54 protein-coding genes and 1 pseudogene (1 of these 55 cut by a window edge) are annotated in these 55,771 nt (G+C 65.3%); 35 read left to right on the forward strand and 20 right to left on the reverse strand.

Annotation, left to right across the window (positions count from 1 at the left end; translation table 11 throughout):
* Positions 1-598 precede the first annotated feature (598 nt).
* The 5 genes from DFR29_RS26820 (at position 599) to DFR29_RS26840 (ending at position 6,141) form a co-directional block, all read left to right on the forward strand.
* Complete coding sequence (locus DFR29_RS26820; protein ID WP_166654374.1) at positions 599-3,334, forward strand: S8 family serine peptidase; 2,736 nt, start codon at positions 599-601, stop codon at positions 3,332-3,334.
* Positions 3,335-3,786: 452 nt separating this feature from the next.
* Positions 3,787-4,644, forward strand: a complete 858-nt coding sequence (locus DFR29_RS26825; protein WP_243746195.1) for a phage integrase N-terminal domain-containing protein — start codon at positions 3,787-3,789, stop codon at positions 4,642-4,644.
* Between the two features lie 218 nt (positions 4,645-4,862).
* Positions 4,863-5,132, forward strand: a complete 270-nt coding sequence (locus DFR29_RS26830) for a ribbon-helix-helix domain-containing protein (RefSeq protein ID WP_133821722.1) — start codon at positions 4,863-4,865, stop codon at positions 5,130-5,132.
* A gap of 5 nt (positions 5,133-5,137) precedes the next feature.
* Positions 5,138-5,431 carry a type II toxin-antitoxin system RelE/ParE family toxin gene (locus tag DFR29_RS26835; RefSeq protein ID WP_133821723.1) on the forward strand — a complete coding sequence of 98 codons (294 nt, stop codon included), beginning with the start codon at positions 5,138-5,140 and terminating at the stop codon, positions 5,429-5,431.
* Positions 5,432-5,961: 530 nt separating this feature from the next.
* Entirely contained in the window at positions 5,962-6,141 is a 180-nt protein-coding gene (locus DFR29_RS26840; RefSeq protein ID WP_133821724.1) for a hypothetical protein, read from the forward strand.
* Positions 6,142-6,562: 421 nt separating this feature from the next.
* Here the strand turns inward: DFR29_RS26840 and DFR29_RS26845 are convergent, their stop codons facing one another.
* The 5 genes from DFR29_RS26845 to DFR29_RS26865 all read right to left on the reverse strand — a co-directional run bounded on the left by DFR29_RS26845 (position 6,563) and on the right by DFR29_RS26865 (position 10,555).
* Entirely contained in the window at positions 6,563-6,820 is a 258-nt protein-coding gene (locus DFR29_RS26845; protein WP_133821725.1) for a hypothetical protein, read from the reverse strand.
* Positions 6,821-6,913: 93 nt separating this feature from the next.
* On the reverse strand, positions 6,914-8,203 hold the full coding sequence (locus DFR29_RS26850) for a tyrosine-type recombinase/integrase (protein ID WP_133821726.1): 1,290 nt from the start codon (positions 8,201-8,203) through the stop codon (positions 6,914-6,916).
* Positions 8,204-8,308: 105 nt separating this feature from the next.
* A complete protein-coding gene (locus tag DFR29_RS26855) occupies positions 8,309-8,551 on the reverse strand; it encodes a hypothetical protein (RefSeq protein WP_133821727.1) in 243 nt (80 codons plus the stop codon).
* Positions 8,551-9,921 carry a sensor histidine kinase gene (locus DFR29_RS26860; RefSeq protein WP_133821728.1) on the reverse strand — a complete coding sequence of 457 codons (1,371 nt, stop codon included), beginning with the start codon at positions 9,919-9,921 and terminating at the stop codon, positions 8,551-8,553. The genes DFR29_RS26855 and DFR29_RS26860 overlap by 1 nt, the downstream gene beginning before the upstream one ends.
* A gap of 244 nt (positions 9,922-10,165) precedes the next feature.
* Positions 10,166-10,555: a hypothetical protein gene (locus DFR29_RS26865; protein WP_133821729.1), complete on the reverse strand. Its 390-nt coding sequence runs from the start codon at positions 10,553-10,555 to the stop codon at positions 10,166-10,168.
* 82 nt (positions 10,556-10,637) lie between these two features.
* Between DFR29_RS26865 and tcdA the strand changes: the two genes are divergently transcribed.
* Together tcdA and DFR29_RS26875 are read left to right on the forward strand one after the other, a co-directional pair.
* A complete protein-coding gene (gene tcdA, locus DFR29_RS26870) occupies positions 10,638-11,444 on the forward strand; it encodes a tRNA cyclic N6-threonylcarbamoyladenosine(37) synthase TcdA (protein WP_133821730.1) in 807 nt (268 codons plus the stop codon).
* A 91-nt stretch (positions 11,445-11,535) separates the two neighbouring features.
* Positions 11,536-11,766, forward strand: a complete 231-nt coding sequence (locus tag DFR29_RS26875; protein ID WP_133821731.1) for a DUF6116 family protein — start codon at positions 11,536-11,538, stop codon at positions 11,764-11,766.
* Here DFR29_RS26875 and DFR29_RS26880 read toward each other — a convergent pair.
* Complete coding sequence (locus DFR29_RS26880) at positions 11,751-12,560, reverse strand: TatD family hydrolase (RefSeq protein WP_133821732.1); 810 nt, start codon at positions 12,558-12,560, stop codon at positions 11,751-11,753. The two genes, DFR29_RS26875 and DFR29_RS26880, sit on opposite strands and share 16 nt — an antisense overlap.
* 92 nt (positions 12,561-12,652) lie before the next feature.
* On the opposite strand from DFR29_RS26880, the gene DFR29_RS26885 reads away from it, so the two are divergent.
* Complete coding sequence (locus DFR29_RS26885; RefSeq protein ID WP_133821733.1) at positions 12,653-13,636, forward strand: glycosyltransferase family 2 protein; 984 nt, start codon at positions 12,653-12,655, stop codon at positions 13,634-13,636.
* A 45-nt stretch (positions 13,637-13,681) separates the two neighbouring features.
* Here DFR29_RS26885 and DFR29_RS26890 read toward each other — a convergent pair whose 3' ends face one another.
* From DFR29_RS26890 to ygfZ, 4 genes are all read right to left on the reverse strand, one after another.
* A complete protein-coding gene (locus DFR29_RS26890) occupies positions 13,682-14,866 on the reverse strand; it encodes a magnesium transporter (protein WP_133821734.1) in 1,185 nt (394 codons plus the stop codon).
* Between the two features lie 185 nt (positions 14,867-15,051).
* The gene (locus DFR29_RS26895) at positions 15,052-15,489 is read right to left on the reverse strand and encodes a cell wall hydrolase (RefSeq protein ID WP_133821735.1); all 438 of its coding nucleotides are present in this window, start codon (positions 15,487-15,489) and stop codon (positions 15,052-15,054) included.
* Between the two features lie 487 nt (positions 15,490-15,976).
* Positions 15,977-16,825: a phosphate/phosphite/phosphonate ABC transporter substrate-binding protein gene (locus DFR29_RS26900; protein ID WP_133821736.1), complete on the reverse strand. Its 849-nt coding sequence runs from the start codon at positions 16,823-16,825 to the stop codon at positions 15,977-15,979.
* Positions 16,826-16,900: 75 nt separating this feature from the next.
* A complete protein-coding gene (ygfZ, locus tag DFR29_RS26905) occupies positions 16,901-17,722 on the reverse strand; it encodes a CAF17-like 4Fe-4S cluster assembly/insertion protein YgfZ (protein ID WP_166654375.1) in 822 nt (273 codons plus the stop codon).
* A 186-nt stretch (positions 17,723-17,908) separates the two neighbouring features.
* Between ygfZ and DFR29_RS30240 the strand changes: the two genes are divergently transcribed.
* The 12 genes from DFR29_RS30240 to DFR29_RS26965 all read left to right on the forward strand — a co-directional run bounded on the left by DFR29_RS30240 (position 17,909) and on the right by DFR29_RS26965 (position 27,530).
* A complete protein-coding gene (locus DFR29_RS30240; protein WP_243746196.1) occupies positions 17,909-18,079 on the forward strand; it encodes a DUF1674 domain-containing protein in 171 nt (56 codons plus the stop codon).
* Positions 18,080-18,166: 87 nt separating this feature from the next.
* Entirely contained in the window at positions 18,167-18,562 is a 396-nt protein-coding gene (gene sdhC / locus DFR29_RS26915; RefSeq protein ID WP_133821738.1) for a succinate dehydrogenase, cytochrome b556 subunit, read from the forward strand.
* Positions 18,559-18,948: a succinate dehydrogenase, hydrophobic membrane anchor protein gene (gene sdhD / locus DFR29_RS26920; protein ID WP_133821739.1), complete on the forward strand. Its 390-nt coding sequence runs from the start codon at positions 18,559-18,561 to the stop codon at positions 18,946-18,948. The genes sdhC and sdhD overlap by 4 nt, the downstream gene beginning before the upstream one ends.
* Positions 18,949-18,952: 4 nt before the next feature.
* Positions 18,953-20,779 (forward strand): succinate dehydrogenase flavoprotein subunit, encoded by a 1,827-nt coding sequence (gene sdhA / locus DFR29_RS26925; RefSeq protein ID WP_133821740.1) that lies wholly within the window; start codon positions 18,953-18,955, stop codon positions 20,777-20,779.
* Positions 20,780-20,794: 15 nt separating this feature from the next.
* Positions 20,795-21,145, forward strand: a complete 351-nt coding sequence (locus DFR29_RS26930; protein ID WP_133821741.1) for an Mpo1-like protein — start codon at positions 20,795-20,797, stop codon at positions 21,143-21,145.
* Positions 21,138-21,542, forward strand: coding sequence for a RidA family protein (locus DFR29_RS26935; protein ID WP_133821742.1), 405 nt, complete (start codon positions 21,138-21,140; stop codon positions 21,540-21,542). Before DFR29_RS26930 ends, DFR29_RS26935 begins: the two co-directional genes overlap by 8 nt.
* Positions 21,535-22,323: a succinate dehydrogenase iron-sulfur subunit gene (locus DFR29_RS26940; protein ID WP_133821743.1), complete on the forward strand. Its 789-nt coding sequence runs from the start codon at positions 21,535-21,537 to the stop codon at positions 22,321-22,323. The genes DFR29_RS26935 and DFR29_RS26940 overlap by 8 nt, the downstream gene beginning before the upstream one ends.
* Before the next feature lie 14 nt (positions 22,324-22,337).
* The gene (locus DFR29_RS26945) at positions 22,338-22,586 is read left to right on the forward strand and encodes an FAD assembly factor SdhE (protein ID WP_133821744.1); all 249 of its coding nucleotides are present in this window, start codon (positions 22,338-22,340) and stop codon (positions 22,584-22,586) included.
* Entirely contained in the window at positions 22,558-23,004 is a 447-nt protein-coding gene (locus DFR29_RS26950; RefSeq protein ID WP_133821745.1) for a protein YgfX, read from the forward strand. Before DFR29_RS26945 ends, DFR29_RS26950 begins: the two co-directional genes overlap by 29 nt.
* 96 nt (positions 23,005-23,100) lie before the next feature.
* On the forward strand, positions 23,101-24,345 hold the full coding sequence (locus DFR29_RS26955) for a lipoprotein-releasing ABC transporter permease subunit (RefSeq protein ID WP_133821746.1): 1,245 nt from the start codon (positions 23,101-23,103) through the stop codon (positions 24,343-24,345).
* Entirely contained in the window at positions 24,338-25,060 is a 723-nt protein-coding gene (lolD, locus tag DFR29_RS26960) for a lipoprotein-releasing ABC transporter ATP-binding protein LolD (RefSeq protein ID WP_133821747.1), read from the forward strand. The genes DFR29_RS26955 and lolD overlap by 8 nt, the downstream gene beginning before the upstream one ends.
* Before the next feature lie 133 nt (positions 25,061-25,193).
* The gene (locus DFR29_RS26965; protein ID WP_133821748.1) at positions 25,194-27,530 is read left to right on the forward strand and encodes a DNA internalization-related competence protein ComEC/Rec2; all 2,337 of its coding nucleotides are present in this window, start codon (positions 25,194-25,196) and stop codon (positions 27,528-27,530) included.
* Between the two features lie 24 nt (positions 27,531-27,554).
* Here DFR29_RS26965 and DFR29_RS26970 read toward each other — a convergent pair whose 3' ends face one another.
* The 5 genes from DFR29_RS26970 to DFR29_RS26990 all read right to left on the reverse strand — a co-directional run bounded on the left by DFR29_RS26970 (position 27,555) and on the right by DFR29_RS26990 (position 33,974).
* Complete coding sequence (locus DFR29_RS26970; protein WP_133821749.1) at positions 27,555-30,248, reverse strand: DUF349 domain-containing protein; 2,694 nt, start codon at positions 30,246-30,248, stop codon at positions 27,555-27,557.
* A gap of 69 nt (positions 30,249-30,317) precedes the next feature.
* Positions 30,318-31,550, reverse strand: coding sequence for a TraB/GumN family protein (locus tag DFR29_RS26975; protein ID WP_133821750.1), 1,233 nt, complete (start codon positions 31,548-31,550; stop codon positions 30,318-30,320).
* 9 nt (positions 31,551-31,559) lie between these two features.
* The gene (locus DFR29_RS26980; protein ID WP_133821751.1) at positions 31,560-32,447 is read right to left on the reverse strand and encodes a carbon-nitrogen hydrolase; all 888 of its coding nucleotides are present in this window, start codon (positions 32,445-32,447) and stop codon (positions 31,560-31,562) included.
* Entirely contained in the window at positions 32,444-33,478 is a 1,035-nt protein-coding gene (locus DFR29_RS26985; protein ID WP_133821785.1) for an agmatine deiminase family protein, read from the reverse strand. The genes DFR29_RS26980 and DFR29_RS26985 overlap by 4 nt, the downstream gene beginning before the upstream one ends.
* A 160-nt stretch (positions 33,479-33,638) precedes the next feature.
* On the reverse strand, positions 33,639-33,974 hold the full coding sequence (locus DFR29_RS26990; protein ID WP_133821752.1) for a hypothetical protein: 336 nt from the start codon (positions 33,972-33,974) through the stop codon (positions 33,639-33,641).
* A gap of 291 nt (positions 33,975-34,265) precedes the next feature.
* Between DFR29_RS26990 and DFR29_RS26995 the strand changes: the two genes are divergently transcribed.
* Both DFR29_RS26995 and DFR29_RS27000 read left to right on the forward strand, forming a co-directional pair.
* Positions 34,266-35,750 (forward strand): DUF1800 domain-containing protein, encoded by a 1,485-nt coding sequence (locus DFR29_RS26995; protein WP_166654376.1) that lies wholly within the window; start codon positions 34,266-34,268, stop codon positions 35,748-35,750.
* 16 nt (positions 35,751-35,766) lie between these two features.
* The gene (locus DFR29_RS27000; protein WP_166654377.1) at positions 35,767-36,984 is read left to right on the forward strand and encodes a DUF1501 domain-containing protein; all 1,218 of its coding nucleotides are present in this window, start codon (positions 35,767-35,769) and stop codon (positions 36,982-36,984) included.
* Positions 36,985-37,177: 193 nt separating this feature from the next.
* On the opposite strand, the gene ykgO is transcribed toward DFR29_RS27000, so the two are convergent.
* On the reverse strand, positions 37,178-37,303 hold the full coding sequence (ykgO, locus tag DFR29_RS27005; RefSeq protein WP_133821755.1) for a type B 50S ribosomal protein L36: 126 nt from the start codon (positions 37,301-37,303) through the stop codon (positions 37,178-37,180).
* A 296-nt stretch (positions 37,304-37,599) separates the two neighbouring features.
* Here ykgO and DFR29_RS27010 point away from each other — a divergent pair, with 296 nt between their 5' ends.
* Positions 37,600-38,184, forward strand: a complete 585-nt coding sequence (locus DFR29_RS27010; RefSeq protein WP_133821756.1) for a DUF2239 family protein — start codon at positions 37,600-37,602, stop codon at positions 38,182-38,184.
* Positions 38,185-38,382: 198 nt separating this feature from the next.
* Here the strand turns inward: DFR29_RS27010 and DFR29_RS27015 are convergent, their stop codons facing one another.
* Positions 38,383-39,015 carry a TetR/AcrR family transcriptional regulator gene (locus DFR29_RS27015; RefSeq protein WP_133821757.1) on the reverse strand — a complete coding sequence of 211 codons (633 nt, stop codon included), beginning with the start codon at positions 39,013-39,015 and terminating at the stop codon, positions 38,383-38,385.
* Positions 39,016-39,046: 31 nt separating this feature from the next.
* Entirely contained in the window at positions 39,047-39,304 is a 258-nt protein-coding gene (locus DFR29_RS27020) for an acyl-CoA-binding protein (protein WP_133821758.1), read from the reverse strand.
* A gap of 214 nt (positions 39,305-39,518) precedes the next feature.
* Between DFR29_RS27020 and DFR29_RS27025 the strand changes: the two genes are divergently transcribed.
* The 5 genes and pseudogenes from DFR29_RS27025 to DFR29_RS27045 all read left to right on the forward strand — a co-directional run bounded on the left by DFR29_RS27025 (position 39,519) and on the right by DFR29_RS27045 (position 44,689).
* A complete protein-coding gene (locus DFR29_RS27025) occupies positions 39,519-41,507 on the forward strand; it encodes an SDR family oxidoreductase (protein WP_133821759.1) in 1,989 nt (662 codons plus the stop codon).
* A gap of 364 nt (positions 41,508-41,871) precedes the next feature.
* Positions 41,872-43,056, forward strand: coding sequence for an FAD-binding domain (locus tag DFR29_RS27030; RefSeq protein WP_133821760.1), 1,185 nt, complete (start codon positions 41,872-41,874; stop codon positions 43,054-43,056).
* Between the two features lie 297 nt (positions 43,057-43,353).
* A pseudogene (locus tag DFR29_RS27035) lies at positions 43,354-43,506 on the forward strand (IS5/IS1182 family transposase); the annotation flags it as partial.
* Between the two features lie 198 nt (positions 43,507-43,704).
* Positions 43,705-43,932, forward strand: a complete 228-nt coding sequence (locus tag DFR29_RS27040) for a hypothetical protein (RefSeq protein WP_133821761.1) — start codon at positions 43,705-43,707, stop codon at positions 43,930-43,932.
* A 55-nt stretch (positions 43,933-43,987) separates the two neighbouring features.
* A complete protein-coding gene (locus DFR29_RS27045) occupies positions 43,988-44,689 on the forward strand; it encodes a hypothetical protein (RefSeq protein WP_133821762.1) in 702 nt (233 codons plus the stop codon).
* A 294-nt stretch (positions 44,690-44,983) separates the two neighbouring features.
* Here DFR29_RS27045 and DFR29_RS27050 read toward each other — a convergent pair whose 3' ends face one another.
* Both DFR29_RS27050 and DFR29_RS27055 read right to left on the reverse strand, forming a co-directional pair.
* Positions 44,984-45,529 (reverse strand): hypothetical protein, encoded by a 546-nt coding sequence (locus tag DFR29_RS27050; protein WP_133821763.1) that lies wholly within the window; start codon positions 45,527-45,529, stop codon positions 44,984-44,986.
* Between the two features lie 996 nt (positions 45,530-46,525).
* On the reverse strand, positions 46,526-46,978 hold the full coding sequence (locus DFR29_RS27055) for a hypothetical protein (RefSeq protein WP_133821764.1): 453 nt from the start codon (positions 46,976-46,978) through the stop codon (positions 46,526-46,528).
* Between the two features lie 635 nt (positions 46,979-47,613).
* Here DFR29_RS27055 and DFR29_RS27060 point away from each other — a divergent pair.
* From DFR29_RS27060 to DFR29_RS27090, 7 genes are all read left to right on the forward strand, one after another.
* Complete coding sequence (locus tag DFR29_RS27060; RefSeq protein WP_133821765.1) at positions 47,614-47,892, forward strand: hypothetical protein; 279 nt, start codon at positions 47,614-47,616, stop codon at positions 47,890-47,892.
* A 710-nt stretch (positions 47,893-48,602) separates the two neighbouring features.
* On the forward strand, positions 48,603-49,424 hold the full coding sequence (gene dapB / locus DFR29_RS27065; RefSeq protein WP_133821766.1) for a 4-hydroxy-tetrahydrodipicolinate reductase: 822 nt from the start codon (positions 48,603-48,605) through the stop codon (positions 49,422-49,424).
* A 233-nt stretch (positions 49,425-49,657) separates the two neighbouring features.
* Positions 49,658-50,797, forward strand: a complete 1,140-nt coding sequence (carA, locus tag DFR29_RS27070; RefSeq protein WP_133821767.1) for a glutamine-hydrolyzing carbamoyl-phosphate synthase small subunit — start codon at positions 49,658-49,660, stop codon at positions 50,795-50,797.
* Between the two features lie 11 nt (positions 50,798-50,808).
* Complete coding sequence (locus DFR29_RS27075) at positions 50,809-51,153, forward strand: hypothetical protein (protein ID WP_133821768.1); 345 nt, start codon at positions 50,809-50,811, stop codon at positions 51,151-51,153.
* On the forward strand, positions 51,137-54,364 hold the full coding sequence (gene carB / locus DFR29_RS27080) for a carbamoyl-phosphate synthase large subunit (RefSeq protein WP_133821769.1): 3,228 nt from the start codon (positions 51,137-51,139) through the stop codon (positions 54,362-54,364). The genes DFR29_RS27075 and carB overlap by 17 nt, the downstream gene beginning before the upstream one ends.
* The gene (greA, locus tag DFR29_RS27085; RefSeq protein WP_133821770.1) at positions 54,361-54,837 is read left to right on the forward strand and encodes a transcription elongation factor GreA; all 477 of its coding nucleotides are present in this window, start codon (positions 54,361-54,363) and stop codon (positions 54,835-54,837) included. Before carB ends, greA begins: the two co-directional genes overlap by 4 nt.
* A 257-nt stretch (positions 54,838-55,094) precedes the next feature.
* On the forward strand, positions 55,095-55,771 hold the 5' portion of the coding sequence (locus DFR29_RS27090; RefSeq protein ID WP_133821771.1) for a phosphoglycerate mutase. It continues 268 nt past the right edge of the window; only the first 677 of its 945 coding nucleotides appear in the window; it begins with the start codon at positions 55,095-55,097; its stop codon lies off the right edge, out of view.

Raw genomic sequence — 55,771 nt, forward strand, 5'->3', positions numbered from 1 at the left:
CAGAAGCCGAGGCACGCTACTACGCAGCAATCCGCGAGTCCGCCATGACGGCGTGACTCACAATCCGGAGTCTCCGGGAATCTCGGGGCGGTTCAGTTGCTGGATCACTTCGTCATCGGTGGCGTGGACGTCATCAGCATGGCCGAGCGAGGGTTGATGTAGTGGTACAGCAGGGGGAAGCGAGCTTCCCCCTGCTTTGTATGTCAGGCTTTGCAGTGTCGTTCCAAACCATGACGGGCCTTCGAGCTGCTGCGCTCCATACTCGACAGGATGCACGGCAGATTGCCCCTTCGACTAAACTCCAAGCCGGCGTTAACAGTATTTTTACATCATAATTTTATGTTCCTGAACAATGCTGAGTGCGCCTCGGCGGGCGCCGACTGTCACCAGGGAGACATTCATGTTACCAAGCTGGATACGCACGGTTATCGTTCTCGTGCTGCTTGTCGTTGCATTCCCGAGCAGTGCATACGTACTACCCCCTACGCTCATCCCTCCAGCACCTCGCGCTGAGGACGTGGTTGGGTTTGAAATTCCGTATGGCGAATGCGACCTGTTCTACGGGTCTGAAACGCCGATACCTGTCACGCAGAGCGGCATGACCATCAAAGCCGTTGTGCCAAGCATCCACCAGACCAATATTGCGTTTTGCCTGTTTGGCAACGGTGTCGCGAGATATCAGACAAGAGCGTTCCCCCCAGGTGCTTACACGTTCCAGATTGACCGCACCTACACCGGGTTTCTGGGTAATCAAATCGTCGAAACGATTGCGGCGATCCCGTTTACGGTGACGGGTTCGCCACCGCAGGAAGTGCCTATCCCGGCGCTAGGCGCTCCTGCGCTTGCCCTGTTGACGCTCGGGCTGTTCCTCCTCTCGCGTAAGCGACTTGCACCTTTCCTGTGCTTGGCACTTTTGCTGACCGGACAGGACGCAAGCGCACAGACCTACGCGCCCAACGTCGTGCAGCTTCTGGTACGGGCCGATGTCGGCGATCCCAGTTCCGATGATGTGCTCAACTACCTCAACAGTAGCCCTAGGTCGCCCAAGCCGCCTATCGCGAATCTGGACGTGGGTAACCCCACGGGTGCGCGCTATCTTCTTCAACAGCGCGCCGAAGGTGATTTCCTCGATTACCTCAACGCCAATCCGCAGTCATCGCGTGCGAAGCTGGAGCGTTATCTCATCGTCGAGTATCCGACGGGAACGAATCTGACGACCGTTATTTCGACGCTCAGTGCTGAACCGCAAGTCCTCCACATTTCAAAGCCGCTGCCAATTCGATTCTCATCGGCGGTGCTCATTGGCTACGGTTTCGGTGGTGAACCGCCGCTCACGCTTGCGACGCCCGACCAATATGCGCGCGTGCAGCTCAACATTGATAGTGCGTGGGCGCGGGCGGGTGGATACGCGCTCGTCGGCCTTGCGGACAATGGTCTTGCGACGACTCACCCCTCGTTGCGCCAGTTTTCCGCGACCGGGCAGTACCTGGGCGGTAACTTCATTCCAGTGGCGTCCTATGACATCGGGAGTCGGCCTGTGGCAGATGACGCGAACGTTGATGAAGCTGAGCCTTCCGTTACCTTTGGCGGCAATGGCTGTCCCCATGACGGCAACGGCCATGCCGTCGCCTCTTACGCTGGGCATGGCACCCATGTCGCCGGCTTGGTTGCAGCGAACAGCGACGGGCAGATTAAGGGGACGTGCAAGAACTGCGGACTCGCGATGTTCCGAGTCTCACGATACGTTTGCGCGGCCCCGCCGGTCACCGATGTGTTTCCCGACGTCAACAGCGAGCAGATTCCTGCGGCACTTACGTATCTGACCGACCTAGGTGTGCAAGTGCTCAATCAAAGCTTCGGCTTCCAAGCCCCATACACTGATCTATGCTACTCCGCTCCTCAAGAAGCCTTTTGTGTTGCGCTTGCTCATGCCGCCTCGAAGCAGGTCATGATGGTGGCGGCATCGGGTAACTGGCGCCAAGAGATTGACTTCCCGGCCAGCGATTCCCGTGTGGTTGCCGCCGGAGGAATTCAGGAGAGCCACACGCTATGGGACGAGTCGCCAGGAACCCTGACGAATTGCCCACAGGTGGGGTCGAATTCGGAATGTGGGTCGAACTATGCCAAGGCGCCAGATCCATCGAACGAGCGTGCGGACCAAGAGCTCGTCGCGGGTTCGGCTCGCATCTGGTCGTTGACCTATCCGAACATGACGTGGAACCCGATCATCAAATGCGGCGATAACTACCCCGGCCCAGGCTACGCAGGCGGCCAGGGGCTCTGCACTGGCACATCTATGTCTTCGCCGGAGATCTCCGGTGTTTCGGGCATTCTGCGTTCAGTGAATCCGCTTGTTGCCCCGTCCACCCCCACGGTTGTTTCGGGACAGGGCGGTATCCGCACTGTGCTAGCACAGAACACCTACCAGGCACTGGCCGGCATTCCGAAGTCCAATCAACTCGGCTTTGGCTACCCGAATACCGAAGCGGCGGTAAAACGCATGCTTGGCAAAGTCGCCGGTGCGGCCATCAAGAACCGTGTCACGCCGCTTTTCCGGATGAAGAGCACGGGGGCGAGTGACTACGCGGATACGACGTCGCCGCAGTTTGCGCTTGCGCTTCGCTACGCTGTGGCTTCGTATACCTCGGACGGTCCGACAGTTCCCGGTTATTCGGCGTTCCCTTATGAGGCAGGCACTACACCGCCGCCCATACCTAAGGCCGCCGCCTATGTGCTGACGACTGAATACACGCCACGCGCGAGCTATCCGCCTCTCCGACCGCTTTACATGATGAGCAAAGGGCGTGTCTGGCCATCGGGCTGTAATCCAGACGTCCCGCCGTGCGTTGTAAATGCTGCCGACTACACGCTGATGGCCACGGTCTCGGACGTCGAGCAAGCCCATGCCGGCGGTTACGAGCTGCGCACGATTCAAGGCTACGTGTATTCGCCCTGTAGCCCGGAGCCGAGCTGCATCCCGCCGGGTGCTCAGAAGCTGTGGCGGGCTTGCAAGACCGCGGCCTCGGATTGCGCTGTGTTCTTGGAGAGCGAACGCTCTACGTTCGAAGCCAATGGATACACGAGTGCTTATCCGGCAGCCTCAAGCAAGCTGCTTGGTTACGCGTACGGCTCTACCGATAGCGACGGTGATGGATTGGTCGACGGGTTCGAACACGTCGTAGGGACCAACCCGCTGATGAGCGATTCGGATGGCATAGGATTTGGCGACGCGATGGCCTTCCCGATGGTCGGGCTTCAGGTATCTGACCCATGCTTAGGTGCAGGCTCGGTTAACTGTCCGGGCGAGAAGATTTTCGCGAACGGCTTCCAGTAACCACGACCGAGCGGAAAACACTCCCGGTCGGAACTGTCCGCCGGGAGTTTTCTTCTACAGACACGGACATGTCGCTCCAGGAAGGGCATTCACTATCGTTTCTCATGTCGCTTTGCTATCACTTTTGCTCAATTGTGCATTTTGCGATTAGTCGGTATTTCTTAGATACCTTATTTCCGTTTCACAACCCATCGGAGGTCTACTAAGACACGCTATCGGGCCGCTTCGCGGCAGGCGTGGTGCACCTGGACGCACTAATCAAGAGAACACAAAGCCGCGCAGCAGCGCGGCGCAGTGGTTCGTGCAGTGCCTACCGGCACGGCGACCACCGCCTCGTTTGAGGCACTAAGCAATTGCCCTTGCGCCCTATCCGGGCGGTGGGCGTGCCTACGGGCACGCTCCCGGCATCAACACTAAACAGAAGAGAAAGGGCCAAGCGATTGGCCGCGTGTTTGAAATTCGAACTGACGATGCTGTGCCGACGTAATCGGGACGGCAGCAAGGCAACGCAGGCGGGTCGCCTGCAGGTGCTACGCCAGGTCGCGGATGAATTGAAGGCTTTAGGGTTCGGGCGGATGGGCGCACGGTCGCTGAAGCCCAAGCACGTTGATGCGCTGGCGCAGCAGTGGCAGGGCGATGGCCTCGCCGCTGGCACGCGCAAGAACCGTATGGCTGCCCTGCGATGGTGGGCCGAAAAGGTGGACAAGTCCGCCGTCATCGCCCGCGACAATACCGTTTACGGTATCGAGGCCCGCGAGTTCGTCGCCAAGGGCTCAAAAGCCATCCAGGCCACCCAGGAAGCCCTTGCCCGCATCGAAGACCCCCATATTCGTTTCGCCCTACGCCTGCAGGCCGCTTTCGGCCTGCGCCGCGAGGAAGCGATCAAGTTCCGCGTTTCCTACGCCGACCAGGGCGACCATATCCGGCTGCGTGGAAGCTGGTGCAAGGGCGGTCGACCGCGCACTGTGCCAGTGTTTACACCCCGACAACGCGCCTTGCTTGTCGAGGTGCGCCGCCTTGCCGGCGATGGCTCGCTCATTTCTGGGCACCTGCGCTACGTCGATCAGCTCCAGCGTTTCAAGTTCGCCACCAGCAAGGCGGGGATTTCGAAGACCCACGGCCTGCGCCACCACTATGCGCAGTGGCGGTATCGCAACCTGGCAGGCTGGCCGGCACCGGCGGCCGGTGGGTCGGGCCTGCGGCAGCTCACGCCAGCGCAGCGGGTCATAGACCGGCGCGTCCGGCTGCAAATCTCGGCCGAGCTGGGCCACGGCCGCGAGGCCATCACAACCGTTTACCTGGGGCGGTAAGCGATGGCACGGAAGTCATACCGCAGCCATAGGCAGCTCGGCGAGGCCAGCCCCTTCGGGCCAGTAGCCGCAGCTCTCTGTATCGTCCTGGCACTTGTTGCGCCCTGGCTACTGTTAGCTATGGGTATCGCTAAGGCCTTGAAATGGCTCGTCGGCTGACCTTTTCCCTTGACTTAGGTAGTCATTTTTCCTACTTTTTGATATAGGAGGTAGGACGAATGGCCACCAAAATTCAGAAATTCTCTCTGGCGTTCACGCCGGAGCATGCAGCCGCGATGCGGGGTGCCGTAGAGGCTGGCGAGTACTCGACGCATAGCGAGGTTGTTCGCGACGCCATGCGCCTTTGGACGGAACGCCAAGCCCAGAAGCGGGCCGCGATCGAACGCATTGGCAAGCTGTGGGATGAGGGCGTTGCCAGCGGAAGCGCGGGCGTAATGGACATTGAGGCCGTCATCGGGCGCGCCAATACAAGGCAGAAGAAAGACTAGGCTGCATGGCGCAGGTGTTTTACACGGTACAGGCTGATGCTGACCTGCTCGACCTGTGGGAATACATCGCCCAGGACAATCCCGCTGCCGCAACCGCGCAGCTGCGTCAAATCGCGGCGAGCTGCCAGACGGTAGCCGACATGCCGGGTATCAGCCGGGCACGCCAAGAAATCCGCCGCGGCTTACGCACTTGGCCGATAGGCTCTTATCTCGTTCTTCACCGGGACGTTCCCGGCGGCATCGAGGTCGTACGTGTCATTCACGGCGCCCGCGATCTCGATGTATTGGATTTCGACTAGCCACACAAATCAAAATCAGCACTTGTAAATACACGCTGACAGGTGTCGGCGCAGCTGAAAATTCGGTCAGCAGAGCGACCGAAATTATCAACTAGCGAATATGCGAAAGGGATCACGCTGTTCGCGCTGTAGTCACGTCGAAAAATGTTGCTTTGCAGCAAAAATGCGAAGGAAGAAAACTGAAATATTTGCAACAATTTCAATCACTTGAACGCAAAAAAGGCCCGCTTTTCAGCGGGCCTTTTAAAGCTCGAAATGATAGCACTAGTTATGTTTAATTCTCAAAGCTTCCAAGATTCACTCCGCCCACAGATACTGCGCGAGCGTAGTCGATAGGGGTGGACAGCGTCCCCTCATTCTTCGCAGGAGCGAGGGACGCCGTCCTTTCGACGAGGCAGGCCTACGGTTGAGGATTGGCCTACCAGGGACGAATGGCGAAACGGAAAAAAGTATACTTGTAACAACCTAAGGCCTCCGCACGCCTGGGTCAAGAGAATTCTCGACCTGGTAACCACTGTCGGAGGGCCTGTATGGCCAAAGGCAAACGCCCGAAACGCGCCCGGAGCAAGAGCGCGCGTAAACCGCCGAAGATCCAGCTTAGCGGCGGCATTGGTAACAAAATGGGCAATGGAAGCCCGGGAAGTAGCGACTGGACGCCGTGGCTCAGGTTGCTTGTTGAGCTCGCCATCCGCATCTACTTCGCACCTTGACAGAAACCAAGCCGCCAGCCAGAGGCTGGCGGTTTTTTCATGCCTGCAATAGTCCATCAGCATCGTCGCAAGGTGCGATACGAACCGCGACCCCATCGCTAGCACATTGGGCATTGCGCACCGTTGGCTCGTCTCGCGAAAAGGAAGCTAGCCCGCAACATGCGAGCATTTCCCCTCTCCGCTGGAAACACCGGAACCCAGTTTCCGGGCCTGACATACGGGTGCAGCCGAGCGACGCCTCGGGTCTGCTATGTATGCGCGAGACGGATCATTGCGCCGTCTTTGAAAGATTGCAACCCCTTCCCCATATATCCAGCATCCGGAGTGCTGCCCGCAGTAAGTTCGGCAACGATGGGATGCTTGGCTTCGAAAGCATACCCAGCTTCTTTCGAGCATTGCTGTACGGATTGTCTAATACAGGCTAAATGTCGTTGCCTAGCCGTCGCACGAAGTCCGACTTGGGCGTTAGTGCGATAGCCCATTGAAAGAGCCAGAACTCCAGCCCCGTGACATCCAGGTACTGAACGAACCGAAAGCTCGGCGTGGGCTTCTTCGGATGGGAGCAAGCAAAGCGGTCGATTTCCTTGCGCCAGCGGCGCAATCGACCCTCAAGCAAGGGCAAGCGACGCAGGAACGCATCGAGGCTCGATGCGTTAAGCATCCTGCGTTGCCCAGCCATCCCCGATCCAGAGCGCGCCAGCGGCGCGATCGGTGATGCCCGGGTGCGAGAAGATCGGCAGCACATCGAGCTCGATGTGCCTACCTTGCCGATCTAACCTCGTTTCTTCTTCGGCGCAATGCGCTGGCGCGCCCCAGCGGCAGCCACCACCTTATCGCCGGCTTCCTTGGCGGCAACAGCCGGCTCGACAGGCTCCCAGCCGCCCATGCCCATCAATACGCGGTCAGCGTGCTTGATGGTGTTTACGTGGCCGTAGTGGTCTTCAATCATCTTGACCGAGGTGCCCATCTGCTCGGCAAGGAAATACACGTCCACCCCCTCGCTGAGGCGGAAGGTCGCGTAGGTATGGCGGAAGCAATAGGTTGAGCGATTAACGCCGTTCGCGCCATCGCGGAGATCCGCTTCAATCAGCAGGTCTTCCACCATCCCTGCATAGAGCGTCATGGCTGGCGCGCCCTTGATCGTCGTGAAAACGCGGTCATCCGGTGCGGTTGCCTTGGAAATGGCGCGGACACGTTCGAGATAGTCGAGCACGCTCTTCGGCGCGACCAGGTTGCGCGACTTGCCCTTGCCCTGGACGAACAGCACGACGATCTCGCGACCTTCTCGGTCTTTTGCGGGCCTGACGTCCCGCCAGCGAAGGTTTTTCGCCTCCGGCGGACGCATACCCGTATTGCACATAATGAGGATGAAGTTGTAGGCAACCGTGCGATACCACAAGTTTGTCGATTTGCTCGCTCTCGCCACCCATGCGCGTCCGACCGTATGCAGCTTGCGGTATTCCTCTAAAGTGAACTCGTCGCGCCGCATCGTCTTGAGCTTAGGCTTCGCGAAGCTCAGGCTCAGGCTCGCCGGAACGAAACGTTTTTTAACGGCAAAATTCATCACCGCAGCCAGGATCGACATTTCAGTGCTGATTGTCGCGTCGCTGATGCGCTTGTCACGATAGCGACCGACACCATTCTGACGACGCCAGCCGGGGTAGTTATCCCAGGTTTCCTGACCGATTAGATGCACCTGCGTCGAGCCGACATAGGCTTGCAACGGACCATCGATCGTCGCGCGCACCTTGCGCGGTCGGTCTTTGCTGATTTCGCCCCGCAAAGCCTTCAATTCTTGCGCCGCCACGTAGTCCTTGGCGACTGCCGAAAACGGTCGATTGAACACCGGAACATCGTGTTTGAGTCGAAAGCGTACGTCCGCGTCGTAGTCGAATGCCTTTTCGCGCGCAATGCCTTCGCTTTCAGTCTTAAGGGAAAAGGTCTTGTACCGATCTTCTTTCGGGAGCTTTACCCGGCAGTACCACCGCCGGTGCTGTACATCCGAGCGGCGGAAGATCACAAGGCCCGGTTTGAGCTCTTGCTTGTCGGTCACGAAGGCCATGGGCTACCCCTTTCTGTGCAGATTCCGTGCAGAACTTCGCCGTAAGTACTTGATCGGTCGTTGCTGTGCAGGGCTTGTGCAGGGGATTATATCAAAAAATATCGTTTACTTACGGATATTTAGGAGTACCTCGTCTCCCCAGCGGTAGAGCCAGCCTCCACCGGGCACCGGACGGCTGCCGGCACTGCCGAGCGCGGCCAGGGCCATGCGCGGCGAGCTGAACGGTCGCAGGTGCAGCATGGGATCGAGCATCAGGGGGACGACGTCGAGGTATTCCTCGTGGTCGTCGACCAGGACTGTGGTGGTGGGAAAGTAGAACGGCGGGATCGCGCTGGCGCCGGGTTGCATCAGTTCTCCCTCCGTATCAGGTCGGGAAAGACGATCGTGAATTCGGTGAATTCGCCGAAGGTAGAGCGGCAGATGATGGTCGCACCCATGCGTTCCAAAGCCATGCGCACGAATGAAAGGCCGACGCCGAGGCCGGTACTGTAGTCGGTGGCGCTGGAGTAAAAACGTTCGAAGATATGCGGCAGAACGTCGGGCGGAATTCCCGGCCCGGTATCGTGGCAGACCACACGTTGTCCTCCTTCGTCGGCGTGAACGCTGAGGACGATATTACCTTTGCCCGCCTGGCCTGTGTGGAATAAGGCATTTTTTATCAGATTAAACAACACGTGCACGAGCAGCAGGCGCGAGCCGTTGAAGGCGAAATCGTCGCAGATGCCGACACTGACACGGCTACGCTCGTGCTGCGAACCGAACGGGTAGCGCTCCAGCGCTTCCAGTACGCAATCGCGCGCGGAAATGCTCTCCAGCTGCAGCGAGCCTATCGGTCGCGCGGCCACCAGCAGCATGTCGATCACCGTATTGGCGTGCTCGACTTCGCGGCCGATGGTGTCCATCGCCTTGGACAGGCGGCCAAGCTGTGATTCGCGCAATTCCGGCACCGGCAGATCGGCCGCAACGGCGGCGCGGTGCGAATCGGCCAGCAGCGGCAGGAAACGGTCCACCGCCTGGGTGGCAATGCGCACCGAGGCCAGCGGCGTGCGCAATTCGTGCGCGATGTTGTTGGTCGCGGCGATGATTGCATCCAGGCGCGCCTGGTTGCTGATGCTGTGGGAAATACTGAAGACCGACCCAGAGATCAGCGCGAAGGCCCAGACCGCCGAGTAAGACAGCAGGGCGCCGCCGTCCAGCGGCGCGAACGGCCATAGCGCGTAGACGAGTACGGCGAACAAGGTGCCGACGACGCTGGTCACGAGGAAGCTGACCATGTCGAACAGCATCACCATGAGAAACACCGACAGCAGATGCGACAGCTGCCATTCCGGCTGGTGGCTGTTCTGCAGCAGCATGTAGGAAAAGAAGAACGGCAGGGCGAAGGTCATCGCCAGATACCAGTACAGCGGCAGCCAGGCGCGCACGCGGTTCGGCCAGTAGCTGACCAGCATCAGCGGCAGGAACAGCAGTGAACCGAACAGGCGCAGGCCGAGGTTTTCGTAGGGCTGCGGGATGATCAGCGCCCAGACCACCCAATAGGCCGGAAAGCCGAATACGCCCAGCGCGCCCATCCAGCGCATCTTGGGCTCGGAATAGCGCGCCCGGGTGAAGATGGCTGTCTGGAAGCGCAGCCACAGGCGGCCCAGTCGCCACAAGGCCAGTTTGGGCAGCGCATACAGCCGCCGCCGGGCAGAGGAAAGGGCGTCGCTGGCGTTCATGCGCGCCCGGGTGGATCGCCGTCGGTGCTTCTATACATGGCCGATGCCGCCGCGGATACAGCTTCGATACTAGTGGAATTGCGCCGATATGGGCGAGTCCGCAACGGCCTGGTCGAGGCTGGCACGTACGCGCACTCGGGTTGCAGCGGAACGGGCGAGCGCGGGACGCCGATGTCCCGTCTGCTGTTCAGGTTGCACCTTTGTCGGCGTTGTGCCCAGCTTTCGATCCGCGGGTTTCTGTCGTTCACCGATAGTCGCGGTGGCACCCTTCGCAGGCCTCGCGGATCTGCTGCAGCGGCGCGTCCAGCCCCTGGCAGTCGGCCGGCGGCTGTTGCGCCCAGCGCTGGCCGAGGTCGGCAAACTGCTTGGCCTGGGCAAAGAAGTCGGGTACTTCGCCGGGTTGCGAGGGCCCTATGTCGACGGCAGTCTCGGCCAGACGGCGCAAATGCAAGGCCATGACGGCGGGATCGCACTTGCCGCTGCGTTGCAGCCGGCGCAGTTCGGCCTGATGCTGCTGCAGCACGGCCATCACGCCGCGCGGCCAGGCGTTGCGCTGGTGCAGGGCATTGGCGGCGCTGAAGGCGATGAGCGCGCCGATCAGGGCGCCGGCAAGCAGGATCAGCAAGGAGCGCATGGCGGTACCGCGCAAAACGGCGAGCATAGCCCAGCGTCGGTAGCGGCTGTAGCGTCCACGACCGCACTGCTAGAATCCGCCGATGTACGAACCTTCTATTGCGGCCCGCTTCGGCGGCGTCGACCGGCTGTATGGCCGCGGCGCGCTGGACCGTCTGGCCCTGGCCCACGTGGCCGTGATCGGCCTGGGCGGCGTGGGATCCTGGAGCGTCGAAGCCCTGGCCCGCAGCGGCATCGGCCATCTGACGCTGATCGATGCCGACGACATCTGCCTGTCCAATACCAATCGCCAGCTGCATGCGCTGGAAGGCAATTTCGGCCGCGCCAAGGTGGCTGTGCTGGCGGAGCGCGCAAAGGCCATCAACCCGGCCATACAGGTCACGGCAATCGAAAGCTTCGTCACGCCGGCCAATCTGGCCGAGCTGCTCGACGGCGGTTTCGACCTGATTCTCGACGCCTGCGACAGCTTCCGCGTCAAGGTCGAGATGATTGCCTGGTGCCGCCGGCGCAAGCAGGCCCTGCTCGTGGTCGGCTCGGCCGGCGGACGCGTCGATCCTACCCGTATCCAGGTGCGCGATCTGTCGCGTACCGAGCACGATGCGCTGCTGTCGCTGGTGCGCAAGAAACTGCGCCAGGATTTCGGTTTCCCGCGCAATCGCGAGCGCTATTTCTCCGTGCCGGCGGTATTTTCGCTGGAGAACGTGCGCTATCCCCAGGCCGACGGCAGCGTCTGCGGCACGCGGCCGGCCGATGCGGCGGAAGGTTTCCGCCTGGACTGCGGCGCCGGCCTCGGTGCGGCCATGCATGTGACGGCGGCGTTCGGCCTGGTGGCAGCGGGCAAGGCGATAGAGCGGCTGCTGGCGTCACGGCCGGGCGCTTCCGCAGCATAGGGTTCACATTGCTGGGTCTTGCGTCGCCCACGCTAGCGCCCCACATTGCGCAGGCGGGCAAAGTGGCTCGCGCGCGAGGGGAAATACGGCAATGACGGGTTCGCTGCGTTCGGTGGTGTTCGGACCACTGCTCGGCTTTGCCGAGCGCTTGCGGTTTCCGCGTCTGCTGGCCTTGACTGCGACGCTGTTCGTGATCGATCTGTTCGTGCCCGACCTGGTTCCGTTCGTCGACGAAATCCTGCTGGCTCTGGTCACCTTGCTGCTGAGCCGCTGGAAGAAGCGCGTGCCGGAACCGCCGCCGCTGCATCAGCGCAACGGCTGAGGGAACAATGGCTTGGCGCGGCGGCCGAACAGCTGCCGCGCATTGTCGCGTATCGCCGCGGCGATCTGCTCTCGCGGCTCCGCACGCAGGGCGGCAACGACATCGAGAACAGCGGCCACGCTGGCCGGTTCGTTGCGCTGGCCGCGCTGCTCGGCCAGCGGCTGATCGGGTGCATCGCTTTCCAGCAGCAGGAATTCCAGCGGCATCTGCGTGACGAGGCGACGCAGGCGATGGGCACGGGAATAGCTCAGCGGCCCGCCTATGCCAATAAAAAACCCCATCTTCCACAATTGTTCGGCCTGCTCGATGCTGCCGGAATAGCTGTGCACCACGCCGCGCAAGCCGCCTGCGGCACGCAGCGAATGAATGACTTCCTCCACCGCGCGGCGCGCGTGCACGATCAGCGGCAAGTCGAACTCGCGCGCGATATCGAGCTGGCCGCGGAAGAACAGGCGCTGCAGCTCCGGCTCCAGTCCGTCGACGAAATAGTCCAGGCCGCATTCGCCGACGCCGACCGCATCGCCCTGGCGCAGGCGCGCGCGCAGTTGTTCCAGATGTTCGGGACGGTGCTCGGCCAGAAACAGCGGATGCAGGCCATAGGCCGGCAGCAGGCCGCTGTCGCCGGCACAGAGCTGCGCCAGGGCCGGCCAGTCGGCGGCGCGGATGGCCGGGATCACTTGCGTGGTAACGCCGGCGGCGCGGGCGCGGGCGATGACCTCGGCGCGGTCGGCATCGAACTCCGGCGCGTCCAGGTGGCAGTGGCTGTCGACCAGATTGTCGAAGAGGGCATCCATGCCGTCGAGTCTGGCCGTTGCGCCAGCACGGCTGCAAGCACAGCCGCGAGTGCGTCGGCTAGACTGCGGTGTTTTCGACTGACCCTGGCGCAATGAATCCGCCCAACGACTTCGCGCTGAGCATATTGCTGATCGCCTACCGCGCCGCCGACACCATCGTCGCGGCGATCGACGCGGCGCTGGCGCAGACCGTCGCCTGCGAAATCATCGTGTCCGACGACTGCTCGCCCGACGACACCTTTGCCGTCGCCCAGCGTCACCTGGCCGGCTATGCCGGGCCGCACAAGGTGATCGTGCGGCAGAGCGAAACCAATCGCGGCATTTCGCGTCACCTGAGCGAGCTGGCGGCGCTGGCGCAAGGGCGCATCTTCATCATCATGGCCGGCGACGACATTGCACGCCCGCGCCGTGCCGCGGCCACGCTGGCGGCGTTCGAGGCCAACCCCGAGGTCTACGCACTGGGATCGATAGTCGACGAAATCGACATGCAAGGCCGTCCGCTGCGCCAGGGCGTGCGGCATATGCCGGCCGAATTTGGCCTGGAATATTTCGCCCGCGCCGGCCGCCTGGTCACTTTGCTGGGGGCCAGCCTGGCGCTGCGGCGCGAAGTGTTCGACCGTTTCGGCCCGCTGCGCGGCAGCGCCGAGGACAATATCCTCAGCCTGCGCGCAGTATTGCTCGGCCGCGGCCTGTGTCTGGACGAGGCGCTCATCGACTACCGGCAGAATCCCGACGGGCTGGGCAACTGGATCTTCGCTCGTCACGACGACTCGCCCGAGCGCTTCCGCCGCCGCTACGAGCGCACTGTGCGCATGTATCGCGACGTTGCCGAGGACATCGCCGCGGCATTGGAAAAACTGCCCGATATTTCAACGCAGCGGCGGGCGCTGGCACAGCAGGTCATCGCCTTGTACCGCATCGAGGCAGACGCGCGCAGTGCAATTCTCGACCAGCCGCGACGCGCCTGGCTGGGGCCGATCTGGCGCGGACTGTGTCAGCCCGGCCTGCGCCGCAAGAGCGCCGAACGCGCGTTGAAGCTGCTGCTGCCGCGGCGCTGGTTCGGTCTGCGCAGCTGATCCTTCGCCTTGCGCTGTCCTGCATGACGGGATGCCGCATCGCTGCTACATCACCAGCCAGGCCGCCAGGCCCAGAAACAGGCCCATGCTGACCACATCGGTCGCCGTAGTCAGGAAGATGCTCGACGCCGTGGCCGGATCGGCGCCCAGGCGCTTGAGCAGCAGCGGCACCGCAGCGCCGGCCATGCCGGAAATGGCGCAGCTGCTGGTCATTGCCACCCAGGTGATCAGGGACAGCAGCCAAGGCTGAGGGTGATGCTGCATCGTTGCCATGACGTACATGGCAATGGCGGCGACCACGCCGGTCAGCGCGCCGTTGACCAGGCCCAGCAGGGCCTCCTTCGCCATCAGCGCGCCCGCCTGGGAGCTGCGCACTTCGCCTAGCGTCATGCCGCGCAAGGTGACGGCGAGCGATTGGCAGCCGGTATTGCTGCATTGCCCCGACAGCACCGGAATGAAGATCGCCAGCAGCACGATGCGATTGACCGTGTCCTGGAACAGGCCGACCGTGGCCGCGGCGATGAAGGCCGTGAACAGGTTCAGCTGCAGCCAGGGGTGACGGAACTTGAGCGAGCGCAGCCAGGGCGTGGCGGCGCGCTCTTCTTTCTCCACACCGACCATCGCGCCGGCCTGGGCGCTGATCTCGAAGGCTTGCTGCTCGAACAGCACCGAGCCGCGCACCACGCCGATCAGGCGGCCTTCGGCGTCGCAGACCGGATAGACCGGATAGTGCCGCGTCACCACCGCATGCATGGCGTCGATCAGATCCATGTCGGCGCGTAGCGAGAAGGGCGAGGTCAGCATCACTTCGGCCAGGGTGTCGTTGGGATTGGCGAACAGCAGTTCGCGGAAGGCAACCACGCCGACCAGGCGATCGTGCTTGTCGAGCACATACAGATAGGTGATCAGGGTCTGCTTGACCGCCTCGCGCAGGGTTTCCACCGCTTCGTGGATGCGAGTGCCCGGGGCGAAGACCGCATTCGGCTTTTCCATCAGCCGGCCGACGCTGGATTCCGGCCAGGCGCCGTCTTCCAGCCACTGCTCGCCGGCGCTGTCGGCTGCGGCGATGCGTTGGCGCCGGGTCGGGGCGAATTCCTCGAGGATTTCCACCGCCTGGCCCGGATTCAGCTGGGCCAGCACGGCGGCGACTTCCGCGTCCGCCCGATCGTGCAGCGCGTCGGCCGCGGCCTTGGGATCGAGTTCGCGCACGCGGCGCAGCAGCGTTTCCATCGGCTCCCCCCGCAGGGATAGAAAGCCGCGATGGTAGCGTGACAGCGGCGAGGCGCCCACCGCCTGGCGTGAGGGCCGGCAAGCCGGGGGCAGGGCGGGGTTCGAAAACAGGACCGGCGCCACGATGGGCGCCGGTATGGTAACAATAAACTATGAAGCTATTTTTAGTTTTCTATATGTGGTGATCAGTTCAGCGCATAGAAGCGGTGCGGACCGATGACGGCCACCGGACGGCCTATGGCCCAGCTCTGCGGCTCGGCATAGTTGGCGACGAAATGACTGGCGCCGGGCACTACGCGCATGCGCAGGCTTTCCGGCAACAGCCACGTGTTGCGCGCGCCGCTGGCGACTACCCAGGCTTTTGTCCACGCGTCAAAATTGTCAATTTCGTAATTTTTACTCGTAATGGATAACGCAAACTGGCGACGTGCCGTCAGCACTTCACACAGGTTGCTGCCCCAGCGGCCCTGCTCCAGACGGTGCAGGCCGACCTCGGCAACGGCCATCTGGCCGCGAATGGATTCGCCGCGGGCTTCCAGATAGACGGTTGCCGCCAGACAGGTCTGGTCGGCGATGGGTTGCGGCATGACCGAAGTCATCCACAGCAACAGGCCCAGCTTCATGCTCATACCTCCGTGCACACGGTCCTTGCGCGCGCTTGAGGTCGTAAGGCGACCGCCAGGCGTTTCGGGTTTCCGGAATGTCGGTTGCGCCGCCTTCCTAAGCGTGGCGGCGTGGTCGTGCCGGGGCGCATTCCTGGGCAACAAGTGCCCGCGCAGGCTGACGACCGGTTGATCACATCTCCCGCCAACGTAGCGGAAGCGCTTTAACCAGGACGACCGTAGAGAAAATTCCGGCCGTCAAAAACCGCGCGATCCGAACTCATCCGGTTCACGAGATCTGGTTGGTCGGGTCTCCTGACCCGATTCTGGGGTGCGGGAATGGCGACCCGCTGGATTCGGTGAGGCGCACCCTAGCGGGCAATCCGGGTGCTGTCAAACCGCCCGGGTCGCAGTTAACGCGCAGCTAACATGCTGTTCAGCGTGCGTTTTGTGATGAAATTTGCAGCTTTTTGCATATTGCCGGGTTGTTGCAATATGCGCAGCGCCCTTACTGATAGCCGTAGAAATCTTTCAGCATGACCTCGGCCCCTTTGTAGTCGGCCGGGTTTGCAGCGACGAATTTGCTGATGCCCAGCTCGAGCAGAAGGTTGGACAGGGCCGGATCCTGGTCGAGCTTGAGCAGTGCCGCGGCGACCTTGGCGCGGATCGCTTCGGGCACGCCGGGCGCGGCCGAAATGGCAGCGCCGGCGAATTCCACCGAGGTCTTGACCGGGGTGAGGTTGGGATACTGGTCCTTGAGCCAGGTCGGTACCATGGCTGCGGCGGCTTCGCCGGCAAATACCGCTTCGACCGCGTCGCGCCAGGAGGCGGCGGAGGATTCGATATCCGGTTGCTGGATCGGGTTGGGGTAGAAGCCCAGCAGCAGCGAATAGCCCAGGCTGGGGGCGCCCATGCAGACGATCTTGCGTCCGATCAGCGCTTCCAGGCCCTTGTCCTGCAGGTCGACGTTGGTGACCAGGGTATAGCTCTGGCGTTCCGCCGTGCGCACCAGCGGCACGAACTGGAAGCGGGCGATGCGGTAGTCGGCCAGGTGCGCTTCGTCCATGGCGAAGTCGAACTTCTGGTTTTCGCGCAGATCGCGCCAGTAGAAATGGTAGTTCTTCGGCGTGACCAGGGTGAATTTCTCGCCGGTGGCCTTGGCCAGGTACTCGACCAGCGGTCTGTAGACTTCGGCGGCTTTCTGCGGGCCGTAGACGGGCTCGACGACGAAGCTGTAGTCGGCCTGGGCGGCGGCAGTGCCGACGGCACAGGCCAGGGCAAAGGCGAAGCGGACCAGGGAACGGGTCAGGCTGCGGCGGCTGCCGGCCTTCGAGTGGGCGAACATGCGCTGGACCATGCCGAATCTCCCCCGTGAGCTCGACGACACAATAGCCTGAGTATACGCAATCTTCGCGTGCGCATTTCAGGTGAATTATTGCTCTGCTGCGCGGCTCCAGCCGGGCTCGATCGCCTGCAGCCCGGATACGCCGCCGCACAGCAACGGCGTGCCGGCGGCGGCCAGCTCACGCCGCACCGACGCCAGGCTGCGCCAGCTGCCCGAGGGCAGGCGGCAGCTTTGCAGCAGCAGGCCGGCCTCGGCGCCGGATGTGTCGCGCAGTTCGCCGCCAGCGGGTTCCTGCGCCGATTCGAGGCAGGCCAGCACGCGCTTGTCGCCTCCGCCGCGGAAGTGCAGGCGGGCGACGATTTCCTGGCCCGGGTAGCAGCCCTTGCTGTGGCTGATCGCGCCCAGGCGCGCAAATTCCAGCCAGGATGGCAGCAACTGTTCCAGCGCGTGCGTGGGCAGCCAGGGCAGGCCGGCGTCGAGGTCGTGCAGCAGGCCGTCGCCGTCGAGTGCGGCAACCGTCGGCGCGGTGGCCTGCAGCAGCAATGCGCGCTGGCCGGGCAGGGCCAGCCTCCAGCTGTCGTCCGCAGCGGCGGCGTTGTCGCCGGCAATTTCCTGCCAGTGCCAGCCTTGCAGCTGCTGTACCTGCACCTTCAGCCGCAGCACGAACATGCGCAAGGGCGCCAGCAGCGGGGCGGCCTCGCCGCCGCGCAGGGCGAGCAGGTAGCGCGATTCGCCCGCGCGCAGCAGATGAAACAGGCGGCGTACGCGACCCTGCGGATTGAGCCAGGCATTGAGCTGGCTCTGGCCCGGGGCCAGGGCCAGCACGTCGTTGCAGAACTGCGCCTGGGCAAAGGCCGTGGCGTCGGGGCCGCTGAGTTCGATCAGCTCGGGATGGGCGGGATAAGGCACGCGGACACTCCGGCGGCAAAGGGCGAAAGTATGGCAAATGGGCGCGGCGTGCGGCGCTTTCGCCGCGACTTTGGTCGTAACGCCATCGGCGGCGTACAGTAGCGGGGCGGCGATGTTGCATGCTGCGCTGCGCAAGGGTTGTCAGTTACCCCCACCGGCGTTAACCTTCGCGCCGCTTCAAAACCTATGCCCGAATCCACTTCCCAGCCAGTTCCGCCCGAACGCGTCGTGCCCGAGCCTGCGGCTCCAGCACCGACGGACGCTACGTCGCGTCCGCGCGAAATCGGCGGCCGCCAGGGGCCGGAGCCGACCCGCTACGGCGACTGGGAGAAGAATGGCCGTTGCATCGACTTCTGACGGGCGACTGCGGATTGCGCGCAGCGTGCAGGCAGCGGTGGTTGTGCGTCCGGATCGGAATCCCGGTTGGCGTAAAGGATGGCGACCATGCCTCAAGTGGCAAGACCTCGTTCACCGCACCTCGATATCTACCGTTGGCAGATACAGATGGTGTCCTCGATCCTGCATCGTGCCGCGGGCGTCGCCCTTGCCGCGGGTAGCGTGTTGCTGGTCTGTCTGCTGACCAGCCTGGCCAGCGGTCCGGCGGCCTACGCGAAAGTGCAGGGCTTTGCCGGCTCCATCGTCGGCATGATCGTGCTGCTGGGCTTCACCTGGTCGCTGGCCTATCACCTGCTGAACGGCCTGCGCCATCTGCTCGAAGACACCGGCCGCGGCTTCGCCATCAAGACCTTCGTCATGACCGGCTGGGTGGCGGTGATCGGTTCCTTCGTGCTGACCGCGCTGGTCTGGGCCTGCGTGCTGTTGCAGCGGGGTGGCGCATGAGTCGCCCGAACCTGCAGACGCCGCTGAAGCAGGTGCGCGGCCTCGGTTCCGCCCGCGGCGGCACCCATCATTTCATCGTCCAGCGCATCACCGCGATCGCCCTGGTGCCACTGTCGCTGTGGCTGGTCTGGCTGCTGCTCAGCCTGGTCCATCTGGATTACGCCGGCGCCCGCGCGCTGCTCGCGACGCCCTGCCACGCCGTTCTGATGGCTGCCTTCGTGCTGGCCGCGTTCTGGCATGCCCAGCTCGGCCTTCAAGTCGTCATCGAAGACTACGTGCATACGCCGGGGCTCGAGATTGCGCTGCAGATCGCGGTGAAATTCCTCTGCGTGCTGGGCGCCCTGGCCTGCACCCTGGCCATCGTTCGCATCGCCCTGGGAAGCTGAACAAATGCAAAGTTATAAGATTCAGCAGCACAAGTACGACGTGGTCGTGGTCGGTGCCGGCGGCGCGGGCCTGCGCGCCACCTTCGGCATGGCGGCCAAGGGCCTCAGCACTGCCTGCATCACCAAGGTATTTCCGACGCGCTCGCATACCGTCGCGGCGCAGGGCGGCATGTCCGCGGCGCTGGCGAACATGGGCGAGGACGACTGGCGCTATCACTTCTACGACACCATCAAGGGTTCGGACTGGCTGGGCGACCAGGACGCCATCGAATACATGTGCCGCGAGGCGATTCCCGCGGTGATCGAGCTGGAACACTACGGCGTGCCGTTCTCCCGCACCGAAGACGGCAAGATCTACCAGCGTCCCTTCGGCGGCATGACCGTGCGCTACGGCGAAGGCGGCCCGGCCCAGCGTACCTGCGCCGCGGCCGACCGCACCGGCCACGCCATCCTGCACACGCTGTACCAGCAGTCGCTCAAGCACGACGCGCGTTTCTATATCGAGTTTTTCGCGCTCGACCTGATCATGGATGCCGACGGCGTCTGCCGTGGTGTCATCGCCATGGACATGGCCGAAGGCACCATCCACCTGTTCCGTGCCCATTCCGTGGTGCTGGCCACCGGCGGCTACGGCCGCGCCTATTTCTCGGCCACCTCGGCGCATACCTGTACCGGCGACGGCGGCGGCATGGTGTTGCGCGCCGGCCTGCCGCTGCAGGACATGGAATTCGTGCAGTTCCATCCCACCGGCATCTACGGCGCCGGCTGCCTGATCACCGAAGGCGTGCGTGGCGAAGGCGGTTACCTGACCAATTCCAAGGGCGAGCGTTTCATGGAGCGCTATGCGCCCAACGCCAAGGACCTGGCCTCGCGCGACGTGGTGTCGCGCGCCATGACCATCGAAGTGCGCGAAGGCCGCGGTGTTGGCGCCGCCGCCGACCATATCCATCTGAACCTGATGCACCTGGGCGCCGACGTCATCAACGAAAAGCTGCCGGGTATCGCCGAGAGCGCGCATATCTTCGCCGGTGTCGACGTGGCCAAGCAGCCGATTCCGGTGCAGCCGACGGTGCACTACAACATGGGCGGCATTCCGACCAACTACCACGGCGAAGTGGTGCGCAAGGCCGGCGACAACCCGGACACGGTCGTGCCCGGCCTGTTCGCCATCGGCGAAGCGGCCTGCGTGTCGGTGCACGGCGCCAATCGCCTGGGCTCGAACTCGCTGCTCGACCTGGTCGTGTTCGGCCGCGCCGCCGCCAACCGCGCTGCGGAAATCATCAAGCCCGGCACGCCGCACAAGAACTTGCCCGCCAGCATCGTCGACAAGGCCCTGGCCAATCTCGACCGTGCGCGCTACGCCAACGGCAGCACGCCGACGGCAGATCTGCGCCTGCGCATGCAGCGCACCATGCAGGAAGATGCGTCGGTGTTCCGCACGGCCGAAGGCCTGCAGCGCGGCGTCAAGCGCATGCAGGAATGCCATGCGGCCTACAACGACGTGCGCGTGACCGACCGCTCGCTGGTGTGGAATTCCGACCTGATCGAGACGCTGGAGCTGCAGAACCTGCTCGACCAGGCCCTGGTCACCATGGTGTCGGCGGAAAACCGCAAGGAATCCCGCGGCGCCCAGGCGCGCGAAGATTTCTGGACCCACGACGAAGCCGGCAATCTTGGTCACGAAGGCAAGCGCGACGACGAAAACTGGCTCAAGCACACCATCTGCACCGTCGACGACAAGGGCAAGACCGAGATCGACTACCGGCCGGTGCACATGTATACGCTTACCGACGATGTCCAGGTCGTGCCGCCGAAGGCGCGCACTTACTAAGAAGGGAAGGCACCGATGGCACGCGAAGGCGGGCTGATCGCATGGCAGTGGCGGGGCTACGAGCGCAATCACCGCGACCGGCTCAACCTGCTGCTGCATATGGTGGCGGTGCCGGCATTCATCGCCGGCATGCTCGCCAGCGTGCGTTTCCTGACCTGGGGCAAATGGCTGCCGGCGCTGTTCGCGTTCGGCTTCGCCGTGCTGGCCTTCCTGGCGCAGGGCATAGGCCACAAGCGCGAGGCCGAGGCGCCGGTGCCGTTCGACGGCCCGCTGGATTTCCTCGGCCGCGTCTTCGTCGAACAGTTCATCACCTTCCCGCGCTTCGTGCTGAGCGGGCAGTGGACGCGGAATCTGTCGCGTGGCTGAGTTCAGCGCCATCGTTCCCGCCGAGGTGGCCGCGCCGGAAGGCGGCTACGTGCACGGGCTCAAGCTCGCCGCCGGGCAGGAATTGCTGTTCGTCAGCGGACAGATTCCCAGCAACCCCGACGGCAGCATCGCCCAGGGTTTCGACGAGCAGTGCCGCGCGGTCTGGCGCAATATCCTCGCCACGCTGCAGGCGGCGGGGCTGGGCGTCGGCGACATTGTAAAAATCACCACATTTCTCACCTCGCGCGACCACGCCGCCCGTAACGGCGCGATCCGGCGCGAAGTGCTTGGTTCCCACCAGCCCGCCTTGACCGTGATCGTCGCGCAAACGCTCGATCCCGCCTGGCTGCTAGAAATCGAGGCCATCGCCGCCTCCCGGAGTCCGCAACATGGCTGAGATCAGACTGCCCAAGAATTCCCGCGTGCAGAAGGGCAAGCATTTCCCGGCGCCGGCAGGCGCTACCAAGGTGCGGACGTTCAAGGTCTACCGCTGGAATCCCGACGACGGGCAGAACCCGCGCGTGGACACCTTCGACGTGGACCTGGCCACCTGCGGGCCGATGGTTCTGGACGCGCTGATCAAGATCAAGAACGAGATCGATCCCACGCTCACGTTCCGCCGCTCCTGCCGCGAAGGTATCTGCGGTTCCTGCGCGATGAACATCGATGGCACCAACACGCTGGCCTGTACCAAGGCGATCGGCGATTGCGATGCCAAGGACGTGCCGGTCTATCCGCTGCCGCAGATGGAAGTGATCAAGGACCTGGTGCCGGACCTGACCCACTTCTACGCCCAGTACGCGTCCATCAAGCCGTGGATCCGCACCCAGAGCGCGCCGCCGCCCGACGCAGAGCGCCTGCAGTCCAAGGAAGACCGCGCCAAGCTGGACGGACTGTACGAATGTATTTTGTGCGCGTGTTGCTCCAGCTCCTGTCCGAGCTACTGGTGGAACGGCGACCGCTATCTCGGCCCGGCCATCCTGCTGCAGGCCTACCGCTGGATCGTCGACAGCCGCGACGAAGACACCGGTGCTCGCCTGGACGACCTGGAAGACCCGTTCCGCCTGTATCGCTGCCACACCATCCTCAATTGCGCGCGCACCTGTCCCAAGGGCCTGAACCCGGCCAAGGCGATCGCCGAGATCAAGAAACTGATGGTGCTGCGCCAGGGCGCCTGAGCCTGACGCCGGCCATGACCGACACCACTGTCGCGCGCCTGCGCTGGCGCTGCCGCCGCGGCACGCGCGAGCTCGATGCCCTGGTCGGCTGGTGGCTGGATACGCGCTACGCCCAGGCAAATGCGGCACTGCAGGCCGCGTTTGCCGATCTGCTCGAGGTGCAGGACCCCGACCTGTGGAACTGGCTGGTCGGGCGCGAAACCGCAACGCGTGCGGACTGGCAGCTTATCGTCGATGAAATCCGCCGACGCGATCGCGTTTGACTACCGGCCTTCGCGCCTGCTCGCCGCGTTGTGCAGCGGCATGCTGCTGCTGGCGCTGGGCTCGGTCTGGTACAGCCGGCTCGGCCAGTATCCGCGCTGGGCACTGCTGCTGTCGGTGCTGGTCGTGACCAGCTACGCGCTGGCCGTGCTGCGCCTGCTGCGACCGCGTGTGCGCCAGGTAGGCTGGGACAGGGACGGCAACTGGCTGCTGCTCGATGCCGGCCGCACCCAGCAGCCGGCCACGCTGCAAGGCTGGAATACGCTCGGCCCGGCCGTGCTGCTGCGCCTGCAGGCGGCCGGGCGCAGGGTGAGCCTGCCGCTGCTGCCGGACAATCTCGATCGCGATACGCGCCGCTGCTTGCGCGTGCGTCTCGCCCAGGAGTGCAGGCCGCGTACACTGCCACCGAGCTTGAGCTGAACGCCGCGCTGCGCTCGGCTTGCGCGCTTGCGGCGGCTATAGCACTCTCGGCCGGCTTTTCGGTCTGAACCCGTTCCCAAGGACTGCAATTCGGCCATGTTCCGACCGTTAGAGCTGTTCATCGGCCTGCGCTACACGCGGGCCAAGCGTCGCAATCATTTCATCTCCTTCATTTCCCTGATTTCCATGCTCGGCATCGCCCTGGGCGTGACCGCGCTGATCGTGGTCATCTCGGTGATGAACGGCTTCGACAACGAACTGCGCACGCGCATCCTCGGCATGGTCTCGCACGCGACCATCAGCAGCCTCGACGAAGGCGGCATGAGCGACTGGGCGGCGACGCAGAAAAAGGCCGAGGCCAATTCCCATGTACTGGGCTCGGCGCCGTTCATCGAACGCGAGGCGATGCTGCAGGGCGACCGCGTCGGCGGCGCCATCGTGCGCGGTGTGCTGCCGGACCAGGAGCCCAAGGTTTCCGAAGTCGACCGCAAGATGAAGGCAGGCAAGCTGGAAGACCTGGTTGCCGGCCGCTTCGGCATCGTGCTCGGGCGCGAACTGTCGTACAAGCTCGGCGTCGACGTGGGCGAGCAGGTCGTGGTGTACGCGCCGGAAATCCAGGCCACGCCGGTAGGCGCAGTGCCGCGGCTGAAGCGCTTTACCGTCGTCGGCATCTTCGAGATCGGCATGGAGGAATACGATGCCGGCCTCGCCATCGTCAATCTGGAAGACGCGCAGCGCCTCTACCAGATGCAAGGGCCGGACGGCCTGCGCCTGAAACTCGACGACATGTTCAATGCCTTCGGCGTCGCGCGCAGCCTGGCCGAAGAGCTGGGCCAGTACTACCGCGTGCGCGACTGGATGCAGGGCCATGCGAATTTCTTCCGCGCCATCGCCATGGAAAAGCGCGTGATGTTCATGATCCTCTCGCTGATCGTGGCCGTCGCCGCATTCAACCTGGTTTCCACCCTGGTGATGCTGGTGCAGGACAAGCAGGCCGATATTGCGATCCTGCGCACGCTGGGCGCATCGCCGCTCAGCATCATGGGCGTGTTCATGGTGCAGGGCGTGGTGGTCGGCGCAATCGGCATTGCGCTAGGCACCTTGTTCGGCGTGGTGCTGGCGCTGAACCTCGAAGCCATCGTCAAGTTCATCGAGACCCAGTTCAACTTCACGGTGCTCTCGCCGGACGTCTACTACATCAGCGATCTGCCCTCGGACATGCACTGGAGCGACGTCGGCCTGATCGCCTTGCTCGGCTTCGGCTTCTCGCTGATTGCCACACTCTATCCCGCCTGGCGTGCCGCGCGCACCCAGCCGGCGGCGGCGCTGCGTTATGAATAATTCCACTCATTCCGAAAGCGGCGTGGTGCTGCGTGCCAGCGGCGTCAGCAAGATCTACGAGGAAGGCTCGCTGCGCACCGAAGTGCTGAACGCGCTGAGCTTCGAACTCAAACGCGGCGAAACCCTGGCCATCGTCGGTGCATCGGGCTCGGGCAAAAGCACCTTGCTGCATATCCTCGGCGGCCTGGATACACCCAGCAGCGGCGAGATCGAGGTGACCGGCCAGCGCATGTCGGCCTTGTCGGACAAGGCCCGCGGCGAACTGCGCAACCGTTCGCTCGGCTTCATCTACCAGTTCCATCACCTGCTGCCGGAATTCACCGCACTGGAGAACGTCTGCATGCCGCTGCTGATCCGCGGCACGCCGATTGCCGAAGCGCGCCGCCAGGCCGGCGACCTGTTGCAGCGCGTCGGCCTGGGCCAGCGGCTGGAACACAAGCCCGGCGAAATGTCTGGCGGCGAACGCCAGCGCTGCGCGGTCGCGCGCGCGCTGGTCACTCGGCCGGCCTGCGTGCTCGGCGACGAACCCACCGGCAACCTGGACGAAAAGAACGCCGCCCAGGTGTATGCGCTGATGCTGGAACTCAACCGCGAAGTCGGCACCAGCTTCGTCCTGGTCACCCACGACCACAGCCTGGCGCGGCGCATGGATCGCGTGCTGGAGCTGCACGGCGGCCGTCTGGGCAGCGCGGCGCCGACTGCCGTCGCGCGCTAGCCGTATCGGTCGCATCGCCGCACCGCGCGCGTAGTTCGGAAGATTCCCAGGCTTGTGCGCGGCCTGCGCCGCTGGCTGCGGTCACTCGCGCAGGCAAGGCTGTACGGCCTAGCCTTGCTGCCGGTTCTGCCGCATGTCCGGACTTGTTTCCTGGGCCTATTCCGCGTTCGTTGCCCGCCGCCGCGTTGCGCCGCATCTGCTCGCGCCTGCGGCGGTCGCTGCTGTGCTGGCCGGTGCATTGCTGCTGCAGTTGTCGCCGGCGTTGCCTGCGCCATGGCTGCTGGCGGCTGGCTGTGTCGTGGCGCTGTTGCTGTGCCGCCGGCCCCTGCTGTGCTGGCCGGCTTTCTGCCTGCTCGGCGCCTGCTGGTTCGGCCTGCGCGCCGACCTGGCCCTGGCCCAGCGCCTGCCGCATGAACTTGAAGGCGCCGACCTGCACGTGCAGCTGCGTGTACGCGATCTGCCGGATGCGCGTGCCGACGCCTTGCGTTTCGACGCGCAGATCGAATCGGCCAGTTACCAGGGCAGGGTAGTGCCCCTGCGCGGTCGCCTGCGCCTGTCCTGGTACGGCGTGGCGCCGCGCGTGGCTGCCTGTAGCCGCTGGCATCTCCAGCTGCGCCTGAAGCGGCCGCGGGGAGCGAGCAATCCGGGTGGTTTCGATCTGGAACGGCATGCCTTGCAACTGGATCTGGTCGCGACCGGCTATGTGCGCGAGGACGCCGGTAACCGGGAATTGGCGACGCGTGGATTTTGCGTCGACAGCCTGCGCGAACGCATTGCCGCAGCCATCGCCGCGCAGTTTGGCGACAGCGCAACGGCGCATCTGCTGCGCGCGCTGGCGGTCGGCGACCAGCGCGGCCTGAGCGACGAGGAATGGCAGGTGCTGCGCGCGACCGGTGTCGGCCATCTGATCGCGATCTCGGGCCTGCATGTGAGCCTGCTCGGCCTCCTCGGCGCCGGGTGCGCGCGGCGGCTGTGGCGGCTCTGGCCGCAGTGCACCCTGCGCTGGCCGGCGGCAGTGCTGGAAACGCCGCTGGCGCTGGCCTGCGCGACGGCGTATGCGGCGCTGGCCGGTTTCGGCCTGGCCACGCTGCGCACCTTGCTGATGATCGCGGTGGTCGCGCTGGCCCGCCTCGCGCGGCGGCATCTGGGCCTGGGCCAGTCGCTCGCGCTGGCCATGGCGGCGATGTTGCTGGCCGATCCGCTGGCCCTGCTCTCGGCCGGTTTCTGGCTGTCGTATGCGGGCGTGGCGCTGCTGCTGTACTGCCTGGACAGCAGCGGCGCACGCAGCGCCTGGCGCGAGCTGGTGCGTGCGCAAGGGGCCATGAGCCTGGGTTTGCTGCCGCTGTCGGTCTGGCTGTTCGGCCAGAGCTCCGTGGTCGGGCCGCTGGCCAATCTGGTCGCCGTACCGTGGATCAGCTTCGTCGTCGTGCCGCTCACCCTGGCCGGCGCATTGCTGGTACTGCCGTTGCCTTTTGCCGGTAGTTTCTTTCTGCAATTGGCGGCCTGGACGCTGGAATGGCAATGGCTGCTGCTGCAATGGCTGGCGCAGTGGCCGCTGGCCCAGTGGTATTTCGCCGAAAGCGGGGTCATGGCCCTGCTGCTGGCCGGCCTGGCGGTGTCCTGGCTGCTGCTGCCGCGCGGCATGCCGCTGCGCGGCCTGGGCCTGTTGCTGCTGCTGCCCTTGCTGTGGCCGCGTACCACCGAGGTGCAGCCGGGCGAGTTCGAGGTCAACGTCATCGACGTGGGGCAGGGGCTGGCGGTACTGCTGCGCACGCACGGACATGCCTTGCTCTACGACACCGGCGCGCGTTATCCGTCGGGCTTCGATCTGGGCGAGGCCGTGGTCGTGCCGGCCGCGCAGGCACTCGATCTGCGCCGGCTGGATCGCCTCGTGCTGAGTCATGCGGACATGGATCATGCGGGCGGCGCGGCGGCGGTACAGCGCGCACTGCAGCCACGCACGCTGCTGGTCGGAGACGCGGCCCTGCCCGGGGCACCGGCCTGCGAGGCGGGACAGCAGTGGCAGTGGGACGGCGTGGAGTTCCGCGTGCTGCATCCCGACGCCGCCACGCCGCGCCAGGGCAACGATGCGTCCTGCGTGCTGCTGGTGCAGAGCGGGCAGGGACGCCTGCTGCTGACGGGCGATATCAGTGCGGCGGTGGAACCGGCCGTAGCCGAGGCGGCCGGTCGTGCGCCGCTGGTGCTGCTGGTGCCGCATCACGGCAGCAAGACCTCGTCCAGCGCGGCCCTGCTGGATGCCTTGTCGGTGCAGCTGGCGCTGGTATCGGCTGGCTATCGCAACCGCTTCGGGCATCCGCACCCGGCAGTGACCGAGCGCTATCGCGCGCGCGGCATTCGCGTGCTGGACACGGCCGAATCGGGTTGTCTACGACTGATCTTCTCGCCCGCCGCGGCGCCGCGGCTGCTGGAACAGTGCCGCCTGGCGCGCCGGCGCTATTGGACCGAATAGCGCTGGCGGCCGTTGCCGATCGGCTCAGCCAGCCTGCGCCAGCGCTGCTTCGAAGGCACGCCGGAAGCGCGCCTGCCAGTCTTGCGCTTCGTCTCGCGGCAGCGCGCCGAAGCGGGTCCATTGCTGCAGGCACTGCAGCAGTTCGTCGCGCGCTGCCCGTTGCTCGGTGCCGCTCATGCGTTGCGACAGACGCCTGACCTGCAGGTCCATGCGCCGCGCCTTGTCTTCTTCCGGCGTTTCCACGCCGCCGAGGAATTCCAGCGTCACCAGCAGCTCGCGCCGCGCCTCGTCCTGGCCGGCGCTGGCTTCGGCGCTGCCGGCGCTGTCGAAGCGGGACTGCAGCGTTGTGGACAATGGGCCGGCTGCGGCATCGCCCAGCGCGTCCCAGGCGGCTTTCGCCGCGGCGTCGTCCTGCGTGCCGGCTTCGCGTGCTTCGCACAGCGCCAGGCGGGCCAGTGCATCGCGGAATACGCCGTCGCGGCGCTGCTTGTGCACCTGCTGTTGCGCCGCATCCAGGCGGTCGCGCTGCAGCTGCCAGCGCTTGTCCAGTTCGCGATCGCGCAGGTTCAGCGCACTCCAGCGCTGTTCCAGTTCGCGGCGCTGCGCGGCCAGGGCGTCGGCCGAATCGGCGGATAGCTGTTCCCAGTCGGCCAGCACGGCCAGCGCCTGCTCGCGGCTGGCGTTGTCCGCCGCTTCGCGTTCGCGCCGGGCGCTGTCCAGCTTGCCGAATACCGCATCGCAATGGCCGCGGAATTCCTTCCACTGCGCTTCGTCGGTGCGGCGGCGGCCGTTGCCGGCGGCTTTCCAGCGCGCCTGCAGGTCGCGCACTTCGCGGGCGGCGGCTGCGGCGTCGGCGGCCGTGGCCAGGCGCTCGGCCTCGCCGATCAGGCGGCGCTTGGCCGCTTCCACCGCGGCGGCCTGTTCGTCCAGGCGTGCATCGATGCGCGCGAGCACGTCCTTGAGGCGCTGGGCCAGGGTCTTGCGTTCGCGCGGATCGACGCTGTCGAGGTCACGCAGCGCGTCGCTGGCGACGCGGCGCTGCTTGGCCAGCGCGGCGAGATCGCTGCCGTCGGCGGCGAGTGCCTCGGTGGCTGCGATCAGCGTTTCGATCTCCTGCTGGTTGGACTTGCGCACTTCGTCGCGCTTGGCAAAGTAGCCTTGTGCCGGTTTCAGCGCTTGTGCACAAAGTGCCTGGAAGCGGCGGCCCAGGCCGGCGCTGGCGCGCGCCTCGGCTTCGCCGTCGCGTGCATCCAGCTGCTGCCATTCGGTGCGCGCTTCGCGTACCCGGGTGGCGACGGCGTCGGGGTGCAGGCCCAGGCCGGGCAGGGCTTCGATCGCTTCGCACAATTGCTTGCGCCGCTCGTTGCCGGACCAGCGCTGCCAGCGTTTCAGCTCGGCAAAGCGCGCTTCCGCATTGGCCAGGCGCTTGTCGTGGCGGGCGATGGTCGGCAGGCCTTCGAGCAGGTTGGCGATGCGTGCCTGGGTGGCGACTGCATGGGCCAGGTCGCCGCCTTCCAGCTGCTGCTCCAGTTCGATCACCAGCTGATCCAGGTCGCGCTTGAGCGCCTGGTGCTGTTCGCGCTGTTTTTCCTTGTCGGCGGCGGCGCGTTCCAGCGCCGCATCGAAGCGTGCCTTGGCGGCCAGCGCTTCCAGGCGCGCTTCGGCGCGGCTGCCTTCTTCTTCCGCCGCAACCTCGGCGGCGGCGTGCGCCGCTTGCGCGGCGGCAGTGTCCTGTACGGCGCGCTGGGCGACGCGCTGGGTCAGGCGCACCAGCAGGGCTTCGACGCGCTCGCGTTCGGGCGTTTGCAGTGTGGCGGCGGCCAGGCCCGAGCCGGCTTCGGCGGCCAGCGCTTCCAGCGTGCTGCTGTCGGCCTCGGTCGCTGCCAGTGCCTGTTCCAGGCGCGTACGCAGTTCGCGCAGGCGGCTGCGTTCGGCGGCAGCTTCTTCGGTGTCCTGGCGCAGGAAGCTGCGCGTGGATTCGAAGCGTTCGGCCAATTGTTTCGGCGCCTTGCCGTCGATCGGCTGCCAGGCGGTGTCGATCGCGGCCAGCTCGTCGGCGCGCTCGCTGCGCGGGCGCGACAGCAAGGCTTCGACGCGTTCGCACAGGCTGCGCGCACGCGCTTCGATGGTGGCGGCGTCGCCGGCGGCGATGCGGCCGGCTTCGGCGCGGTCGCGGGCCAGGCGGCTGACCACCTTGTCGGTCTTGCGCGTGCGCTCGGCCACGCGCATCAGCGCGTCGAGATCGTTGATGCGCGACAGCGCGATCAGGCGCAGCTTCGCATCGGCGTCAGTGGACGCCACGTCGGCCAGCAGGCTGGGGCGCGTGGCGCGTTCCAGCGCGGCGCTGCGCAGGCTGAGTTCACTGGCCTGGGCGACGACGCGTTCGATCTCTTCGCCCGACAGCGTGTCCAGCTCGGCAATGCGCCGCTCCAGCGGCGGCCGGTCGGCGCTGCCGCCGATGAACATGGCCAGGTAGGCCGCCCGCGCGGTCTCGCGCAGGCTGCCGTCGGCATCGCCGGTGGAGCGTTCGCGCCAGGCTTCGTACTGGTTGAGGCGGCGCAGCGCGGCCAGGCGCACGCCGGCATCGCTGTCGTTGCGGGCGATCGCGGGCAGCGCGCCGATCAGCTCGGCGTCATTGAGTTCGGTGACGGCGCCGCGGCGGGTGGCGACATCTTTGCTTTGCCAACGCGGCTTGAACAGGAAACGAGCGAATTTCATTGCGCTGCGGACCTCGCAGAATCGTTGCGCGAAAAGCCGCGGCGACACATGTCGCCGCGGTGCAGAAAACTAGGCCAGGCTTTTCAGGATGCGAAAGCCCGCCAGCCAGACGCCGATCATGCCGCCGAAGTTGGTCAGCAGGAAAACCAGCAACGTGCGGGAAATGCGATTTTTCCACCAGCCCGTCCAGACGCTGACGTCATGGCGCAGGCTGTCGAAATCGGCGACGCGCGGCTTGCGCAGCCAGACCTCGACGCCGGCGCTGGCCACGCCGGGCGGTATGCCGGGACGGAACGGCTTCAGCGGCGCGGCGATGGCCGCGGCCAGTACCGACAGCGGATGGCCGCCGCCGGCCAGGGCGCCCAGGCCGGCCAGGCCGCCAGTGAACAGGATCCAGTCGCGCAGGGCATCGGTGCCCAGCGAGGCGTCCTTGTAGAACAGCAGACCGATGGCGGCGGCGATGGCGACGAACATGCCCAGCGCCAGCCATTTCGGCCAGGACGCGCCGGCGGGCACCGTGTCCAGCGTGGCGCGCAGCGGCACCGGCGGCGCGTTCTGTTCGTTCAGTTCGCGCTCCAGCCCGGCCAGATGGCCGGCACCGACCACGGCGAGCACGCGCCGCACCGGGGTCTTGATCTGCTCTTCGCGCAGGCGCGCGGCCATGTAGCTGTCGCGTTCGGCGATCAGGCTGCGGTACAGCGGCTCGGATTCGCGCGCGAATTCGGAGAACGCGCTTTCCAGCATGTCGCCGCGCTTGAGTTTCTCGATGTCCTGCTCGCCGATCTCTTCGCTGGACAGCACGCTCGCGCCCAGGCCGCTGATGATGCCCATGCGGTCCCAGAAGCCGACGCTGCGGTAGGCGCGCTTGAGCGTGATGCCGATATCGCGGTCGATCAGCCAGACCGGAATCGAGCGCGCCTCGGCCGCTTCGAACGCGGCCTTGAGTTCGGCGCCGGCCTCGATGCCGTACTGCTCGGCCAGGCGGCGCTGGAACGCCGACAGCGCCAGGTTGGCGGCGACCAGGCCGGCCTTGCCCTGGCGGATCACCTGGAACAAATCCATCTTGCGCAGAAGTTCCGGATCGCGCATGGAGGCATAGCGGTTGGAGTCCAGCTCCACCGCGATGGCGTCGAAATGTTCGCGCTCGATCATGGCCTGTACCGCCGCCACGCTGGCGCGCGATACGTGGGCGGTGCCCAGCAGCACGAATTCGGTATCGCCCAGGACGACACGGCGGATAGGCTGGTCCTGCAAAACGTCCGGCGGCCCGAAATCTTCCGGGCGAGGATCTTCAGTGGTCATGTGTGGGAGTCAGTCGCGGAAGCGGCGCAGCAGGTCACCGTATGCATCGATACGGCGATCGCGCAGGAACGGCCAGATGCGGCGCACGTGTTCGCTGCGCTGCAGGTCGATGTCGACGACAAGCAGCTCGCGCCTGTCGGTGTTGGCCTGGGCCAGGAATTCTCCCTGCGGCCCGGCGACGAAACTGTTGCCCCAGAACTGGATGCCGCGGCCCGCGTCGGGCGCGGCCTCGAAACCGGTGCGGTTGCAGGCGAGCAGGGGCAGGCCGTTGGCTACGGCATGGCCGCGCTGCACGGTGATCCAGGCATCGCGCTGGCGCTGTTTCTCGGCGTCCTCGTCGTGCGGGTCCCAGCCGATGGCGGTGGGATAGAGCAGCAGTTCGGCGCCGGCCAGCGCCATCAGGCGCGCGGCTTCCGGATACCACTGGTCCCAGCACACCAGCACGCCGAGCTTGCCGACCGAGGTCTCGACCGGATCGAAACCCAGGTCGCCCGGGGTGAAATAGAACTTTTCGTAGAACGCCGGATCGTCCGGAATGTGCATCTTGCGATAGCGCCCGGCGATGGCGCGGGAACGGTCGAACACGACGGCGGTGTTGTGGTACAGGCCGGCGGCGCGGCGCTCGAACAGCGAGGCGACGACGACGAGCTTCAGTTCCTCGGCCAGCGCACCGATGCGTTCAGTGCTGGGGCCGGGAATGGTTTCGGCGCGGTCGAATTCGTCCACGCTTTCGTGCTGGCAGAAATACGGACCGTTGTGCAGTTCCTGCAGCAGCACCAGCTGCGCGCCGGCCTGGGCCGCTTCGCGCAGGCCGGCCTCGATGGCATCGAGGTTGGCGGCGACGCTGCCGCGGTCGGTTTCCTGCAGCAGGGCTGCGCGCAGGCGGGGCGATTTCATGCGACGACTCCTTTGGGCAGCTGCATGGTGACGCAGTGGAGGCTGCCGTTTTGCCAGATAAGGGGACGGCAGGGCACTTGCACAATGCGGCGCCCCGGGTGCGCCAGGCCGATGATGCGGGCGGCTTCGTCGTCGGCGGCATCGCCATAGGCCGGAATCAGCACGGCGCCGTTGACGATGAGGTAGTTCGCGTACGAGGCCGCCAGGCGGCGGCCCTGGTCGAGGATGGGCTGCGGCCAGGGCAGCGCATGCAGGCGGTACGGCTCGCCGTCGCGCGTGCGCAGGGCGGCCAGTTCCTCGGCCATGGCATTCAGTTCGGCGTAGTGCGGATCATCGCGGTCGTCGCAATCCTGGTAGACGATGGCGTTGTCCGGCGCGAATCGCGCCAGCGTGTCGATATGCGCGTCGGTGTCGTCGCCTTCGAGATAGCCGTTGTCCAGCCAGAGGACGCGCTGCGCTTCCAGGCCGTCGAGCAGGATCTGCTCCATGTCCGCGCGGCTTTGCTGCGGATGGCGCTGGCTCAGGCACTTCCAGGTGGTGAGGATGGTGCCGGCGCCATCGGATTCGATGCCGCCGCCTTCCAGCGCCCAGTCGATGCGCCGGTGTGCCGTGGGCACGAAGACTTCGCGCTGGATCAGGCCCTGCACGAGCTGGTCGTCGAGGCTGGCCTCGAACTTGCCGCCCCAGCCGGTGAAGCGGAAATCGGTCAGCTGGAAATGCTTGCCATCGCTCAGGGTGATGGGGCCGGAATCGCGCAGCCAGGTATCGTCATAGGCGATCTGCACGAAGCGGATGCGGCGCAGGTCGGCGGCGGCGGCGCCAAGCAGGTCGGTGGCACGTGCCTGCACGGCGTCGTCGGCGACGCAGACAATGGCGATCTGGAAGCGCGCGATCGCGGCGATCAGCGCGGTATACGTCGTCTCGACCTCGGCCAGGCGCTCGGCCCAGTCGGTGTCGGCATGCGGCCAGGCCAGCAATACGGCGGACTGCGCCTCCCACTCGGCGGGCAGGCGCAACAGGGAATTCGTCAGCACAGCAGTCCTCGGAATCAGGGCATGCCGCGATACGGTGTCATTGGCTGCACGACCGCGACGCGGAATCGCGCAGCATAGCGGAGCGGGAAGCCCCGACCAAGCCTTTGACCGGCAAGGGCTTGCGCCGGCGCCCGGCGGGGCCGGACGCGGGCTGGGCTCAGTGGACCGGCTTGGGTCCCAGCTCGTTCGCGTCGACCCGCTTGACCACGGCGTCGATCACGTGCGAACGCTCGAAATAGACGATGAAATTGTCGTATTCCCAGCGGTTGATGACCGGATGCTGCGGCTTGTTGCCGCCGCGCGGGTCGAGCTTGTTGCGCGGCGTGCCGTAGCGGCTTTCGACCTGGCTCATGGACATGCCGCGGTTGGGCAGGGCCACGCTGGCCTCTTTTTCGGTGCGCTGCATCAGCAGGGTATCGGCCATGGCCGCGGGAGCAGCGGCGACGGCGGCCAGGCCCAGGCTGGCGAGCAACGGGAGCAGGCGTATCGACATGGGTGTCTCCTTGAGCCTTCAGGGGCCGGATAGGCAAAGCGCGTTTTAACAGAAGGTTGCGGCAACTTCCACGAGATCTGCTTGAGCTTGTTAAGCCGGTCGCAGTCGCGGTCAACGAAAGTGCCGGCGCTGCGTTGGAATCGGCGGTCGCAACGGGCAGGCACTGCCGCAGCGACCGGGGACTGGCCGCCGCGGATCTGCCGTGCCGGCCGACGTGCAGCGACGGCGCCGTTCGACGAAGCGGCGCATCGCCTCACCTGACGCAGTATCTCCCAGACCGGAGCCATGCCCATGCAGGCCCAGCCCGCCCGCCGCCAGCTGCTTGCCGCGTTGTTTGCGGCCCCGCCCGCGGCCGATGCCGCCCTGCCGCCGCCCGATTCGGCCCTGTTGCTGCTCAACCGCAGCAGTTTCGGCGCCACGGCGGCCGAACTGGCCCGCGCCCGTAGCCTCGGCGTGTCGGCTTACCTGGCCGAACAACTGGCGCCGCAGCAGCTCGACGACAGCCTGCTCGACGCCCGCCTGGCGCAGAGCCTGCCGACGCTGGCCCTGAGCAATGCGCAGCTCATCGCCGACTACGCGCACAGCGACGATGCGCCGCGGCGCCGGCAGCCGCTGATCGAGCTGCAGGCGGCGACGCTGTCGCGGCAGCTGTTCAGCCGGCGCCAGCTGTTCGAGGTACTGGTCGAATTCTGGTCCAACCATTTCAACGTCACCCACAGCGACGGTCCGGCGCGCTATTACAAGACCGTCGACGACCGCGAGGTGATCCGCGCCCATGCGCTGGGCCGCTTTGCCGATCTGCTGCGTGCCAGCGCGCAGAGCCCGGCCATGCTGGCCTACCTGGACAACGCCAGCAATGTCGTCGACGGGCCGAACGAAAACTATGCGCGCGAGCTGCTGGAGCTGCATACGCTCGGCGTCGACGGCGGCTACAGCGAAAGCGATGTGGCCGAGGTGGCGCGCTGCTTCACCGGCTGGAGCATCGATAGGCGCGCCGGCCAGCACGTGTTCCGCTTCGTCGCGGCGCGGCACGATTTCGGCGCCAAGCAGGTGCTCGGCCGGCAGCTGCCGGCGGGGCAGGGCATCGAAGACGGCCTGGCCGTGCTGGACCTGCTCGCCACGCATCCGTCCACGGCGCGGCATATTGCACGAAAGCTGCTTTGTCGCTTTGTAGAGGATTTCCCCGCCGAGTCGCTGGTACAGCGCATCGCAGCCGTATTCACCGCCAGCGGCGGCGATATCCGCGCCACCGTGCAGGCACTGCTGGAATCGGCCGAGTTCCGCGCCAGCGCCGACGCCAAGTTCAAGCGGCCGGCGGAGTTTGCCCTGTCCAGCCTGCGCAGCGCGGGTGCGCGCGTCCAGGGCGAGCACTGGCTGCGCATCGTCGCCGACGCACTGGCGCAGCAGGGCCAGACCCCACTGAACTGGCCGGCGCCAAACGGCTATCCGGACGTGCAGGCGTACTGGCTGAACACCGCCGCGCTGCTGCAGCGCTGGAATTTCGTGCTGGCGCTGTTCCAGCGCGGCAGCGGCAGCGGGCTGTACGTCGACATTGCCGCGCTGTACGGCAGCGCGCGCACACCGGCGCAACTGGTCGATGCGCTGGCCTTGCGGCTGTTGCAGCGTCCGCTCGCTGCGGCCGCGCGCGAGTTGCTGCTTGCCTATGCGGCCCAGGGCGCGGCGCCGGAACGTGTGTTTACGCCGGCCAGCCTGGATACCACGGCGCGCGAGCTGGCTGCCCTGCTGCTGGCTTCTCCCTATCACCACTACCGTTGAGGGCCGCACCATGGGCATGAACGACGCGCGCCGCGATTTCCTCAAGCTGGCCGGCCTGGCGGCCGCGGCGCCGCTGCTGCCGTTGCCGCGGCTGGCCTTCGCCCAGGCGTCGGCAACCGCGGGCGACGTGCTGGTCGTAGTCTTCCAGCGCGGCGGCATGGACGGCCTGAATGTGCTGGTGCCGTTCGCCGAAGACGACTACTACCGCCTGCGCCCCACAGTATCGATTCCGCGCAGCGGCAGCGGCGCCGTCATCGACCTGGACGGCCGCTTCGGCCTGCATCCAGCGCTGGCGCCGCTGCAGCCCGCCTTCGCCGCCGGCGAACTGGCCCTGGTCCATGCGACCGGCGCGCCCAGCGGCAGCCGCTCGCATTTCTCTGGCATGGACATCATGGAACGCGCCGCGCTGGAGCAGCCCAACCTGGCCAGCGGCTGGCTCAACCGGCATCTGCAGTCGCGCGGCGGCGGCAGCGACTTCCAGGGCGTAGGTCTGGGCCATTCGGTGCAGCGCTCGCTGGGCGGTGCGGCGCCGGTGCTGGGCATGGCTGCTTTCGAGGAGTTTGCGCTGCAGACCCGCTCGGCGCGGGCCGATGCCATGGCCGCGACGCTGGACGCGCTGTATGCCGGCACGGCCACCATGGATGCCGTCGCCCATACCGCTTTCCGGGCCATGGATCAGCTGCAGCACGCCGACCCGGCCCAGTTTGCGGCCGCCAACGGCGCTGACTATCCGGCCACGACCTTCGGCCGCCAGCTGCAACAGGTGGCGCAGCTGATCAAGGCGGACGTGGGGCTGGAAGCCGCCGCCGTCGACATCGGCGGCTGGGATCATCACAACGACGAGTTGCGTCTGCTGGCGCCACTGCTGGATGAATTCGCCCGCGGCCTGGCGGCCTTGCGTACCGACCTGGGCCCGCTGATGAGCAAGGTCTGCCTGGTCAGCATGAGCGAATTCGGCCGCCGCGCCTATGAAAACGCCTCGGGCGGCACCGACCATGGCACAGGCAATTGCCTGTTCGTACTTGGCGGTGGCGTGGCCGGTGGGCGTGTTTACGCGGACTGGCCCGGGCTGCGCGATGCCGACCTGGTGCGGGGCGACCTGGCCATTACCACCGACTACCGCAGCGTGCTGGCCGAGATGTTGCGCAAGCGGCGCGGGGAAACCGCGCTGGCGCAGGTGTTCCCGGGGTTTGCGGGGACGATGGAGTTGGGGATTTTTCGCGCCGGCGGCTGAAGGCCGGTCGGCAGTCGCCTCTACGACTGGACCGCCGAGGCGGTGATCACAACCCCACAAAAGCAAAAGGACCGCCGAGGCGGTGATCACAACCCCACAAAAGCAAAAGAACCGCCGAGGCGGTGATCACAACCCCATAAAAGCAAAAGGACCGCCGAGGCGGTCCTTTGTGCATCCGGCAATGGCCGTGATCTCAGCGCTGGCGCGCCTTGAAACGCGGGTTGCTCTTGCAGATCACGAACACTTTGCCGCGGCGGCGCACGACCTTGCAGTCGCGGTGACGCTGCTTCGCGGACTTCAGCGAATTCAGTACTTTCATGGGTTAGCTCCTCGAAACAGCTTGCACAAAGACGCGAAAGAATAGCAGTGCTATCGCGCTTGTGTAAAGCGACGCGGCGTCGATCGGGCCGGATCGGACCGGATTATCAATGACGTAGCCGGCCAGCGCTGCAGTGTCGCGGTGTGGCGGCTGCCGCACAAGCCCGAGCCGGGTTCTGTCGCTCCGTTACCGCCGTGCTGACGGGTGAGACCAGGCACGGCGAAATTATTTACCCGGGTATTATTGACTCTTGAATATTACCCGGATAAATTCTGCGCCTCTTCCCGGAGCAGCCAATGACGACGCCCGATAGTTCCCAAGCCATCATCTTTCTCGGCGATCGACGTATCGCCTCCGGCCCGCTCGCCGACGCCGCGCGGCAGGCGTTCGCCCAGCTTGGCCCGGATAGCGTGGGCGGCGTGCTGGTCTTCGACGCCGCCAGCAGCAAGCCCATCGATATCGACTGGCGCGGTACGCCGGCCGAAATCGCCGCGCGCCTGCAAGCGTCCGATGCAGTAGCCGACACGCCACCGGCGCGCGGCCGTCCGCGCCTGGGCGTGGTCGCCCGCGAAGTGACCTTGCTGCCGCGGCATTGGGAATGGCTGTCCGAACAGACCGGCGGCGCGTCGGTGACCTTGCGCAAGCTGATCGACCAGGCCCGCCAGGCCGAAGGCGGCGCCGGCCTGCGCCGGCGCGCACAGGAGTCGGCCTATCGCTTCATGACCGCCATGGCCGGCAATGCCCCCGGCTTCGAAGAGGCCCTGCGTGCGCTGTATGCGGGCGAGCGCAGCGCGTTCGAACGGCATACCGACGCCTGGCCGGCCGATGTGCGCGACCACAGCCGCCACCTGGCTCAGCCGGTGTTCGCCGCCGGAGAATAGCCATGCCGATCGTCCAGCGTGTGCAACCGCCGCACTGGCGGCGCGCATTGCTACCGCCCTGGCAGGCCTTGCTGCCGCTATGGCCGCTGTTGTTGCCCTTGCAGTTTCTGTCGGTGCGCAGCAGCCGTCGGCTACTGGCCGGCGGCGTTGATCAGGGCGGGCAGGGCAGCGACGCCGGTGCCGAGGAACTACCGGCGACTAGCGCCGATACGCCTGCGCCAGCGTATTCAGATGCAGGCGTTCCGCATCGCGCAGGAACGGCGCGATCAGCAGCATGACCTGGTAGATACCCTGGTTCAGGTCTTCCTGGCTCGGATCGACGCGGGAATTGCGCACAGCGTTGAAGTTGAGCCAGAAGGTGGTCAGCAGCAGAACGTTCTCGGCGCTGGCGCGGATCTCGTCGGCGGTGGCGCGCAGTATCTCGGCCTGTGCCAGCCCCTTCAGCACTTCCGAGGCGCTGCTCGCGGCGCGGTTGAGCATACGGCCGAAATGCAGCTTGAGCTTGCGGTTGCGCGAGAGGATGTCGACCAGGTCGCGATACAGGAAGCGGAAGTCCCACATGCACTCGAACACGCGATGCAGCTGCATCCAGATGTCTTCGAGCGTGGGCAGGCGTTCCTCGGGCACCAGCAACGCCTGGTCCATGCGCGTTTCGTAGGCCGCGAACAACTGCTCGACGATGTCGTCCTTGTTGCGGAAGTGGTAGTACAGATTGCCCGGGCTGATCTCCAGCTCGTCGGCAATATGGTTGGTGGTGACGTTGGGCTCGCCCTGGGAATTGAACATCACCAGGGCGATCTCGAGGATGCGCTCGCGCGTACGTCGGGCCATCAGCGCTCTCCGTGCGGCGGGGACGGCGGCATCAGCCGCCGAGCTTCTTGACCAGATCGACGTACTTCTGCATGGCTTCCTCGGCCTTGGTGCCCTTGAGCTTGGCCCAGGCTTCGTACTTGGCCGTGCCGACGAAATCGAAGAAGCCGGGCTTGGGGCCGGACACGTCGCCGGAAGAACCCTGCTTGTAGAGTGCGTACAGTTTCAGCAGCGTGTCGTTGTCGGGGCGCTCGGGCAAATTCATCGCCTTCTTCGCCGCTTCCTCGAATTTGCTGGTCAGATCGGACATGGCTTGCTCTCGGTGATCAGGTCCCGCATCTGCGCGTGCGGTGAATGCGAGCTTGTATCACGCGTCATCAGGACGGTCAACGCGATCAATCAGGCGTTTGAAAGCCGCTTGGAAACCGCCCCGCGGCGGGACTATCTTATGCTTCGGAAGGAGAGGGCGGCTCCGTCGCCCGGGCACGCCAGATTCACTGGCGCGACATCGCAAGGGGATACGAATGACTTATTTCGTCACCGGTGCCACCGGCTTCATCGGTCGTCATCTCGTCGCCAATCTGCTCAAGCGCAAAGGCACTATCTACTGCCTGGTACGCAAGGGCTCCAGCGACAAGTTCGAACAGCTCAGGGAAAGCCTGGGTGCTGACGACAAGCGACTGATCGCCGTGACCGGCGACCTGGCCAAGCCGAAACTCGGCGTAGCCCCCGCGATGCTCAAGACCCTCACCGGCAAGGTGCAGCATTTTTTCCACCTTGCCGCCTTGTACGACCTTTCCGCCGATGCAGAATCGCAACATGTAGCCAACATGGATGGCACGCGCCATGCCATGCAGCTGGGCGAAGCGGTCAAGGCCGGCGTATTCCACCACACCAGTTCGATCGCCGCGGCCGGCCTCTACCCCGGCGTGTTCCGCGAAGACATGTTCGATGAAGCCGAAGAGCTGGATAACCCGTACTTCCGTACCAAGCACGATTCGGAAGGCCTGGTGCGCAACGAATACCCGCGTCCCTGGCGCGTCTATCGCCCCGGCATCGTGATCGGCAACTCCACCAGCGGCGAGATGGACAAGATCGACGGGCCGTACTACTTCTTCCGCCTGATCAAGAAACTGCGCCAGGCCCTGCCGCCCTGGGTGCCGACCGTCGGCCTGGAAGGCGGCCGCCTCAACCTGGTGCCGGTGGACTGGGTTGCCGCAGCGATGGACCACATCGCGCACAAGCCCGCGCTCGACGGCCACACCTTCCACCTGACCGACCCCGCACCGCGCCGCATCGGCGAGGTGCTGAACATCTTCGCCCGCGCCGGCCACGCACCGCAGATGACCATGCGCCTGGACGCGCGCATGTTCGCCTTCATCCCCGGCGGCATCCGCACCGCGCTGAGCAGCCTGCCGCCGATCAAGCGCCTCACCACCGTGATCCTGCGCGACTTCGGCATCCCGCGCGAAGTGATGAAATTCATCAACTACCCCACGCGCTTCGACTGCCGCGAGACCGAGCGCGCGCTGAAGGGTTCCAAGATCAAGCTGCCCAAGCTGGAAGACTACGCCTGGCGCATCTGGGACTACTGGGAGCGTCACCTCGACCCGGACCTGTTCATCGACCACTCGCTCAGCGGCAAGGTGAAGAACCGCGTCGTCGTTGTCACCGGCGGCTCGTCCGGCATCGGCAAGGCCGTGGCGCTGAAGATCGCCGCGGCCGGCGCCAAGGTCGTCATCTGCGCGCGCGGCGAAGAAGAACTCGCCGTGGCCAAGAAAGAAATCGAAGCCGCCGGCGGCAGCTGCTTCACCTACATCGTCGACCTGTCCGACCTGGCCAGCTGCGATGCCTTCGTCAAACAAGTCGTGGCCGACCACGGCGGCGTCGACGTGCTGGTGAACAACGCCGGCCGCTCCATCCGCCGCTCCATCGCGCTGAGCTTCGACCGCTTCCACGATTTCGAACGCACCATGCAGCTGAACTACTTCGGTGCGCTGCGCCTGATCATGGGCTTCCTGCCGAGCATGTCAGAGCGGCGCCGCGGCCATATCGTCAACATCTCGTCCATCGGCGTGCTGACCAATGCGCCGCGCTTCTCCGCCTACGTCGCCTCCAAGGCCGCACTCGACGCCTTCTCGCGCTGCGCCCAGGCCGAGTATTCCGACCTCGGCATCCACTTCACCACCATCAACATGCCGCTGGTGAAGACACCGATGATCGCGCCGACCAAGATGTACGACCACGTGCCGACCCTGTCGCCGGAAGAGGCCGCCGACCTCGTCGTCGAAGCCATCGTCGAGCGCCCCGTGCGCATCGCCACGCGCCTGGGCATCTTCGCCTCCATCCTGTATTCGCTGGCGCCGCGTGCTTACGAAATCATCATGAATTCGGCGTTCCGCCTGTTCCCGGATTCGGCGGCGGCCAAGGGCATGGCGGGTCGGGGCGAGCTGGAGCAGCCGACCAATGAGCAGATTGCGGTGGCGGCGTTGATGCGTGGGGTGCATTGGTAGTTTGTTGCTGACTCTGCCGACGCCGCGCATCGCTTTGCTGTGCGCGGCGTCGCGCCGTCATCACTCTGCAGGTGTACGCCCAACGCGGCGCCGGCATAGCGCGCTTGCACTGGCGCAACCCGGAATACTGGCGACACCCCGTTGCCAGATATCGTGCGGCATGGAGATGCCACTGCTCTTGCGCGGCGTATCGAGGGCGGGCGAGTACATATCCCGCATCCCGCATCCCGCATCCCGCATCCTGCCGCCGTTGCCGACCCGAGTGGATGTCGCTGCACCCACTTCTCTCGATCTGCAAATGTCGATACTGCGAAAATAGCCGTCGCCCGCGTTTTGCTGGCAGACCGCACAGGGGAACGCGTCAATGAAGGTCGCCATCAACGGAGCCGGCATTGCTGGTACCGCATTGGCCTACTGGCTGAGCAAGCGCGGCCACGAGGTGGTACTGGTGGAGCGTGCCCCCGAACTGCGTACCGGCGGGTTCGTGCTCAACCTCTGGGGCATCGGCTACGACGCACTGGAGCGGATGGGCCTGTTGCCAGGGCTGCTGAAATTGCAGCATCACTCCGACGAACTGCGCATGGTGGACCGGTCGGGACGAACCCGTGGCGGCTACCCCTCCAGCGTGCTGCTGAAGCTCGCCAACGGACGCATGGCCACACTGGCCCGATCCGATATCGCAGCGGCCATCTACGCTTCATTGGACGGTCGAGTGGAAACCTTGTTCGGCGACAGCATCACCGCCATTCACGATGACGCGACGCGAGTGCGAATCGAGTTCGAGCATTCGATGCCTCGGGAGGTCGACCTCGTGATTGGCGCTGACGGCCTGCACTCGCGCGTTCGCCAGCTCGTCTTCGGACCCGACGCCACGTTCGAGTATCCGATGGGATGCCACGTCGCTTCCTTCGAGGTCGCTGGCTATCGGCCGCGCAACGGCAATGCCTACGTGGCGCATACAGCGCCCGGCCGGTATGTGGCCCGCTTCCCGATGCGCGACGACCGGATGCTTTTCTTCGTGCTGCTACGGGACGAGTACCTCAAGGGGCGGGTTCCCGCCAGCCACGCAGAGCGCCAGGCAGCGTTGACCGCAGCGCTGGCCGACATCGGTTGGGAATCTGCCGCCATCCTGTCGGCAGTCGAGCAAGCCGACGACATCTACTTCGACAGTATCAGCCAGATCCGCATGGATGCCTGGGGCAAGGGCAAGGTTGCGTTGATCGGCGACGCGGCGGCTTGCCCTTCCCTCATCGCCGGAGAAGGGGCCGGCTTCGCCTTGGCACAGGCCTACGTGCTTGCCGGCGAATTGCATCGGCACGAAGGCGACAGCGAAGCGGCAGTCGCCCAGTATCAGGCGCACCTGAAGGCCGTCGTCGCGCGCAAACAGAAGCTCGCGGAAAGCCTGGTGGCCTCGTTTGTCCCAAGAACGGCGCTGGGGGTACGCATTCGCGACTATGCCACGCTGCTGATGCGCCTGCCGGTATTCCCCAAAATCCTGATGGGGCGCTACTTCCACGATGAGATGAAACTGCCGGAGTATGGGATCTGATACTCATCGAGCGGCCTTTCCCCTCGCGGCCGTTCCTTCCGGCACCAACAGGTGGCAATGTCCACTTCTGGCTGTTGTCAACCTGGCCAGGTCACGTCGAAAGTTTCCATGTCGCTTGCGTCGACGCTTCTTGTTGCGATGGCCACGCCCGGGCTGTTGATGCGCTGCCGCCGATCACGGAGGAGGGCAGTGACAGCCACCAGCGAAGGTCTGAACAAGCCCTTCATTTTGTGCTGGGACTAGCCCCCGAGCGTCAGGCCGGAACCGATGGCCCCGACGAGCTTCGGCGACGGGGGCGAGGGTGAGCGCGATCCGGAGATGCATCAGACGAAGAAAAGTGAGCAGTAGTACTCCGGCACAAAGGCGCACATCGGCGTGGACGTTGATTCGGGCTTTGGGCACACGGTGACAACGACAGCAGCGAGCGAAGCTGACGTGACGCAAGTGGAGTATCCGGGGGGCGATCGCGAGCGGCGCGGCTGGCCCAGGCACATCGTTGGCTGCTACGGTCGCCGGCGTGCTGTCGTCGCGGTCGCCGAAAATTCGCGCATTCTGGCCACGAATGATCCCCGCCTCCGGCAAATGCAGGCGCTCGGCGTCGGCTAACGCCTGCCGCAATAGCGTGAGCATTTCGGGGCGATCCTCGGGGTGGCCGCGTTTCGCCAGCGTCATCGCCAGCTTTGCGCGCCCGATGAGCAGCGAACGCACATCGCCCAGCCGCTCGAAAAATGGCATTTGTTCCTCGCGCCGTATGCGCAAGGCCTCCTCCAGCTCGTCCCGCGCCTGCAGGATGTCCGCGATCTGGCCCTGTGTGGTCGCCTGCGCCCGCGCATCGCCCAGCCGCTCGAACACCGGAAGCTCTTCCTCGCGCCGTAGGCGCAAGGCCTCCTTCAGCTCGCCCCGTGCCTGCAGGTTGTCCGCGATCTGGCCTTTGGCAACAGCCTACTCGCCATCGTTTCCGAGCCGTTTCGCCCGTTCGGCAAACACCTGCGCCGTTTCCATGGCGAGCTGTGGATCGCCTGGCCTGCGCACCAGGCAGCAGCGCGGCGCGCAGCGCTCTCAGCTCAGCGTCGCGGCCAACGAGGTCGCCTGGCGCGGTGGCGAACGGGGCGGAGTCGTCGGCGGCAAGCGGCAGGCGGCCGTTGCGGGTGCCGCGATACAGCTCGTTGTCGTCGATCCATTCTGCGACCCGGTGCGACCAGCGCCGCGCCCATACCTGTCGCGGGCGCAGCGGCTGTGCCAGGGGCAGGTCCACATCCACGACCAGCAGGCCGTTGGGATAGCGCTGGTGCTCGTAGAGACAGCCGGCGGCGAAAACGTGCAGGCCGGCCTGCGGGTCGTTCCAGTGTTCGATCACCGGGTCGTGCTGGTGGCCGTGCAGCAGCAGGTCCAGGCCGTACTCGCCCAGCTGGCGCTGGGTGTCGCGTGCGTCGGCAAGGTCGGTCGGGGGATGGTGAATCAGGCCGATACGCCAGCCCGGCAATGCCTTGCTGTCGGCACCGGTCAGCAGGCGGCCGATCGGGTCATCGCTGAGCCGCAACTTGCTGGCGACGTTGTCGTCGCCAGCCAGGCACTGTCGAAACCGATGACGTGTAGCGGTGCGCCGGCGCCGAGGTCCAGCGTGCGGCGGTAGCCGAGGAGGCCATGCGGGCTGTGCTGCGGCAACTGATGCGGCAAATTCGCCGCGAGCAGGAAATCGCGATACGCCTGTTGCCGGCGGACGATGGCCTCACGCCATTCCGCGTCGCAACGGTGTAGCGCGCCAACTAACTCGCCTGATCAATGCCAGCTAACTTGATCACGGCTCAGGGCGCAAAAAAGGGGGCTTCCGCCCCCTTTAAATTGCCCTGTAGATCAGGCTTCACCCCGGAGCGTCCTGGCTCTCTGGCCAGCCTCCCAGGGAGACACGCTACCCGGCTATCAGATTCTAGCGAGGCACCATACAGATGGTCTCGTTGTTCTCCGGCTTCCAGTGGCAAACGATCACGCCGCTACCGGACCCCGTTGCACCGTACTGCACGTTAACGCCCAACTGGCGCATGTACTCCAGAAAGCGGGCCATGTTGTTTTCATGGCCGGGCGGGTAGTACCACCGGCCAGCGTAGCCTGGGGCGTTCGTCGTCGGGTCCGGCAGGGTCTGGCCGGTGCCGTCAACGGCGCTATTGGCGACATAGGCGGCCTGCTCATTCAGCGTCGCACGCAGTTTCACAGACGACCCGTCCAAGAAAACAATTTCAATGGTCAGCACTATGCCGGACGTGAACCCCATCGTGGCGTCCACGTGCCCCAGGATGAAGATGAGCGGCCCAGCTAGCGGGTTGTTTGTCATCTGAAAAATCTGTGGCGTGCTGGCCAGACGCAGGATTTCGCCGCGCAGCTGCACGTCATACAGGAAGTCATGAGCACTCGGCTGACGCGGCAGGTACGCGGGGAACGACATTGTCCCGACGTTGGCCGTAATGCTTTGCTTCATCGTCCCGCCAGTTCCCAGCCAAATCTGGCTTAACGCGGAAGCCACGTTAGCCGTCTCGCTGTCAACGGAGAGTTCTTCTGTCTGGAGGTTGCACCCTGCCGTCACAGATGCCGCATCTGGCCGTCTCGCCTCCGCCGCTGAAACCCCCTCAGTCGAAGGGCCAACGCCGTTGAGCGAACCGCAGTAGTTGCGATACTTACGGACTGAGCCAGTGGCAGGATTCCAGACCGTATGTGGGCTTGGGCTTGCCCCCAGCGACCGCGCGGTGCTGTACATCTGTGAGTCGTTACAGTTCACGCATTGCGCTGTAGTCGCGTCCGCTACTTGCGTGCAAACCATTCCTGCGAGGCCCAGCATCCCGGCCAAAAAAACGTTGCGCATCAGTCACTCCCTTGGATTTTTCTCCCCTGAACATGTATACGATAGATTGTATGCTGCAGAGGGTGCAAATCATGTGGCGCGCCGATCAGGTCGTGCTATCCGTCTGCAAGCCGAGTCATAAAGATCAACTCCTTGGCAGGCTTAATTTTCCCGCGTCCCGCCATCTGGTAGTTGATCGCTACTGACTGGCTATCGAAACGGCCGAACACACGGCGCATAAGCGGATGGTCGTTGATGGTGAGGACGAAACGGCCCTGCGCTTTCGCCAGCACGCCGTGGCAAAGTCGTCGCTCAATCAGCTGTAGTGCAGAATCCGCAGTCGCTTGGTCATGTCACGCCCCCTGTGCGTGCGGCAAGTATGCCGAAGGCCGCAAAGACCACAAGCGCACAGAGGTCCGCGAAGGGGGCTGTTTCGAGTGACGCCAACTGCCTGCGACGCGTGGGACGAAGACCTGGCCGCATCGAATCACGCGCGGTGAGGCGCCGACCGAAACCTTGCACGCTACGGATACAAGCACGGCCCCTGGTTCGGGAACCTGTCAGCCGGTATGGGCAGGTGAAGCGCTTACAGCAAGCGCCAATCAAACCTGACCTCGTGCTGTGCAATGAGCCCCGTCAGCATCCGTATCGTTCGCTGTAAGTCAGGTCCTGCCGCGGAACCTTGAACTTCGTATCGGAGATTTCCAGTGAAAAATCCGCAGCGCCGAACTCGATGACGACGCTCTCGCGATCGTTGGTGATGATTTTCCATAGGTAGTATTCAGCCACTCGGAGCGGCGTCTCGACGGGCGTCCTTTCGATACTGAGGATGAAGATTTGCCCCATCGTTGAACCATAGTTCCCCGTGCCGCCGCGGAGGGCGATATGGGTGTCGGTGACGTGATGAAAACGAAGTGTCGCCCTGGCGACTTCGAAAATGGCTTCGCTTTCATCGACACACGTTGGCCACTGCGTGATGTGGTCAATATCGAATTCGAGTTCTGAGCGGAAGTCGTCGTCTATCAGTCGAAACCCATGAATTCGGTTGTCGTGAAAGTCGTCGAAAATCCGTTTGTCTGTTGTATTCATTGATTTCTACCCTGTGGTATTCCGGCAGCGTTGTTCGCGATGTCTCGTCGGCCGTGCTGCCGAGATTTGTTTCCTTGGCCGGCCAACCGGGGGCTACGCCGGCACCCGCCGAGCGGGTGCTTGGACATGTTCAACTTCTCGCCAAGGCTGAAGTGCGACAGTGCGACTCTGCGTTCATTCGCACGATCTCGCCAGCACAGTGTGCCGGTTCGGCCGTCATTCTGCGAACCGGGCCGATGCCTCGGCAAAAGGGACAAATCCATACTCTTGACGCTGCTCGCACCGAGGACAACAATCCGCGCGTTGCCGCCCATTCGGCAACCGGGTTTAGCAGCCCGATCCAAGACGCACTCCGCGTCGCACTCTTTCGGCGCTTTTTTTATGCCCGGAATTCGTGCGCCGTCGTCTGCCGATTTCTGGCGGCGGTGTGTGGGGAGCCGCAAGGCTCGCCGGTCTTGACCGGTCTGCTAACCCGCACACCGTTCGCCACCCTTTTTTTTCGCCGTTCCGGGTGGCGACTCCACGCAAAGGGAGTTGTCCATGGATAGTCGGTATGTGTGTTTTGGCGCCGGGCGTTCGTCCGGTTGCTGCGTCCGCGTCGGTCGCGTTGGTCCCTGGAGTGGGAGGCGCGCGCCATGACTTGCTACGGTTCGTTCCATCCGCTGCGTCGTGATATCGCGACGGCAGAGCCGGTGATGTTCGCCTATGTGTTGGATACCCGCGCGCAGCGCGAGGCCTTGCAGGAGGAAATGCTGGTCCGCATTGCGGCCATCCAGGAACTCAGCGAAACCATCGCATCGGCGCAGCTGGATTCGCCCGGTGCGCGCTCGCACGGCGGCATTCTCGACGCCGTGGCGATTCTCTCGCGCGACGTGCGCGGGTTGATGGAAGCCAGTTTCCACCCGGGGCCGTAAGCCCCCTCCGCTGCCGGGGCGGCGTTGCGCCGCTCCGGCGTTGGTCGAACACAAAAAGTCAGACAGCCCCAGATACCTCCGTTGGCGGGGCGCTGCTGACGCGCATTCCGCCAGGTTCCGCGCTTCTCGCCACGGCGACCCGGTCGAATGCCGCTGCGGAGCAGTAGAAACCGCCTCCGTTGAACAAAAAAGTTGCAACCACCCGGTCGAACGTCTTTCCGGAGCAGTAGAAACCGCTTCGGTTGAACAAAAAAGTCGCAACCACCCAGTCGAAAGTCCTTCCGGAGCAGTAGAAACCGCTTCCGTTGGACAAAAAAGTCGCAACGACCCCGTCGAGAGTCCTTCCGGGGTAGTGGAAACCGCTTCGGTTGGACAAAAAAGTCGCAACGACCCGGTAGAAAGTCCTTCCGACCCGGTCAGCAGCCGGTAGTCAGGCGCCCTGGGGTGGTCGCAAAACCACTGTTCGGGGTAGCGAAACGGCGCCGGCCGGCCCGTGCTCCGGCGCAGCCCCGCCGGGCGCCGCGGCGGCGGCGGTGGGCGAGGGGAGCCCTGGCGACGGCGGTGCCCCTGCCGGCGGCAGCCGGATTGCGCTGCCTGCGCGAGCGCTGCCGATCGCGGCGTCGGCAGGGACGTGCCCCGGCGCTTATCCCGTTGTGCCAACCCCGGGCGCGGTCGAGAATGGGCGTTTTCCGCTGCGGGCTTCCGATGCCATGACCACCGACGCCGCCCCGATCCGCCTCGCCGTCTACGGCGCGGGTGGCCGCATGGGCCAGGCCGTGCTGCGCGCGGCGCAGGACTGTGCCGACGTGTGCATCGCGGCCGCGCTGGTGCGGGCCGGTTCGGGGCTGGCGGGGACGCCGTTGCCGCCGTTGCCGCCGCTGTCGGCAGGCGCTGCGGGCGAGGGCGAATTCGTCATCGCGCCGCCGGCCGGCACGCTGCTGGAGGTCGTGATCGATTTCAGCGGCGTGCAGGGTTTCGATGCGGCGCTGGCGCTGGCGCTGCAGCACCGTGCCGCGCTGGTCAGCGGCACGACCGGCCTGGACGCGGCGCAGCACGTGGCACTGGACCGGGCGGCCGAACAGATTCCGGTGCTGTGGGCCTCGAATTTCAGCCTCGGCGTCGCGCTGATGCAGCGTTTTGCGCGCATGGCGGCGAAGGTGTTGCCGGACTGGGATTGCGAGATCGTCGAGATGCATCACCGGCGCAAGCGCGATGCGCCCTCGGGCACGGCCTTGAGCCTGGGCGAAGCGGTGGCGCAAGGCCGTGGCGTTGGGCTGGCTGAGGTCGCCGTACACGGGCGCAGCGGGCTGACCGGCGCGCGGCCGGCGGGGCAGATTGGTTTTCATGCGCTGCGCGGCGGCGATGTGATCGGCGATCACACGGTGCTGTTCGCCAGCGATGACGAACGCCTGGAGTTGACGCACCGTGCCGCCAGTCGCGATCTGTTTGCGCGCGGCGCGCTGCGGGCGGCGCGCCGGCTGGCCCGGGCGCAGCCGGGGCGCTACGGCATGGACGACGTGCTCGGCGAGTGAGACGGCCATGCCGCGGCGATGGCCGCGAAAGCGGCGCCGCCGGCAGGTCTTATGCCATTGGCGCGACCTTGGTCGACCTCGCAACGGTGGACACCCGCGCCGCCGGCCCCTAAAATCGCGCCTCGCCTCGATTCCCTTTCTGCCCGAATCCACGGACTGGTAGAGCCAGCCCGCGGGTTTTCGCGCACCTGATATACGGCCAGGTGCCGGGCCACTACCCATAAGGCGACCGCATGACACTGCCAGCACTCCTTGCCCTCGCCGACGGCAGCCTGTTCCACGGCACAGGCATTGGCGTCGAAGGCACGACGACCGGCGAAGTGGTGTTCAACACCGCACTGACCGGCTATCAGGAAATCCTGACCGACCCTTCGTATTCGCGTCAGATCGTCACGCTGACCTATCCGCATATCGGCAATACCGGCTGCAACCCGGTCGATGTGGAGTCCGATGCGGTCTGCGCCGCCGGCCTGATCATCCGCGACCTGCCGCTGCTGGCGAGCAACTGGCGTTCCACCGAAACCCTGCAGGACTATCTGCGCCGCAATAACATCGTGGCGATCAGCGACATCGATACGCGCCGCCTGACGCGCATCCTGCGCGACAAGGGCGCGCAGAACGGCGCCATCGTCACCGGCGCGGCCATCGATGCGGACGCGGCCCTGGCCGCGGCGCGGGCCTTTCCGGGCCTGAAGGGCATGGACCTGGCCAAGGTCGTCAGCACCACGGCGAGCTATGCCTGGAACGACGGCAGCTACGACCTGGACCGCACCGAATTCAAGCGCACGCCGGGCACGTTCCGCGTCGTCGCCTACGACTTCGGCATCAAGCACAACATTCTGCGCATGCTCGCCGACCGCGGTTGCGACATCACCGTGGTGCCGGCGCAGACCAGCGCCCAGGACGTGTTCGCGCTCAAGCCCGACGGCGTGTTCCTGTCCAACGGCCCCGGCGATCCGGAGCCCTGCGACTACGCCATCGCGGCGATCAAACAGTTCGTCGCCGCGCGCCTGCCGCTGTTCGGCATCTGCCTCGGCCACCAGCTGCTCGGCCTGGCCACGGGCGCCAGCACGCTGAAGATGAAGTTCGGCCACCACGGTGCGAATCACCCGGTCATCGACATCGCCAGCGGCCGCGTGATGATTTCCAGCCAGAACCACGGCTTTGCCGTCGACGAGGCCACGCTGCCGGCCAACGTCAAGGCGACGCACCGCTCGCTGTTCGACGGCTCGCTGCAGGGCATCGCCCTGACGGATGCGCCGGCCTACAGTTTCCAGGGCCATCCGGAAGCCAGCCCCGGCCCGCAGGACGTGGCCGGCCTGTTCGATCCCTTTATCCAGATGATGCAGTCGCGCCAGCGCGCGGCAGCCTGAAGGGCAGGATCATGAGCCTGTTTCTGCAATGGCGCCGCCGCGCGGTGCTGGCCGGCCTGAGCCTGATGCTGGCGGCCAGCGCCGCCGCCGCGGCGCAGGGCCGCGTGCGCGTGGTCGAAGTGGTCAGCTACGAGCAGCTCGGCGGCCACGTCGGCGAGGAGATCGTGGTACGCACGACCCTGGGCTCGCGCCGGTCCGGCACCCTGGTGCGCTATACGCGCACCGCCCTGCGCCTGAAGCTCGACTCCCGCGACGGCGGGGTAGAACTCGATATTCCTTCCAGCTCGGTGCGCGACATCGAAGTCGCGAGCGAATCCGACACTACGCCCGGAGGCGACAGTGCCAAAAAGAACTGATCTAAAGACCATCCTGATCATCGGTGCCGGCCCCATCGTCATCGGCCAGGCCTGCGAGTTCGATTATTCCGGTGCCCAGGCCTGCAAGGCGCTGAAGCAGGAAGGGTTCCGCGTGGTGCTGGTGAATTCCAACCCGGCCACGATCATGACCGATCCGGAAACCGCCGACGCGGTGTACATCGAGCCGATCAACGCGGCCACGGTCGAGCGCATCATCGCCAAGGAAAAGCCCGACGCGCTGCTGCCGACCATGGGCGGACAGACCGCGCTGAACTGCGCCCTGGACCTGGCCGACCGCGGCATTCTGGAAAAGTACAAGGTGGAACTGATCGGCGCCTCGCGCGAAGCCATCCGCATGGCCGAAGACCGCGAGCTGTTCCGCCACGCCATGAAGGACATCGGCCTGGATTGCCCGCGCGCGGAAATCGCGCGCACGCTGGACCAGGCGCTGGATGCGCAGACCAAGGTCGGCTTTCCCACCATCATCCGGCCGTCGTTCACGCTGGGCGGTTCCGGCGGTGGCATTGCCTACAACCGCGAGGAATTCGTCGACATCGTCAGCCGCGGCCTGGAGCTGTCGCCAGTGGGCGAAGTGCTGGTCGAGGAATCGGTGCTGGGCTGGAAAGAGTTCGAGATGGAAGTGGTCCGCGATACCGCGGACAACTGCATCATCGTCTGCTCGATCGAAAACCTCGATCCGATGGGCGTGCATACCGGCGATTCCATCACCGTCGCGCCGGCACAGACCCTGACCGACAAGGAATACCAGCGCCTGCGCGATGCCTCCATCGCCGTGCTGCGCAAGATCGGCGTGGATACCGGCGGCTCGAACGTGCAGTTCGGCGTGAATTCCGAAGACGGCCGCGTCGTCGTGATCGAGATGAATCCGCGCGTGTCGCGTTCCTCGGCACTGGCGTCCAAGGCGACGGGTTTCCCGATTGCCAAGGTCGCCGCCAAGCTCGCCGTCGGCTATACGCTGGACGAGCTGCGCAACGAGATCACCGGTGGCCTCACGCCGGCCTCGTTCGAACCGTCGATCGACTACGTCGTCACCAAGATCCCGCGCTTCGCCTTCGAGAAATTCCCCGCCGCCGATGCGCGCCTGACCACGCAGATGAAGTCGGTCGGCGAAGTCATGGCGATCGGCCGCACCTTCCAGGAATCGCTGCAGAAAGCCCTGCGTGGCCTGGAAACCGGCAAGGACGGCCTCACGCCGACGCGCGTCGACATTGCCAGCGTCGATGGCGTCGCCACGCTCAAGCGCGAACTGAAGGAACCGGGCCCGGAGCGCGTGTTCTTCGTCGCCGACGGTTTCCGCGCTGGCCTGAGCCTGGAAGAAATCTATGTGCTGACGCGCATCGACCGCTGGTTCCTGGCGCAGATCGAAGACCTGATCAAGACCGAAGCGGAAGTGAAGGCGCGCGGCCTGGCCGTGATCGACGCGGCGCGCCTGCTCAAGCTCAAGCGCAAGGGCTTTTCCGATTCGCGCCTGGCCGGCCTGCTCGGCACCGACGAGAACGCCGTGCGCACGCTGCGCCGTGCCTTCAACGTGCGGCCGGTGTACAAGCGCGTGGATTCCTGCGCGGCGGAATTCTCCACCTCTACCGCCTACCTGTATTCCACCTATGAACAGGAATGCGAGGCGCTGCCCAGCACGCGCGACAAGATCATGGTGCTCGGCGGCGGCCCCAACCGCATCGGCCAGGGCATCGAGTTCGACTATTGCTGCGTGCATGCGGCGCTGGCCCTGCGCGAAGACGGTTACGAGACCATCATGGTCAACTGCAATCCGGAGACCGTCTCCACCGACTACGACACCTCCGATCGCCTGTATTTCGAGCCGCTCACGCTGGAAGACGTGCTCGAAATCATCGACAAGGAAAAGCCCAAGGGCGTCATCGTGCAGTACGGCGGGCAGACGCCGCTGAAGCTGGCGCGCGCACTGGAAGCCAACGGTGCGCCGGTGATCGGCACCAGCCCCGACTCGATCGACCTGGCCGAAGACCGCGAGCGCTTCCAGCAGATGGTGGAAAAGCTGCGCCTGGCGCAGCCGCCCAACCGCACCGCGCGCACCGCCGACGAGGCGATGGCACTGGCGCGGGAGATCGGCTATCCGATGGTGGTGCGGCCGAGCTACGTGCTGGGCGGACGTGCCATGGAAGTGGTGCATTCCGATGCCGACCTGAAGCGCTACATCACCGAGGCCGTGCGCGTTTCCAACGATTCGCCGGTGCTGCTGGACCGCTTCCTCGACAACGCCGTCGAAGTCGACGTCGATGTGGTCGCCGATGCGGACGGCAATGTGCTGATCGGCGGCATCATGGAACACATCGAGGAAGCCGGCGTGCATTCGGGCGATTCGTCCTGCTCGCTGCCGCCGTACTCGCTCACCGCGGAAATCCAGGACCAGCTGCGCGAGCAGGTGCGGGCCATGGCGCGCGAGCTGAAAGTGGTCGGCCTGATGAACACGCAGTTCGCCATCCAGGACGACAAGGTGTTCATCCTCGAAGTGAACCCGCGTGCCTCGCGCACGGTGCCGTTCGTGTCCAAGGCCACTGGCGTGCCGCTGGCCAAGATCGCCGCGCGCTGCATGGTCGGCCAGAGCCTGATTGCGCAGAACGCGACGCGGGAAGTGATTCCGCAGTATTACTCGGTGAAAGAGGCGATCTTCCCGTTCCTGAAATTCCAGAACGTCGATCCGATTCTCGGCCCCGAGATGCGGTCCACTGGCGAGGTGATGGGCGTCGGCCGCAGCTTCGGCGCCGCGTTCGCCCGGGCGCACGAGGCGGCGAACATCCTGCCGCCGCCCAAGGGCAAGGTGTTCGTGTCGGTGCGCGATCCGGACAAACCGCGCCTGCTCGGCGTGGCCCAGGATCTGCTGCGCCGCGGCTATTCGCTGGTCGCCACCAGCGGCACCTGCGACTGGCTGAAGGAGCAGGGCGTGGATTGCGAGCGGGTCAACAAGGTGATCGAAGGCCGGCCGCACGTGGTGGACCTGATCAAGAACGGCGAGATCGTCTTCATCGTCAACACCACCGAAGGCAAGCAGGCCATCGCCGATTCGTTCTCGATCCGGCGCGAAGCCCTGCAGCAGCGCATTACCTATTCGACTACCATTGCCGGCGCCCGCGCGCTGCTGCATTCGCTGGATTTCCGCGGCGACGGCAGCGTCAACAGCCTGCAGGAGCTGCATAAGGAATTGAAAGCATGAAGCGACCGCCACTGACCCTGAAAGGCGCCGAGCGCCTGCGCGACGAGCTGGAAAAACTCAAGACCGTCGACCGTCCGCGCATCATCGAAGCCATTGCCGAGGCGCGTGCCCACGGCGACCTGAAGGAAAACGCCGAATACCATGCCGCGCGCGAGCAGCAGGGTTTCGTCGAAGGCCGCATCCAGGAAATGGAAGCGACCCTGAGCTATGCCGAAGTCATCGACGTGGCCAAGCTCGGCGCCGGCACGCGCATCGTGTTCGGTGCCACGGTAGACCTGGAAGACGAAGACTCGGGCGACAAGGTCACCTATCAGATCGTCGGCGACATCGAGGCCGACATCAAACAGCGCCTGATCGCCGTCAGCTCGCCGATCGCGCGGGCGCTGATCGGCAAGAGCCAGGGCGACGCGTTCGAGTTCCAGGCGCCGAATGGCCTGAAGCGCTACGAGATTATGGCGGTCCGCTACGATTGAGCCGCACCTGAAGCGGCGGCGGGCGCGAGTGGGTCGCAGGTGAATGAGCGGCGTAGGGTGGGGTAGGCCGCAGGCGCACCCCACCATCCCCGTGTCTTACCCACGAAGAACCCGTGCCGGAGGCGTTTTCCGGCGCGCCCCGGGCTTCCTCCGGCAGGGGCTTTTTGCGGCGGAAATACCGGCGCGGTGGGGTGCGCCTGCGGCCTGCCCCAGGCCACGTTTCGCTAGGCGTTGGCGGTTCGGTGTACAACTAGGCCATGAACACACTCACCCTGCTTTTGCCGCCGCGCCCGCGCCTCGCCGCCGATGCGGCGCTGGCCTCCGGTCCGATCGCGCGCTGGCTCAGCCGCGGCGATGCGGGTCCGACCGCTGCGGTCGGTCGTGAAATTGCCATTCGTGAACTTTTCCAATTTGCCGGCACGAGTGTGCCGGTGGCCGCACTGACGCGCGAGGCCGACTGCGGCGATGCCGCCGGCAGCACCTGGCTGCGCGCCGACCCGGCCCATGTGCGTGCCGACATGGCGACGGCGCGCCTGCTGGCCTGCGGCGATCTGGGCCTGAGCAGCGCCGACTGCCAGGAACTGCTGCGGCCATTGAAGCCGCTGTTCGGCGACAGCGGTTTTCCCATCGATGCACCGCAGCCGTCGCGCTGGTACCTGCGCGCGCCGGCCGGGGCCAAGCTGCCGGCGTTCGTGCCGCCGGAACGCGCGCTCGGCGATGATCTGCGTTTGCACCTGCCCGAAGGCAACGACGGCAAGCGCTGGCGCAGCCTGCTCAACGAAGCGCAGATCGTGCTGCACAACCATCCGCTCAACCAGCAGCGCGTCGCCCGCGGCCAGCTGCCGGTCAACAGCCTGTGGTTCTGGGGCGCCGGCAGCCTGCCCGAATGGGTGCGCAGCGACGCCCAGCGCGTGCTGACGCGCGATGCGACCCT

This window comes from Tahibacter aquaticus (genome assembly GCF_004363655.1).
Lineage (GTDB): Bacteria > Pseudomonadota > Gammaproteobacteria > Xanthomonadales > Rhodanobacteraceae > Tahibacter > Tahibacter aquaticus.

Excerpts from the sequence above, each read along its gene's own strand:
- DFR29_RS26820 (WP_166654374.1), top strand. The coding sequence starts at position 599 with ATGACCATCAAAGCCGTTGTGCCAAGCATCCACCAGACCAATATTGCG.
- DFR29_RS26830 (WP_133821722.1), top strand. The coding sequence starts at position 4,863 with ATGGCCACCAAAATTCAGAAATTCTCTCTGGCGTTCACGCCGGAGCAT.
- DFR29_RS26835 (WP_133821723.1), top strand. The coding sequence starts at position 5,138 with ATGGCGCAGGTGTTTTACACGGTACAGGCTGATGCTGACCTGCTCGAC.
- DFR29_RS26840 (WP_133821724.1), top strand. The coding sequence starts at position 5,962 with ATGGCCAAAGGCAAACGCCCGAAACGCGCCCGGAGCAAGAGCGCGCGT.
- DFR29_RS26845 (WP_133821725.1), bottom strand. The coding sequence starts at position 6,820 with ATGGCTGGGCAACGCAGGATGCTTAACGCATCGAGCCTCGATGCGTTC.
- DFR29_RS26850 (WP_133821726.1), bottom strand. The coding sequence starts at position 8,203 with ATGGCCTTCGTGACCGACAAGCAAGAGCTCAAACCGGGCCTTGTGATC.
- DFR29_RS26855 (WP_133821727.1), bottom strand. The coding sequence starts at position 8,551 with ATGCAACCCGGCGCCAGCGCGATCCCGCCGTTCTACTTTCCCACCACC.
- DFR29_RS26860 (WP_133821728.1), bottom strand. The coding sequence starts at position 9,921 with ATGAACGCCAGCGACGCCCTTTCCTCTGCCCGGCGGCGGCTGTATGCG.
- DFR29_RS26865 (WP_133821729.1), bottom strand. The coding sequence starts at position 10,555 with ATGCGCTCCTTGCTGATCCTGCTTGCCGGCGCCCTGATCGGCGCGCTC.
- tcdA (WP_133821730.1), top strand. The coding sequence starts at position 10,638 with ATGTACGAACCTTCTATTGCGGCCCGCTTCGGCGGCGTCGACCGGCTG.
- DFR29_RS26875 (WP_133821731.1), top strand. The coding sequence starts at position 11,536 with ATGACGGGTTCGCTGCGTTCGGTGGTGTTCGGACCACTGCTCGGCTTT.
- DFR29_RS26880 (WP_133821732.1), bottom strand. The coding sequence starts at position 12,560 with ATGGATGCCCTCTTCGACAATCTGGTCGACAGCCACTGCCACCTGGAC.
- DFR29_RS26885 (WP_133821733.1), top strand. The coding sequence starts at position 12,653 with ATGAATCCGCCCAACGACTTCGCGCTGAGCATATTGCTGATCGCCTAC.
- DFR29_RS26890 (WP_133821734.1), bottom strand. The coding sequence starts at position 14,866 with ATGGAAACGCTGCTGCGCCGCGTGCGCGAACTCGATCCCAAGGCCGCG.
- DFR29_RS26895 (WP_133821735.1), bottom strand. The coding sequence starts at position 15,489 with ATGAAGCTGGGCCTGTTGCTGTGGATGACTTCGGTCATGCCGCAACCC.
- DFR29_RS26900 (WP_133821736.1), bottom strand. The coding sequence starts at position 16,825 with ATGGTCCAGCGCATGTTCGCCCACTCGAAGGCCGGCAGCCGCCGCAGC.
- DFR29_RS30240 (WP_243746196.1), top strand. The coding sequence starts at position 17,909 with ATGCCCGAATCCACTTCCCAGCCAGTTCCGCCCGAACGCGTCGTGCCC.
- sdhC (WP_133821738.1), top strand. The coding sequence starts at position 18,167 with ATGCCTCAAGTGGCAAGACCTCGTTCACCGCACCTCGATATCTACCGT.
- sdhD (WP_133821739.1), top strand. The coding sequence starts at position 18,559 with ATGAGTCGCCCGAACCTGCAGACGCCGCTGAAGCAGGTGCGCGGCCTC.
- sdhA (WP_133821740.1), top strand. The coding sequence starts at position 18,953 with ATGCAAAGTTATAAGATTCAGCAGCACAAGTACGACGTGGTCGTGGTC.
- DFR29_RS26930 (WP_133821741.1), top strand. The coding sequence starts at position 20,795 with ATGGCACGCGAAGGCGGGCTGATCGCATGGCAGTGGCGGGGCTACGAG.
- DFR29_RS26940 (WP_133821743.1), top strand. The coding sequence starts at position 21,535 with ATGGCTGAGATCAGACTGCCCAAGAATTCCCGCGTGCAGAAGGGCAAG.
- DFR29_RS26945 (WP_133821744.1), top strand. The coding sequence starts at position 22,338 with ATGACCGACACCACTGTCGCGCGCCTGCGCTGGCGCTGCCGCCGCGGC.
- DFR29_RS26950 (WP_133821745.1), top strand. The coding sequence starts at position 22,558 with ATGAAATCCGCCGACGCGATCGCGTTTGACTACCGGCCTTCGCGCCTG.
- DFR29_RS26955 (WP_133821746.1), top strand. The coding sequence starts at position 23,101 with ATGTTCCGACCGTTAGAGCTGTTCATCGGCCTGCGCTACACGCGGGCC.
- lolD (WP_133821747.1), top strand. The coding sequence starts at position 24,338 with ATGAATAATTCCACTCATTCCGAAAGCGGCGTGGTGCTGCGTGCCAGC.
- DFR29_RS26965 (WP_133821748.1), top strand. The coding sequence starts at position 25,194 with ATGTCCGGACTTGTTTCCTGGGCCTATTCCGCGTTCGTTGCCCGCCGC.
- DFR29_RS26970 (WP_133821749.1), bottom strand. The coding sequence starts at position 30,248 with ATGAAATTCGCTCGTTTCCTGTTCAAGCCGCGTTGGCAAAGCAAAGAT.
- DFR29_RS26975 (WP_133821750.1), bottom strand. The coding sequence starts at position 31,550 with ATGACCACTGAAGATCCTCGCCCGGAAGATTTCGGGCCGCCGGACGTT.
- DFR29_RS26980 (WP_133821751.1), bottom strand. The coding sequence starts at position 32,447 with ATGAAATCGCCCCGCCTGCGCGCAGCCCTGCTGCAGGAAACCGACCGC.
- DFR29_RS26990 (WP_133821752.1), bottom strand. The coding sequence starts at position 33,974 with ATGTCGATACGCCTGCTCCCGTTGCTCGCCAGCCTGGGCCTGGCCGCC.
- DFR29_RS26995 (WP_166654376.1), top strand. The coding sequence starts at position 34,266 with ATGCAGGCCCAGCCCGCCCGCCGCCAGCTGCTTGCCGCGTTGTTTGCG.
- DFR29_RS27000 (WP_166654377.1), top strand. The coding sequence starts at position 35,767 with ATGAACGACGCGCGCCGCGATTTCCTCAAGCTGGCCGGCCTGGCGGCC.
- ykgO (WP_133821755.1), bottom strand. The coding sequence starts at position 37,303 with ATGAAAGTACTGAATTCGCTGAAGTCCGCGAAGCAGCGTCACCGCGAC.
- DFR29_RS27010 (WP_133821756.1), top strand. The coding sequence starts at position 37,600 with ATGACGACGCCCGATAGTTCCCAAGCCATCATCTTTCTCGGCGATCGA.
- DFR29_RS27015 (WP_133821757.1), bottom strand. The coding sequence starts at position 39,015 with ATGGCCCGACGTACGCGCGAGCGCATCCTCGAGATCGCCCTGGTGATG.
- DFR29_RS27020 (WP_133821758.1), bottom strand. The coding sequence starts at position 39,304 with ATGTCCGATCTGACCAGCAAATTCGAGGAAGCGGCGAAGAAGGCGATG.
- DFR29_RS27025 (WP_133821759.1), top strand. The coding sequence starts at position 39,519 with ATGACTTATTTCGTCACCGGTGCCACCGGCTTCATCGGTCGTCATCTC.
- DFR29_RS27030 (WP_133821760.1), top strand. The coding sequence starts at position 41,872 with ATGAAGGTCGCCATCAACGGAGCCGGCATTGCTGGTACCGCATTGGCC.
- DFR29_RS27050 (WP_133821763.1), bottom strand. The coding sequence starts at position 45,529 with ATGAAGCAAAGCATTACGGCCAACGTCGGGACAATGTCGTTCCCCGCG.
- DFR29_RS27055 (WP_133821764.1), bottom strand. The coding sequence starts at position 46,978 with ATGAATACAACAGACAAACGGATTTTCGACGACTTTCACGACAACCGA.
- DFR29_RS27060 (WP_133821765.1), top strand. The coding sequence starts at position 47,614 with ATGACTTGCTACGGTTCGTTCCATCCGCTGCGTCGTGATATCGCGACG.
- dapB (WP_133821766.1), top strand. The coding sequence starts at position 48,603 with ATGACCACCGACGCCGCCCCGATCCGCCTCGCCGTCTACGGCGCGGGT.
- carA (WP_133821767.1), top strand. The coding sequence starts at position 49,658 with ATGACACTGCCAGCACTCCTTGCCCTCGCCGACGGCAGCCTGTTCCAC.
- DFR29_RS27075 (WP_133821768.1), top strand. The coding sequence starts at position 50,809 with ATGAGCCTGTTTCTGCAATGGCGCCGCCGCGCGGTGCTGGCCGGCCTG.
- greA (WP_133821770.1), top strand. The coding sequence starts at position 54,361 with ATGAAGCGACCGCCACTGACCCTGAAAGGCGCCGAGCGCCTGCGCGAC.